Source organism: Pseudomonas sp. DTU_2021_1001937_2_SI_NGA_ILE_001, assembly GCF_032463525.1.
GTDB lineage: Bacteria > Pseudomonadota > Gammaproteobacteria > Pseudomonadales > Pseudomonadaceae > Aquipseudomonas.
In genome coordinates this window covers 1-57,671 of record NZ_CP135972.1, presented here as the reverse complement: position 1 = coordinate 57,671, position 57,671 = coordinate 1, and the positions used below count along the sequence as shown (strand labels likewise).

Sequence of the window (57,671 nt, the reverse complement as noted above, 5' to 3'; positions counted from 1 at the left end):
ATTCGCGTGGACTAGACACTGCGTTGGCGCGACGTTACATCGGTTCCCGGTCCTGACACCGAACCCGTTGGAGCGAGCTTGCTCGCGAAAAGGTCTGGCACGGTGGCGCGGCCCTTCGCGAGCAAGCTCGCTCAACAGTGGGCTGAGCCATCAGGCCGTCATTCCCTCCTCAGGCTCGGCAGCGAGCACCGGCCATTGGTCCAGGGCCTGGTTAAGCGCCAGTTGCGCCTGGGTGATCAGATGCAGGCTGGCCATGGCCAGGTGACGCGGCGGGCCTTGCAGGCCCTCGGCGCTTTCATAGGCCGTGGCGGTGGCGCAGTTGAGCAGCTCGACGGCGTGGGCCACGCGGCATTCGAGCAGGACGAGGGATGATTGAAGGGAAGGTGGGTCGGGGACGATCTTTTTCATGCGGTGACTCCCATTTGATTTCAGGAGCCGTCACCGTTCGCTACCAAACGAAGGGTGGCGGCCATGCGCAAGTTGGTAGACCGGTAAATGGGCAAAACCGGCGCGTCCGAGAACGCCAAGCGCACGGCCGCCATAAAGCTGACCGCAACGGCGCCTCACAGAAGATGGCGCCTTGCGCCCCATTTACCCAGGCCTACCAAACCTGGTCGCTGAATTGGCAGCGACGGCAGGAGGGTAGAAGCCTGAATGCATGGGCACAAGCGGCCGGGATTTTCTCGGAAATGTCCTTCAAGAGAAAGAGAGGCGTCTTGCAATCACGCACCTGCGTTCATTTGATGTAGGCATTCAGGCGCGTCAGGGCATCACTCAGGCTCTCTCCCTTATGCGCCAGGCGGCTGAGTTCATAGTTCGACAGCGCTATACGCTGGGGCGGCTTTTCTGCAGCAGGCTCGGCCTCGGCCGCAGGCAGCCGCTTGTGAGCGATGATGAAATTCAGGTGGGTGATCTTGCGGCAATGGCGCTTGAGTTCGTAGCGCACCCGTAACGGGCTGTGCTCGTTCAGCTGGCTTACGGCGGGTGCGATGACGTAGCGGCGCAGGTCGGCCATCAGGGGGTACTTGTCGTCCAGGCGCAGCCATTTGCGCAGATCGGCCAGGGCGATTTCCCGGCAACCGATGCTGGCGTACTGAACCAGCATCTCGAACAGCCGGATGCCGTAGAGGCTGGTCATCCTGGCCACATCGGACAGGTCATAGCGCGTGAACTGCTCTTTGAGTTCGGTCAGGAACGGCAGCATGTCTTTGTTGAAGCGCAGGCTGATGGCACCTTCACGCTCGTTGTAGACGATGCTCTGCACCCAACTGGCTTCCAGGGTCTTGGCCTTGCGGCCACCGCCATTGGGCTCCAGCTCAATGCTCACACCACGCTGGCGCAGCTTGCGCGACGCCTCGAGCAGTTCCTTGTAGATGGACTTACTGTCAGACCCGGTGGCCTTGACGATGCTGGCGACCGGGATGCTGTACAGCACCTCATCGGTAATCGGCGAACCGCGATCGACCTGGGCGATGCACGCCAGAATGATCCTTTGTTCAGCCACTGACAGCGTGTAGGACGCTTCGATGAGCGCGTTGGATTTATAGATTTTTTCTTGGGCCATGCGGGTAATGTGGAAAGGGCTTCGACGGTTTCCATGGTCACCCTGAATCGCACCACATTACCACCCTGAATCCCTCCATATCTCACCCTGAATCACACCACATTACACCCTGAATCCCTCCACATTTCGAAGCTGGAGGCCGCGTATATCAAGGCCTGTAGCGGTCCTAAAAGCTTTAAAAGATTAAAAAGAGAAAAAGCGCACGGCGCTGGAAACCAGCCCCTCAGGGCAGGCCCCAGGCCTGAGCCGAGAGGCAGCAGCCACCCTGAATCACACCACATGACGAATCGTTTCTTGATGCGACGGTCACCCCAGGGGCTATCTGGCCCGGGTGATTGGGCAGGGCGCAGGATGGATCTGCGCATGACCCTGAATCCTTCCACATTACGTGTAGGAACATTCTCAGCACAGGGTCAGGCGCACTACAGGTCAGTTAAGAGCTCTTCGGCTTCAGCGCCTCATCGGCGGTCTGGATGCTCGCATCGACCCATTTCTTGATTTCCAGCAGGGCCTCGAGGTGTTGCATCGGGTCGCGGCTGTGGGTGAAGAACAGCTGCTTGTAGATGCCGTAGCGCAGCTCGTCGAGTTCGATCTGGTTGAGCAGGAAGTGCTCGTTGGGAATCTCGCTGGGTGGGCTGTGGTGACTTTTGCCGATGAAGGCAATGCCGGGGTAGACGTGCAAGGCGTCGATCTTCCAGTTCGGTACCTGGCGGCGCACCTGTTCGGACAGCAGGTTGTTGATGTTGATGATGTCGATGGTCTGCTTGAGCCAGCGTACCGGCGTGTCGAGGAAGTCGCGGGCCAGGGTCGAGCCGTCGTACACCGGCCAGTAGGCGGTGAAGTAGTCCTCGAGGATGTAGTAGCCGCCGGGGCGCACGTGCTCGATCAGGTTGAACAGGCTGGCCAGCTGGTCGGAACGGCGATGGCTGCCGTCGTCGATGATCACGTCGAAGGGACCGTGCTGGCGGGCGAACTCGCGCAGCGCAGCCGGGTCGCCCTGGTCGATCACGAAGGTCTGCAGGCGTGGCCGGTCCAGGGCCTGCTTGGGGTAGATATCCAGGCCATACAGCTCGGCCTGTTCGAACACCTGGTGCCACATGTTCAACGAGGCGCCGCCGAGTTCGCGGTCTTCGCCGCCGATGCCGATTTCCAGCAGGCGCAGCGGTTGGTGCCACCAGTGCAGCAGGTGTCGCGCATAGTGGACGTGGTAGCCGTGCGGGATGACCTTGTCGCAGCCAAGGCGCTCGCCGGCCTGCTGCAGGGCCTGTTGCAGGGCGTGTTGTTCAGACATCGGCAAACACCTCGCGGATCATGGCACGGTGCGCATCCGTCCAGGTTTCGTCCCAGCTGCGAGGCCAGTTCACCTCGGCGTGGCGCAGGCGCGCTTCGACGTCGGCGGTGCGGCGTGCGCCTTCGACCAGGGCCTGGGTCAGGGCAGGCAGTTCCGGGGGCGCGGGGATGATATTGGCGGAAATGCCGGTGAGGTAGTCGGCCGTCTTGGTCTCGAAGGTGTTGGTGACCACGATGGCGCCCGCTGCGGCGAGGTCGATCGGTATCAGGCTGGGGTGGGGCGAAGACATCAGGGTCAGGCACAGGTCGAAGGTCTTGGTGACGTCCTGATACTCCTGCAGCGACATGCGCGGCAGCTGGCGCACGACGACGCCGGGGCCGAGTTGGACGGTGGTGTTGCCGATGCCCATGCCGTAGAACTCCCAGGTTTCGGCGGCGAAGGCGCCCTGCTTGAAGGCCTCGATCAGCGCCAGGGCGGCCATCTCGAACATGTTGCGGTTGACCGCCGGGCGGCTGTAGAAGACCAGGCGCTTGCCGGACTGAGCCTTGGCCTGGCGAAACTGTTCGGCCGGGTAGATGGATGACGAGCAGGCGTTATTGAAGCTGCTCGCACGCAGCTGCGGGTCGTCGCTGATGATCGCCTGCTGTCTGAGGTAGGCGAGCAGGGCACTGGACGAGGCGAGGGTGTGGTAGCGCAGCGCGTAGGAACGGCGCGCCATGCAATACAGGCTGTTGAACGGGTGGAACGCCGCCTCGAAGTCCTGGATCAGGTACAGGAAGGGCCGCTGACCGGTCAGGCCGGCGATCTTCTCGGCGAAGTAGGCGCTGTACCACACCGTGGCCACGCAGTTGTCATGTGTTGAAACGCGCAGCGGCTGGGTGCGGGCGCCGATGTACTCGATGTCCAGGCGCTCGAACAGCTTCTCCATGGTCGGGAAGCGCGCCAGGGCTTCGCGGAACTGTCGGGCGTCGTAGTTGAAGTTGTCGAACAGCACCAGGCGCACCCGATAGCCCTGTTCGGCGATGAACAGCGCGACATTGAAGACCCCGAAGAAACCGGCGGAAATGGTGCTGATGGTGAACGCCGGCACCAGCACGTTGATGCGCCGCGGCGCTGCGGGGTCGACCTGCACTTCGGGCAGGTTGTAGATACGGTTGACCATCAGGTTGAGCAGGTGCTCGTCGTAGATCTGCGGCCGCTCGATTTCGGCCTTTTCCTGGTCGCGCATCAGGCGCGGCAGCGGAATCACCAGGCTCATGCCTTGTAGCGCGTAGTAGGCCATGCGCGCCCGCGCTGGCAGGCGGGCCGGTGAGGCGGCCTCATGGTGGGTGGCCAGCGCCAGGCGGCAGGCATAAGGGCCAAACACCTCAAAGGCTATAGTTTTTATGATCCTCAGCATGGCTGACTTGATCATCAGGGCCTCCCTGGGATGTGATGTCGACGATGCTGCCGGCCTCCAGACGCAGCGTGGTGGTGCAGAAGCGCTGAATGAGCGAGGGGGAATGCGAGGCCAGCACGACGATCTTGGACTGCTTCATGAGCTGCTCCATGCGTTGCCGGGCCTTGTCCTGGAAGGCCGCGTCGCCCACCCCCAGCACTTCGTCGATCAGCAGGATGTCGGTGGGGTAGAGGGTCGAGACGGCGAACATCAGGCGCAGTTGCATGCCGGACGAATACGAGCGCACCGGCAGGTCCAGGTAACCGCCCAGCCCGGAGAAGTCTTCGATGTCGCTGATGGCGTCTGGCAGCTGCTGGAGCGGGTAGCCATAGAGGCGTGCCAGGCGGCCGATGTTGGCGCGGCCCGACAGTTCATGGTCGATCCCCACGCCCAGCTCCAGCAGGGCGCGGGTACTGCCGTCAATGCGCAGGCTGCCTTGCGTCGGCGTGTGGATACCCGCCAGCAGGCGCAACAGCGTGCTCTTGCCCGAGCCGTTATGACCGACCAGGCCGATACGGTCGCCGTCGCGGATGCTCAGGTTGATGTCCTTGAGCGCCTGCACATAGACCGTGTGCTCATGGTCGCTGGACAGCGCGCCACCGGTGCTCATGCGCACCAGACGCCGGCGCAGCGAGGCACCGGATTCGCTGATCACCGGAAAGGTCAGCGAGACGTTGCGCAACTCGATGCCGGGCATTTCAGAGCCACATCACGATGTGCTGGCGAGAGCGGCTGAACAGCTGCAACGCCAGGGTCCAGCCAACGGCCGCCAGGGCGAGCATCAGCAGGTAATCGTTCAAGGTGAAAGGCAGTTCCAGCAGCGGGTTCTTGACCAGCACGAACAGCCGGGTAAGCGGGTTGTAGTCGAACCAGGCGGCGGCCGCCGCGAGGTCCGAGGACTTGTAGAGGATCGGGGTGAGAAAGAACAGTACGGGCATCAAGGCCTCGATGGAGGGCCCCAGGTCACGGAAGCGTGCGCCCAGGGTGGCGATCAGCAGCGCCAGCCAGCCCAGGTTGAGCACCAGGATCAGCAGCCCAGCCAGGGCCCAGAGCAGGTTGAGCGGCGCCGGAAAGCCGTAGATCAGGAATACCAGGACGATGATCAGCAGGTTGTGGGCGAAGTTGATCAGGTGCCGGGTGACCAGGCGCAGTACGTGCAGCAGCAGCGGCAGAGGGTAGTTGCGGATGATCGCGGCCTGATGGGTGAAGCCGTTGGCCGACTCGGTGAGGATGCCGGCGATCATGTACCAGAGCACCAGCCCGACGGCGAGGCTGGGCATCAGGCTGGCCAGGTCGGTGTGCATCACCAGGCTCCAGACCTGTGCCAGGCCGATGACGCCCAGCGCCGTGCCCAGGGTGATCCACCAAGGACCCAGCGTGCTGCGGATGTACCGCGCGCGGGTGTCGCTGAGCGAGAAATGCAGCCAGATGTCAGGCCTGGCCAGGGACTGGCGCAGGTCGTCGATGCCCGTTTTCATGGTGCAGTATCCGTAAAGAAACCGGAGAAAACGGCGACGACTTCATGAACATGACTGCCGATCAGGACAGGCTAGCCGAAATACCAGGACCTACCGCCGGTATCGATACCGACGGGATGAACGGCAGCACGGGGTGGTGTCAGCGCACCACCGGTTCCAGCCCGCTCTTGCGCAGGGCGGCGGCGGCCTCGCCCGAGGCCAGGTAGTCGAGCAAGGCCTTGGCATCGGCCGGATGAGCGCTGTATGTGGTCACGGCGCCGCAGTACAGGGTCATCTGCTGGACCTGATCGGGGATCAGACCGACGATCTGGATGCCTTCGGCCTGTTTCAGTTCGCTCAATTGCTGGAAGCCCAGTTGCGCTTCGCCCCGCGCCAGTACCGCGCCGACCGGTTCATTGCTGATCATGCGGCTCTTGTCTTGCAGCCGTTCGGTCAGGTGCATCTGGTTGAACAGCACGCGCGATACATACAGGCCGCTGGAGCTGTCCGGGTAGGCGATGGACGAGGCATCGAGCAGGGTCTGGCGGAAGCTTTCCAGGGTACTGATGTCCGGCTTTGGAACGCCCTGAGGAACGGCCATGGCGATGAAGGCCTTGGCCAGCTCGACGCGGCTGTCGGCATCGGCATGCCCTTCCTTGATCAGCCGGTCCAGGCCCTGGCGGGTGAGCAGCACCACGTCGGCCATTTCCTGGCGGGCCAGGCGTTCGGGAATCGCCTGGGGCAAGTTGCCGGTGGAGGGCGCTACCTCGGCCACCAGGCGGACGCCGGTGCGTTTCTCGTAGTCGGCGCTCAGGGCTTGGAAGGCGCCCATGGTGGCGCTGGAAGCCAGTACGGTGAGTTGTACGGGCTTGGTCGTGGCTGCGTGAAGTAAAGACAGTGGCAGGAAGGAAAGAGCGCCACCGAGCAGCCAGGGAAGCAGTTTTTTCATCTGAAAAAGAACCTTGCAACAAAACCTGGCCGGCCATTATGAGCCAAAACGCAAGCCAGGCGCAGCGTGCTGCCTGTTCGGGCGCCGTCCATCGCCTGGCTGAACCCGCGAGCCGATCGGCTGCCAGACTTCCCGTCGTACTGTCCTGTCTCTCAATGTCCGGCAGCCTGCATGGCCTACGATCATCAGAACAAGGACTCGTGCCTGGATCATGGCCGTTTGCATGCAGTTGACCGCCCCGAGCCCGCCGAATGCGCCGTTCGCGACGCGACGATCGCCGTGCGCTGGTCACGCCAGCCCACCGCTTCGGTAGCTATTCTGTTGTGCACCCGCAATGGCCAGGCTCACCTGGTCGAACAGCTGGAATCAATCGCCCGACAACACTGGCCTGCCTGGTTCGTGGCGTTGTCCGATGATGGCTCAACCGATCGTACCCTGGAGATCGCCCGGCATTATCGAGACCTCTGGGGAGGACAGCGGCTCAGCCTCTGGCAAGGGCCGCAGCGCGGCTTTGCGCAGAATTTCCTGTCCTGTGTACGCAACCCCGCGCTGAGCGCCGAATTCTATGCCTGGTGCGATCAGGACGATGTCTGGCATGAAGACAAGCTCACCCAGGCGGTGTGCTGGCTGCAAAGCATCCCGGCTCAACGGCCGGCGCTGTACATGGGGCGGACCCGGCTCATCGACGCGCAAGGCCGGCCGATCGGCCTGTCACCGAGGTTTCGTCGGCGGCCCGGGTTTGCCAACGCGCTGGTGCAGAACATCGGTGGTGGCAACACCATGGTGTTCAACCATGCTGCGCGGTGCCTGCTCAGTGAGTTCGGCACGCAGCTGGAGCGCTCGTCGCTGGAGGTGGTGTCGCATGACTGGTGGGCGTATCTGGTGGTGACCGGTGTCGGCGGCCAGGTCCTCTACGACCCCAGGCCCTATGTGAACTATCGTCAGCACGACGCCAACCTGGTAGGCGCCAACACCGGCTGGAAAGCCCGCTGGCTGCGCTTGCGGCTGCTTCTGCAGGGGCGCCTGCGCGACTGGAACAGCACGCATCTCTGCGCCCTGGAGGCCGTGCAAGGCCATCTGACCGAAGAAAACCGGCAGTTGCTGAGACAGTTTCGGCAATTACGCGGCGCCCCCCTGGGCAGGCGCCTGACGGGGCTTTGGCGCGCCAGGCTCTATCGGCAGACTCTGGTAGGAGGGCTGGGGTTGTGGCTGGCCGCTGTGGTCGGTGTTCTATAGCGATAAAACACAGGTGTAGCTGATGTTGAATTGATATTGCGTACCGCAGCAAAAGATGGACGCCTCAGTAACTAAGACGGCAACGTGTTCAGTGTGAAAGTTGCTGAGGAAAACCGAACCGTTCTGCGCAGTGGGCCCAGGGTAATAAGTCGCAGGGCCGGCAGGCTTCTCTTTCAACCCTGCGGATAGTCGGCATGAGCACAGCGTCTGAAATCGATATTTCAGGCCTGAGGTGTTACGACAGAGTTGTCGATGGTGTCACCTACAGCGTTCCGCGCGGCATTACCCGGGAAACCCGTGGTCGCGTATGGATCGTGCGGGTCTTGAAAAACCGCCAGGTGCAGGTTTCGGCGCGCTTTACCGATCTGCGTTTCGGCGGCACTCGGCGCGCCCTGGAGGCGGCGATCATCCACCTGATCCACAGTGGCCACGCCTGGCGTCGCGAGGATGTTCTGCAATTGAGCGAGCGCGCCGCCGTACATTGGCGCAAGCGCAGTGGTGTGGGCCTGTGTGCGGTGGCCTACGTGACCCGCAGCGGGCCCGGGCGCGGCGAGACGTTCTTTCTCTCGACCTGGCGCCGGGTAGCCAGCGGCCGGGGCCTGGAGAAGCTGCGCGGCAAGCTGGTCGAAGTGCTGGAAGCCGCCTGGCGGATGGATAACCCGCCGGCGCAAGTACCCTATGCGGAACAGAAGCGCATCCGCCAGGAGGTCGACCGGCTGCTCGACAGCGACACCTGGCGACACTTCCTGTGGGCAGGCCAGCGCAAGGTCGACCGGATTGCGGTGGCCGATTACCTGCGTTCGCTGGAGCATTCCGACGAGCGGTAAGTCGCTTTTGTAAGCGGTCCGATACAGGGCGCGGCGCACGGCGTGCCAATGCACAGGGACGGAAATAATTGATCGACGTGAGCGGAAATTATTTCTGTTTCGATACAGTAGTGGCACTTTGTTATTTGCTTACGGCCTTGTTCGTACATGCGCGCTGAGGAACAATAAGTCCGCCTTGAACCTGCCGTGTTAATGGAATGCCTTGATATAAAAGGGAACTAATTCGTGACCGTCTGGTCATTGTTTCATCGCATCAATGATAATTAGCCGGACAGTGGAAAGGTCATGGCTATTTGATATTGGTTTTATTTTTGTTCAATTGATCCATCTGGCAACCGGAGCGCCAGTCGATCATGGCATTGCGAATCGTCCCTGGTACTGGCCAGGCCTTCGCAGGATCTTCCCATGACAGCCGTTGTTTCTCTCCCTCTGGAACCCGAGCAATTCAAGCGCCTGCAGCATCTGGCGCAGATGACCCGTCGTGACCAGGCCTGGCACCTGCGCCAGGCGCTGAACCGCTACCTCGAACAGCAGACCGCGCCCGATCCGGTCGAGGAAGGCCTGGCCGATGTCCGTGCCGGCCGCCTGCTGGACCTCAGCGATATCGAAGCCAAGTGGAGACAGACCCCGACATGTTGAAGCTGACACGCAAGGCCAGTGCGGACCTGGACGATATCTACGAGCACTACAAGGAACGCCTCGGCGCCGAGCAGGCGCAGGCCATCGTGCATGATGTGGTGGCCGAAAGCCGCATCCTCGAGCACAAGCCGGCCGCCGCCAAGCCGTCTGCCGAGTCCTCCGGGATCGGGGAGCTGGCGCTCAAGCGCTGGCCGTTCCTGACCACCTTCCATGTCACCCCCGAGTCGGTGCAGATCCTGCGTTTTCTGCACCGCAGTGGCCAGCCGATCAACCAACCGCTGGAGCAGGAGCCCGAAGCACGGGTGCATTCCGATGTGGATGTATCGGGCCTGCGTTGCTACGACCGGGCGGTTGACGGCCTGATCTACCGCGTACCGCGCGGTATCAGCCGCGACGCACGTGGGGCCGGCTGGTCGGTGCGGGTGGTGCGCGACAAGCAGGTGGTGCTGCAGGCGCGTTTCGCTGACCAGGCCTTCGGCAGCACCCTGGGGGCGCTGGAAGCGGCGATCATCCATCTGACCCACAGCGGCTACGCCTGGCTGGAAGATGACGTGCTGACGCTGGATGAGCGCAGTGCGGTGCACTGGCGCAAGCGCAGCGGTGTGGGCCTGTGCGCAGTGTCCTATGTCGCCTGCGACGGACCCGGGCGTGGCGAAACTTTCTTCGTCTCGACCTGGAAGCGGGTGGAAAGCGGACGTGGCCTGGAAAAATTCCGCGCCAAGTTGGTCGAGACCCTGGCCTGTTCGCATGCCCAGCAGCATGGCCCCGAGAGCGTGACCGACAGCGTGCGCCGACGCCTCGACACCCAGGCCGGCAAGCTGATGGCCAGCGAGCGCTTCCAGGCCTTCCTGCGCGCCGGCAAGCGCAAGGCCGAGCGCATCCTGGTCGATACTTATCTGAACACGGCGATCAAGTAAGCACTGCTGCGCTGCTAAAGCAGGTGGCGGCTTTTGATCTCGGGGAGCGAGCTTGCTCGCGAAGAGGTCAGGAAAACGCCGCCTCTACTGTGAATATGCAGCTTCGCGGCAGAAGTTGAGGCAAACGTGTGCGTATACCGCAAGCTGAAATGCTTCAGCTTGCGGCCGAAGGGCGTCCTGCCCAATAGATCCCTTACACCTTGAAGTGGCTGACCATCGTTTGCAGTTGGCCGCCCAGACGCGCCAGCTCGACGCTGGAGGCCGCAGTCTCTTCACTGGCCGAGGCCGTCTGCTCAGAGATGTCGCGCACGTTGATCACGCTGCGGCTGATTTCTTCGGCCACGGCGCTCTGCTGTTCGGCAGCGGCGGCGATCTGCTGGTTCATCGCCTGGATGCCGGCCACGGTCTCGGTGATGGTGCCCAGCGAGTGACCGGCCTTGCGGCTGAGCTCCACGCTGCTGAGGGTCAGGTCGCGGCTGCCGAGCATGATGGTCGAGACCTGGCGGGTGCCGTTCTGCAGGGCGGCGATCAGGCTTTCGATTTCTTCGGTGGACTGCTGGGTACGTTGGGCCAGGCCACGCACCTCATCGGCCACCACGGCGAAACCGCGCCCGGCTTCGCCGGCCCGTGCCGCCTCGATGGCCGCGTTGAGGGCCAGCAGGTTGGTCTGTTCGGCCACTGCCTTGATCACGTCCATGACCTTGCCGATCTTGTCGCTTTCCTGCTCCAGCTGGTTCATGGCATCGGCGGAGCGCCCCACCTCGGTGGCCAGGCGCTCGATCTGCGCGATCGCTTCACCCACTACCCGGTCGCCGTCGCGAGCTTCACGGTCAGCGGCGGAGGCGGCCTGCGAGGCCTGTTCGGCGTTGCGCGCGACTTCCTGGACGGTGGCCGACATTTCGTGCATGGCGGTGGCCACCTGGTCGGTCTCGGTCTTCTGGTTGTTGACGCCGGCGCTGGTCTGCTCGGTGACGGCCGAGAGCTCTTCGGCGGCGCTGGCGATCTGGGTCACGCCATCGCGAATGCCGGTGATCAGCTCGCGCAGGGTGTTGCCCATGCGCTGGATGCCCTGTTGCAGCACGCCCAGCTCGTCGCGGCGGGTGATGACATCCTGATGGGTCAGGTCGCCCGAGGCGATGCGCTCGACCACCTGCAGGGTCTGCTGGATCGGGCGGTTGATCTGCCGGGTGATGAGCACGGCGGCCAGTACGCCCAACAGCAGGGCAGCCAGGGTGAAGGCAATCTGCAGCTGGCGAGCCTGGGCGCCTTCGGCGTCACGGCGGTCCAGTTGCAGCTGGTAGAGCTGCTCGTTGATCTTGACGATGTCCTGGCCCTGGGTGGTCATTTCCTTGCGTGCCTGCACGACCTGGGCGTTGCCGTTCTTGAAGTCCGTCAGGCCGCTGCGGTAACCGGCCAGGGTGCTGTCCAGCTGCTGCACGCGGTCAACCAGAGAACCCGAGAACACGGCATCCATGCGCGCGAGGGTCTTGCTGGTTTCATCGAGCTGCTTGAAGGATTTCTGCTCGCCATCATCCGTGGGGGCACTGGCATAGCCGCGTACTTCAAAGCGCAGCTTCAGCAGGTCGACACGCATCTGGCTGACCGCCTCGAACTGTTCCATGCGTTCGGGGTTGCCCTTGACCTCGTTCAGGGTCTGTTCGACCAGCTCGGTCGCCTTGCCGCCCTGGGCGGCCATCTTGGTGCGTGCCTCGTTAAGAGCACGATAACCGCCACGCATGTCGTTGAAGGACTTCTGGTAGGCAGCGTTCACGTCGCTCAGCTGTTTGAGCATCCGGACGTTGTCGGGGCTCTTGAAGGTGCCGATCAGCTCATCGAGCTTGCCCTTGAAGCCATCGAAGGACGCCTGCACGGTGTCGGCGACCTTTTCGTCACCGTTGGCGATCATGTATTGCAGACGGGTCACGCGCAGCTTGGTCAACTCCTGACCCAGCGCGGTGATATCGCTCATCCAGTTGCTGCGCTGGATAAGACCGTTGACACCGGTCCAGCCGACCAGAGCCAGAATGGCAGTAAAGACAAGCACCAGCCCGAATCCAAGGGCCAGTTTCATATTGACGCTGATATTGGCAAACCAGCTATTCATTCGACGTTCTCCGGGAAAGTCTGATTTTTAATAGGGGGAATGGCCATTGGGAAGATTATTGTTGTGGACCACGAAAGACATTTATTCAGCACGCTATCGGCCGGAAAACGCAGAGCTGTAAGTACCAGTCGTCGAAAAGTGTAAAAAAGGCGACTTACCGGTCACGACGCTTTCAATCGCTCTAGGACGCGGCTATAAAGGCAGCCGGACCCTCTCAAAAAAAATACACAGCCGGGCCAGCCCATGATGAATACACTGCCAGAAACTGCCGCTGCTTTTATTCGAACGTTCAATGAAAACTTCAGGTGTTTTTCACGTTCTCGAGAATGAAAATCCACTGCATCAGTGTGCTTATTCTTTTCTACCCATGTTTTCGAGTTATGTCCGATGAATCTGAAGTTTCGTCACAAGATCCTGTTGGCCGCTGCCGGCGTGGTGGTATTGGCCTTTGCATTGTTCACCCTCTATAACGACTACCTGCAGCGCACGACGATTCGTCAGAACCTCGAGGCTTCGGTGGGCCAGGCTGGCGAGCTGACCGCCAGCAGCGTGCAGAATTGGCTGGGCGGACGCATTCTGGTGTTGGACAACCTGACCCAGGATGTCGAGCGCCTGGGCATCAAGAACCCCGATCTGGGCGGTATGGTCGGTGCGCCGTCGCTGACCTCCACCTTCCAGTTCACCTATGTGGGTGACAGCGATGGGGTGTTCACCCAGCGTCCTGACGTGGCAATGCCCGCCGGCTACGACCCGCGCAAGCGGCCCTGGTATACCGGGACCGCCGCGGCCGGCAAGACGGTCATCAGCGCGCCTTACCAGGCTTCGGTGGGTGGGCTGGTGGTCACCGTGGCCAGTCCGATCCGCAGCAAGGGCCAGGTCATTGGCGTGGCCGGTGGCGACCTGAGCCTGGACACGCTGGTGAAGATCATCAACTCGGTGGACTTCGGTGGTATTGGCCATGCAGTGCTGGTCAGCGGCGACGGGCAGATGATCGTCAGCCCCGACAAGGACCAGGTGATGAAGAACCTCAAGGATCTCTACCCTGGGCAGAACATCCAGCTCGACAAGCACCTGCGTGAAGTGACGCTCAACGGCCAGGAACGCCTGCTGTCGTTCACGCCGATCCCCGGCCTGCCGGGTGCCGACTGGTACGTCGGTCTGTCCATCGACCGGGACAAGGCCTACGCACCGCTGAGCCAGTTCCGCAACTCGGCGCTGATCGCCATGCTGGTGGCCGTGGCGGTGATCGCCCTGCTGCTGTCGTTGCTGATCCGTGCCCTGATGCGCCCGCTGACCGACATGGGCCGTGCCATGCGGGACATTGCCGAAGGTGAAGGCGATCTGACCCGGCGCCTGAGCATCCAGGGCCGTGACGAATTTGCCGAACTGGGCAGCTCGTTCAACCGCTTCGTCGAGCGCGTGCATGCCTCGATCGCCGAGGTGTCATCGGCGACCCAGCAAGTGCATGATCTGTCGCGGCGTGTGGTGGAGTCGTCGAACTCGTCGATCATCGGTTTCGATGAACAAAGCGCGCGGACCAACAGCGTGGCGGCGGCGATCAACGAGCTGGGTGCCGCCACCCAGGAAATCGCCCGCAACGCCTCCGATGCCTCGAACCAGGCCAGCGAGGCACGGCACGAAGCCGAAGAAGGTCGCCAGGTGGTGGAAAAGACCATCAAGGCCATGAGTGAGCTGTCGCAGAAGATCAGCGGGTCGTGCACGCAGATCGAGAAGCTCAACGCCAGTACCGACAACATCGGCCACATTCTCGACGTGATCAAGGGCATTTCCCAGCAGACCAACTTGCTGGCGCTCAACGCTGCCATCGAGGCAGCACGGGCTGGCGAGGCGGGCCGCGGCTTTGCCGTGGTAGCCGATGAGGTGCGTAACCTGGCGCACCGTACCCAGGAGTCCGCCGACGAGATCCACAAGATGATCGGCGAACTGCAGACCGGTTCGCAGGATGCGGTGCTGAACATGAACGAAAGCCAGGCCTCCAGCCAAGGCAGCGTCGAGGTGGCCAACCAGGCCGGCGGCCGCCTGCACGACGTGACGCGGCGCATCGGCGAAATCGATGCCATGAACCAGTCGGTCGCCGCCGCCACCGAAGAACAGACCGCCGTGGTGGAAACCCTGAACATCGATATCAACCAGATCAACACCCTCAACCAGCAGGGCGTGGCCAACCTCAATGACACGCTGAAGGATTGCGCCGCACTGTCGCAACAGGCCGGCCGCCTGAAGCAACTGGTCGACAGCTTCAAGATCTGAACCGCTGTCTGTCGCTTCTCCCATGCTCGCGAACAGGCCATGCGCCGTTCGCGAGCAAGCTGGCTTCTTCAAGTGGCCACGCTGTGGGTCCAACTGTGGGAACACTTTCGCCTAACTGAAATAAACGTCCGCATTTATTGGCCATAACCGCAAATGTACGCAGAGGGTGCCTCTGCGTACATTGTGCTGTAAAGTTTCACCTTTCCTGCCTTGGCCCCTTGCGAGCCGCAAATGAGCAAGTTGAACCAATCTTTCGTCAAATCGGTGGTTGCACCCGGCCGCTATGCGGACGGCCGGGGCCTGTTCCTGCGTGTGGGAGCCGGCGGTGGCAAGAGCTGGATCCTTCGCTACCAGGTCGACAAGCGCCGGCATGACCTGGGCCTGGGTGCTTACCCGGCGGTGTCGCTGAAGAGCGCGCGCCTGGCCGCTGACACCCTGCGACTCGGGCTGTCCCAGGGCATTGACCCCTTGGCCCAGCGTGAGGCTGAACGTCGCGAGGCCAGGCAGGCCGGGCCGGTGACTTTCCGTGTAGAGGCCGAGCGCTATATCGCCACCCACCGGCCAAGCTGGAAGAACCCGCGGCACGCCCAGCTGTGGTCGCACTCGCTGCGTGACCATGTGTATCCGCTGCTCGGCGATGTACCGGTCGAGGCCGTCGATACCGACCTAGTGCTGCAGGTGCTGGCGCCGATCTGGCGACAGATTCCGGAAACCGCCTTTCGCCTGCGCAACCGCATCGAGCTGGTGCTCGACGCCGCCAAGGCGCGGCAACTGCGCAGTGGAGAGAACCCGGCACGCTGGCGCGGCCATCTGGACAAACTGCTGCCCCGCCAGAACCGCAGCCAGGCCCCCTTTGCCGCCATGCCTGCCGAGCAGCTAGGGGCTTTCGTGCGCCGTCTCGACAGCCTGGACAGCACCGCCGCCCGGGCCTGCGAACTGCTTATCCATACCGCCTGCCGCAGTTCGGAAGTCTGCGAGGCACGCTGGAGCGAATTCGACCTGGCCAGCCGCGTATGGACCCTCGACGCCACGCGGATGAAAGGCGGCAAGGCGCATCGTGTGCCGCTGACCGACGCCGCGCTGCAGGTGCTGGAGCAACAGCGTGGCCAGCATCCTTCCCATGTATTTCCCAATGCCAGGCGCAGCGGCGCGCTACCCGGCAATGCCTTGCGGCGTGTGATGGCCTCACTGCAGGCCAGCGCCTACGTGCCCCATGGTTTTCGCTCGACCTTCCGCACCTGGGCGGCGGAAAGCACCGACTTTCCCAGGGATGTCTGCGAAATGGCCCTGGCCCACAGCCTGGGCGACAAAGTCGAAGCGGCCTACCACCGCGGCGATCTGCTGGAAAAACGCCGGCAGTTGATGCAGGCCTGGAGCACATTCATCGAGGACGGCGCCAGACTGCCATTCAGTCCTGAGGATCTTGCAGATTGAGGTCCAGCTGGTCGTCATCCTGGCTGGGCGCAGCGGCCGGTGTACTGCGGCGTTCCGAATAGGTCGACGCCACCAGGGTGCTGCGCCCTTCGGTGGGTTGGGCCTTGCGCATGCCCACCAGGTCGTCGGGGTTGAGGAACAGGTTCATGCGTGGGATCACTTCGATACGCGGCTTCTTGTCAGGCCGCTCGGCCTGACGCGCATGCCGATCGAAGTCGCGCAGCTCATGTACCTCGATCGGCTCCTGGCCGGCGAGCACGAACAGCGGCAGATTGCTGTGGATCATCGCGTCGTAGCGTGAGCTGGCCGAGAAATACAGCATGGCCCGCGGGTGCGGTGCCACTTTCTTGTACTTGATGAGGGTGGCCTGGTCGGCCAGGTTGACGATACGTCGCAGCTCGGCACCCGCCAGGGTTTCGCCTGGCGCAACATTGTCGCGTTCGGACTGCTGCTCGGCCGTCTTGGTCAGCAGCTCACGCACCTTGCCGACCTCGATGCGCTCACCGCCGGTGGTGTGCCCGGCCCAGGTAAAGACGATCAAGCGTGGCGTGCTGTCGAACACCTGAGTATGGCGGGCCAACTGCTTCATGCTGAATTGATGCCCCAACGCCTGGCGCAGGATCTTCGACCGCGCAGTGGTGGCCAGATTAAGCTCGATGCGGGTCTTCTCGATCATGGCCATCAGCTCGTCCTTGAGTTCGTTGATCTCACGAACCTGGGGCAGCACGCTGTCGCGCAGGGCGAAATAGCCCGGCAAACGCATGACCGTACCGGGGGCCTGACCGGGCAAACGCTCGAAAGCAGCCATGGCCTGACGGGTGGCTTCAATGGCCGCTGCGCCCTCAAGGCGCTCGACATCGATACGGTCGGGGGCTTTCTGTTCGGCCAACAAGGGCAGTCGCCAGACGCTACCGGTGACCACCAGCGACGGCCAGAGACGAGAGAAAGCGCCCAGCTTTTGCTGAAGGCGCTCATGGACATGGACGATCTCATGGATCATGGCGAAGCCTCTTTTTAATACCACCCCTAATATAGCAGATCATTTGAGATCACCTCTTTCCTCCCTTATCCGCTCTACGCATGGAGCGAGCACGCGCACAAGAGGTTAACAGCAGCTTAGTTATAAGCTGTAGGGGTGGTATTAATCCCTGTTTGCTGTGATAGCTATAATGCTAGCTATCACAGCCAGGACTTCTATTCCAAGCCTTGCCGATTCCAGGCTTGGAATAGATGGTCAGGCATTTTAAATCTCGGCCTGATAGCTAGCTATATACATATCTATATAGCTGCAAATACAGAGCCTCAGTCGAGGTTGTAATGCTGCTTCAGCAACTGCTGAACAATGTCCGTCTCGGTGACGCGCTTGCCGGTTTTCGCAGATTCCTGGGCCGCGCCGATCTTCAAGGCGTTGGCAATGTCCCAACGCAGACGAAAGAGTTTCTGCACGGTGGGCTCAGGCTTGAGTGCTTCGACCGGCGCTTCGGCTGCCTTGCTACGGGCGGGTTCGTGGGCAGCCGGTTTGCTCAGTGCCTTGTCTGCCTCTCCCCCTTCGAGGAATTCGTTGGGGTCCTTCTTGAAGCTCTTTATGTCGGGCTTGGATTTGATCACGGCAGCACCTCGGCGAAGAAGGCGTTCATCTCCTGGATGGCCGCATGATCGCGCTTGAGTTCATGCACGATGGCGCCTTCACTGATGCAACGGCGAAAAGCCACACGCTCGCAGATCTTGGTCTTGAACACGCTGAAGGACTGTTCTTCCAGGAAGGTGAGCATTTCGCCGGTGTCCTTGGTACGGGTGTCGACCCGTGACAGCAGCATCTTCACGTCCAGAGCAGGGTTGTAGTCGCGGGCCAGGTCGACGACGGTCAGCAGATCGGTCATGGCGGCAGCATCGAACGAACTGGCACCTACCGGAACGATCACCACTTCAGCCAACAGCAACGCAGAACGCAGGCCGACGGAGTCACGGCCACCGGCATCGACCACCACATGTTCATAGGAGCTGGCCAACTGTCGGCCTTCAGAGTTGATGGCCTTGCCCTGCAGGCACACGGTCGTTGGGCTTGGGCTGTATTCCGGGTTGTCGCGACGCCAGGCAGCCCAGCTGGCAGCGCTGGCCTGGGGGTCACCATCGATCAACAGCGTTTTGCCGCGGGTTGCCAGCATGGTGGCCAGGTGGACTGCTGTCGTGGTCTTACCAACACCGCCTTTGGTGTTGACGCATGCAAAAATGGTCACTGTGCTCTCCTTGTGGAACGCGCCTGCCTTATATATAGGCAGGTCACAGGGATTGGCATTATAGCTATCTATCTATATAGCTAGCTATTTTTCATGGCCATTCGCCGTAGCCCTGTGCCATACTCGGTCAGCAGGCCAAATCAGCATGGCATGTAGGATAAATACCTGGATTTTGTAGTCGATAGCTCTATGGCCGATGCGGATTTGCATAGTTTGCCGTCAGAGAAAGTCCGGGGACTACGTCACCAGCAGATAGCGATGATCGAGCATGCCCTGCCTACACGGCGGCTTTGCCCCTGATGACCTGGTCCGGCAGATCGATTTCCCTGGGCGTTTGCCAGACAAGCGGAAATTTGAATTTGCTTCGCTGGCAAATCGTCCTGTAAGGCCCTGTGATCGATTTTGAGCGCGAAAAAGCATTTCTCCGCGCACCAGCTTGCTTGAGTTGGTTTTTGGAGCTTGTGCGGGCCCTCAGGGCCTCTCACGGGCATTCGCCTTTGCTTTTGCCTTTAGCTTTGCAAAAAACAAAAAAAATGAGCTTCTTGCGCGTACTTACGCGCGGTTTTTAAAAGCGTTTTTTCTTGTTTTTAAAAGCTTGTTTTTAAAGCTTGTTTTTAGCACCTCTGGAGCCCTTGATTTACGTGGCCTGCAGCGGGGTATCGACTACAGATTCCGGCTATACGACTACAAATTTCAGCTATGACGACTACAAATTCCAGCTGTATCGACTACAAATTCCAGCTATGACGACTACAGATTTCAGCTGTTATCCACAGGCGCGACAGGCCTGCTGAACACCCCTTTGCGTGCCCTCCCCACCCCGGTCCCACGACCCCGCTCCATCGACTACAAATTCTGGCTATAGAGCCGCGTTCTATCGATTACAAATTCCGGCTATGGCGCAAAGCCGCATAGCGTAAGGCGTTTAGCCACCCTCATTCTGTCCTACAGGCGCGTCCTACAGCAGGCATACAGACCCGATACGACTACAAATTCCGGCTATGGCCAAGTGCTACTCGCTGCGCCTGAACTCTCCTCCCGCTTTTTCTTTTCCAACGACTACAAATTCTGGCTATGCGCCATTGGTCTATCGACTACAAATTCCGGCTATCCGAGTTATCAGTGCTTACGCGGGGTCGTACAGCTAGGTCGCCTATCGACTACAAATTCTGGCTATTCCTTTGATCGCTATCGACTACAAATTCCGGGTATGTCCCCTACGCGTATCGACTACAAATTTCAGCTATCTGTTTCGGTATGAAGCCATACGAAGCATCTTCTTGCGAAAACGGGGGCGATAATCGTCGTTCAAGCTTGTTACTATCGACTCATTACTGCGTCAGGAATAGTCGATGACCGCCGCCAAAGAACCTTCGTCCCTGCTGATCACCAAGGCCAACGACCTCATCAGCGCCTCCTACCGGCTGAACCTGCAGGAGCAGCGCCTGCTGCTGGCAGCCATCGCCCAGGTCGACCCGCGCAAGCCCATGCCTTCGAAGATCACCGTCACGGCGGCGAGTTTCGCGGAGATTTATGGTGTGCCCATCCGTTTCGCCTACACCAACCTCAAGGAAGCCGCCGACTCCCTCTACGAGCGCGACATCCAGACCTTCGACGGCAAGAACCGCACGCGTATCCGCTGGGTGTACAAGGCGGCCTACGCCGAGGGTGAGGGTCGGGTGACGCTCAACTTCACCGTGGATGTGATCCCCTACCTGTCGATGCTCAACAGCAAGCTCACCTCCTACGACTTGCGCCGGGTGGCCAATCTCAACTCCATGCACAGCTTCCGGCTGTTCGAACTGCTGATGCAGTTCAAGAGCACCGGCGTGCTGGTCATCGAGGTCGAGAAGCTGCGTATCCTGCTGGACCTGGGCGACAGCTACAAACGCTTCAACAACCTGCGGCAGCGGGTCATCACGCCGTCGATCAACGAGATCATGGCCAAGTCGGGCATCTCCATCACCTATGAGACCGTCACCGAAGGCAAGACCGTGAAAAGCCTGATCTTCCGCTTCCACGAGGCGGCGCAGATGCGTCTGTCGCTGGGCGACAGCCTGGAGCCACTGCCCGAGAATCCTTTGGAAATCCTCAAGGACGAGTGATAACAATCTATATAGATAGCTATATAGCTATCTTTTATTCGGTCACCCATAGCCGGAATTTGTAGTCATTAGATTCCGTCGAGCCTGTCCGATAACCAGGCCCGCGCCTTCCAGATGCCTTTCATACCTGCCCATGACCCTGCAGCGGTCTTTCTACCCGTTCGCCTGGAGCCCCTGATTTACGGGGCCTGAGTGGATTCTCCGGGAAAAATTGCCCTATTAGCTTGCTAGCTAGATAGCTATATATTTAGCTAGCTTCTGCGATAGCCGGAATTTGTAGTCGATACAGGGCAGGCCGCGACTCGACATGGCTGGATCCTTCATGAAAACAGGTTCAAGAACAGGCTGGGTAAGCCGATGAAATAGGCGTGTGGACGGGAGTTCGTGCTGTTCATTAGCAACAGGCAGAGTGCTAGCATCGCCGCCGCTTTTCGGCTGCTTTCATTCCCTGGACACAGCGTCACTGTCCTTTACCTCTCGCCACTCTTTCCCTGGATGCCATGCGACTTTTTCTTGATCCCAAGCGAGATATCGATGCAGCCCTGCTGCGCTATCGTCGTCTGTTCGGGGTACTGGCGTTGTTCAGTGGGGTCATCAACCTGCTGATGCTCGTGCCTTCCGTTTATATGATGCAGGTCTTCGATCGGGTCCTGACCAGTCGCAACGAAACCACGCTGCTGATGCTCAGCCTGATCTTGCTGATCTTCTTCGCGCTCAGTTGCGCCCTGGAGTGGGTGCGCGGGCAGGTGATGATCAAGATGAGCGCAGGCCTCGACACCCATCTGGGCGAGCGGGTCTTCAATGCCGCATTCCAGCGCAGCCTCAAGGAACACAGTGCCAACCCTGCCCAGGTCCTGAGCGACCTGAACAGCATCCGCCAGTTCGTCACCGGCCCGGGGCTGGTGGCACTGTTCGATGCGCCCTGGCTGCCGATCTACCTGATCGCCACTTTCCTGTTCCACCCCTGGCTGGGTGTGTTCACCGTGGTCGGTTCGTTGATCCTCGCCGGCCTGGCGATCTGGAACGAGCTGGCCACGCGCAAGAGCATGAGCGAAGCCAACCGCTTGTCGGTGGCTTCGTCCAGTTATGTGAACGGCACCCTGCAGAACGCCGAAGTCATCCAGGCCATGGGCATGCTCAGTCCGCTGCGCAAGCGCTGGTTCAAGGTTCAGCAAGGGGTCATCACCGAGCAGGGCGAGGCCAGCGACCGCAGCTCGCAGATCGCCGCGCTGTCGCGCTTCGTGCGCATGACCTGGCAATCCATGGCCCTGGGCCTGGGCGCCATCCTGGTGATTGAGAACCAGATCTCCGCCGGCGTGATGATCGCCGTGTCCGTGCTGCTGGGCCGCGCCATGGCGCCGGCCGAAGCGCTGATTGGCTCCTGGAAGCAGATGGGCAACGCCCAGAGCAGCTATGAGCGCCTGAACAAACTGCTCAATGAATTTCCGGAAGAACCTGTGCGCATGCCCTTGCCGGCACCCAGCGGCGCCTTGAGCATCGAGCGCCTGGTGGTCACGCCACCGGGCCTGCAGCGTCCGGCCGTCAACGGCGCGACCTTCAAGCTGGAAAAAGGCGAGGTCCTGGCGATCATCGGCCCCAGCGCCTCGGGCAAGTCGTCGCTGATCCGCGCCATGGTCGGCATCTGGCCGGCCGGCCACGGTTCGGTGCGCCTGGACGGCGCTGAAATCGGCCAATGGTCGCGTGAGGCCCTGGGCCCGCACCTGGGCTACCTGCCGCAGGACATCGAACTGTTCGACGGCAGCATCGCGCAGAACATCGCACGCTTCGGCGAAGTGGACTCGGCCAAGGTCATCGAGGCGGCTCAACTGGCCGGCATCCACGAAATGATCCTGCACTTCCCCAAGGGCTACGACACCCTGCTGGGCAGTGGCGGCCTGGGCCTGTCCGGTGGCCAGAAGCAGCGTGTCGGCCTGGCTCGCGCGCTGTATGGCAAGCCGGCGCTGATCGTGCTCGACGAACCCAACTCCAACCTCGACGAAGCCGGCGAAGCCGCGCTGGTGCAAGGCGTACGCAAGCTCAAGGAAGAAGGCAGCACCGTAGTGCTGGTGACCCATCGGCCCAACGTGCTGGGTGTGGTCGACAAGTTGCTGTTCCTCAAGGATGGCGTGCAGCAACTGTTCGGCCCCCGCGACCAGGTCATGAAGACCCTGGTCCCGCCGGCCGCGCAGAAACCGGCCGTCGCGCCTTCCGAAGCCAGCAATCCGAGCGCCTGAGGCCGTCATGCAAGCCACTTCGAACGACCTGTCGACCCCGCTGAGCAGGCCTGAAGCCGAAGCTCGGAAAATGGCCCGTATCGGCATCTGGTGCCTGCTTCTCGGCCTGGGCGGCTTTTTCCTCTGGGCCGGTTTTGCGCCGCTGGACCGTGGCGTGGTGGGCAGCGGCACCGTGGTGGTGGCCGGCGAGCGCAAGACCGTGCAGTCGCGCAGCGGCGGCACCATCGACCGCATCCTGGTGCGCGAGGGCGACCAGGTGCAGCAGGGGCAGGTGCTGGTGCAGCTCAACACCGTGCAGGCCAAGTCGCAGCTGGACGTCGCCATCGGCCAGTGGCTCAGCGCCCGAGCCGTGGAAGAACGGCTGATGGCCGAGCGCCTGGACCAGAAAAGCATCCAGTGGTCGCCGGAACTGCTGGCCCGGGCCGACGACCCGCGGGCCAAGGCCGCCATGGACCTGCAGGGCCAGCTGTTCGTTACCCGCCGCGCCGAGCTGGCCAGCCGCCTGCAGATCAACCAGCACGAGATCGACTCGCTCACCCAGCAACTGGCCGGTTACGAAGAGATCAAGCGCAACCACACCGCCCAGTTGCAGTTCCAGCAGCAGAGCCTCAAGGGCATGCGCGAACTGGCGGCTGAAGGCTACCTGCCGCGCAATCGCCTGTTCGAGGCAGAAAGCACCGCCGCACAATTGAGCGCCCAGTTGGCCTCGACCATCGCCGACATTGGCCGTACCCGCCAGGCCATCAACGAAGGCCGGCTCAAGGCCTTGCAGCAGAGCCAGCAGTTTCGCAGCGAAGCCGAGGCGCAGCTGACCCAGGTCGCTTCGCAGAGTTCGAGCCTGGCCGACCAGATCAAGGGCCTGGAATTCGAGGTCAAGAGCGCTTCGATCCTGGCCCCGGTGTCGGGCCAGGTGATGGGCCTGATGGTGCACACGGTCGGCGGTATCGCCCCGGCGGGCCAGCGCCTGATGGACATCGTGCCGCTGGGCTCCAGTTGGGTGGTCAAGGCGCAGTTCCCGCCGATGATGGCCGACCGGCTCAAGCCCGGGCTGGTGGTCGATTTGCGTTTCGGTTCGCTGCAACGCGTACACACCCCGGTGATCACCGGCAAGGTGGCCACGGTGTCGGCGGACCAGTTGATCGACGAAGCCAACAAGACCCCGTATTTCGCCGTGGAAGTGGCCGTCAGCCCCGAAGAAGTCGAACACCTGCGCGAGTTGGGCCTGGATATCAAGCCGGGCATGCAGGCCGAGGTGCTGGTCAAGACCGGTGAGCGGACCCTGGCCAACTACCTGATGCAACCGATCGCCGAGCGTATGGCCGGTGCCCTGAAGGAGGAATGAGCATGCGCATGGCGGTCATCCTGCTCGGCCTGATCGGCGCCGGCTCCCTGCAGGCGGCAGAGCCGCCGTTGTCGTTGCTGGCGTTCTACGATGCCTCGCGGCTCAACGACGCGGCTTACCAGGTGGCCGGACACGACTACCAGGCTTCGCGCCAGGAAGAAGCCATCGGCCGCAGCGGCCTGCTGCCGCAGGTCGGCATCAACTCGCGCTATGGCCATGGCGGACAGTTCAACAAGCGTTCCACCCCCAACGCCAGTGAAGACCAGTACGCCTCTGACAGCGTTGCCCTGACCGTCAGCCAGCCGCTGTACGACAAGGGCCGCTGGGCCTCCTTCGAACAGGCAAAGGCCCGTGCGCGGCTGGGTGAAGCGCAGTACGAGGGCGCCGGCCAGGGCTTGTTCGACCGCGTGGTGCAGGCCTACTTCGACGTCGCCCAGGTGGAAAACGAACTGCTGCTGACCTCCCAGCAGAAGGCCTCGATCAGCGGCCTGGCCAAGCAGTCGCGGCGCCTGTTCGATGCCGGCGAAGGCACCATCACCGACATGGAAGAAGCCCAGGCTCGCCTGGACACCATCAGCGCCCAGGAAATCGAGCTGCAGGCCCGCCGCCGTGCGGCGCTGCGCAAACTGGCCGGGCGTGCCGGCGTGGAGGTCAGCGACATCCGCCCGATGCAGGAACAGTCGCCCCTCACCGCCTTGCTGGCCCCCGAAGAAGACCTCGACTACTGGATGTTCAAGGCCGACCAGGCCGCCGCGGAACTGGGCGTCAGCCGCGCGACCATCAAGGTGGCCGAAGCCAACCTCAAGCTGCAGAAGTCCGGGCATTACCCCACCGTGGCCCTCAGTGGCCGCGTGGCGCGGGTCGATCAGAGCGACCTCAACGACCTCTCGCAGCGCCAATCGACCTACTACCTGGGCGTGGTGGTCGACATCCCGCTGTACCAGGGCGGTGGCGTCAGCGCCTCCTCGGAAAAGGCCCGCTCGGCCCTGGAAAGCGCACGCTCCAGCTACGACACGCAACTGCAGCAACTGACCGAAGACATCGAGGCCAACTACCTCGGCGTGGTTGCCGGCGGCGAGAAGATCAAGGCCCTGGTCACCTCGGTGCGTTCCAGCCAGGTGGCCCTGCAATCGGCCGAGAAAGGCTACCAGGCCGGCGTGCGCTCCACCGTCGAAATCCTCGACGCCCAGCAGCGCCTGTACTCGGCCAAACGCGACCTGCTCGACACCCGCCTGGCCATGCTGCAGAGCTACGTCAACCTGCACACCCGCACCGGCCAGATGACCCGCGCCAAACTGGAGAAGATCCAGGCGCTGTTCTGATGCAGATAAAAGCTATATAGATATCTAGCTATATAGCTAGATATCTATAGCGATCAGATGGACGCGAGCTTGCTCGCCAAGGGCCGCAACACCGAGCCAGACCTTTTCGCGAACAAGCTCTCTCCAACAATCGGTATTACTGCTGCAGCCACACCGCATCCCATAGCGGGTAATCACCCACACGGTTCACCAGCCCGGCGCGCAGGGGGTTGGTGATGATGTAGCGGGCCAAGTGCTGCAGGTCCTCCTCGCGGCGTATCGCCTTGTCATGGAAACCGTTCTGCCATAACCGGCCTTGCATGGCCCTGGCCTGGTTCACAGTGCGCGCGCTGCGCGACTTCACCCGCTGCACCAGCCGCGCCAGCGGCGCCCTACGCAGTACCAGCAGCCAATGCAGATGATCGGGCATCACCACCCAGGCCAGGCTGTCGGCCAGCCCCAGGCTCTCGGCCTGGCGCAGCTCGGCCACCAGTAAACGTCCCAGTTGCCAGTCACCGAATACCGGCTCACGGCCAGCCAGGATCGTGGTAACCATGTAGGCCTGCCCCTCTGCGGAGAATCGTCCCTTGCGTAATTTATGCGACGCTGCCCTGGCCATCTGTTCTGCTCTGCTTGACCTATGGGCAACGACCTTAACGCCATCCTCGACAGGTGTATCGGCGCCAGTGTTTACCGGGTGTGTGCTGTAGAGGAGCGAATGGCCGCCACATCGAGCCCAGCCTTTTCGCGAGCAAGCTCGCTCCCACAATGAAATGCATTCCAGGTTGAGTGCGTCTGGATGAATGAGCGCCTACTTGATCCGAGAGGGCACCCCACACTGGCCAAGCCTGCATAGAACCGTGGGAGCAAGCTCGCTCCCACAATGAAATGCATTCCAGGTTGAGTGCGCCTGGATGAATGAGCGCCTACTTGACCCGAGAGGGCACCCCACAGTGACCAAGACGTGCATAGCACCGTGGGAGCGAGCTTGCTCGCGATGGGCCTCAACATCGAACCAGCCCTTGTCGCGTTCAAGCTCGCCAACAGTAGCCTCACCCCCCGAACAGGATCGCTATACACCTGTCAGAGCTTTCTGCGTTGTAACAGCCTTGCTCGTTCAAGCTGATTACTTCCACGTCACCGTCCCCACGTGTTCGGTACTCCGCCCACGAGCCGGCCTGGCGCATCGACCACGGCCTTCACCAGCAGGCCTTTTACTTACTATGGATCACCCGACTTCACGCCCGCGCTATTACCCCTATATCGACGGCCTGCGTGCCATCGCCGTGATCGCGGTGATCCTCTACCACCTCAAGGCCAGTTACCTGCCTGGCGGTTTTGCCGGGGTCGATGTGTTCTTTGCCATCTCCGGCTTCGTGGTCGCCAGCTCGATGGCGGGCTTCCAGGGTCGCCACTTCTTCAGCTTCGTCACCACCTTCTATGCCCGGCGCATGAAGCGCATCCTTCCGGCGCTGTTGTGCTGCGTGCTGGCCACCGCGCTGGTGTCGGCGCTGTTCATCCCGGCCTCCTGGCTCAGCGACAGCAATGAAAGAACCGGCCTGTTCGCGCTGTTCGGCCTGAGCAACTTCATCCTGGCCGACACCGGCAACGCCTACTTCTCGCCGAAGACCGACTTCAATCCTTTCACCCACACCTGGTCGTTGGGCGTTGAAGAACAGTTCTACTTCGTCTTCCCGATCCTGTTCTTCCTTTGGGTCGCCTATGCCCGGCTGCGCTGGTTGTCGGCGCTGCTGTTCCTCGCAGGCCTGGGCGCCTCGCTGGTGTGGGCGGCGGCGTTCAGCCAGGGCAGGGAAGCGACGATGTTCTACATGCTGGCCCCGCGCTTCTGGGAACTGGCTGGCGGCGTGCTGTGCTACCAGGCCATGGCCCACACCCAACGCATCGACAGCGCCCGCCCGGCGACGGCGTTGTCCACCGCCGGCGTGCTGCTCGGCCTGTGCCTGATGGGCCTGGCGTTGTGGACCTCGCAACCGGGCCAATTCCCGTTCCCCGGCGCAGTGCCGGCGGTACTGGGCCTGCTCTGCGTGCTGGTGTTCGGCCACGGCCGCCAGGGCGACCCGCTGACCCGCCTGCTCAGCCACCGGCTGCCGGTGGCGATCGGCAAGGTCTCCTACTCGCTGTACCTGTGGCACTGGCCGGTGTTCGTGCTGTTTCGCTGGACCGTCGGCCTGGAATCGCTGGCCACGCAACTGGCCGCGCTGCTGCTGACTGTGGCATTGGCGGTGCTGTCCTACCGGCTGGTCGAAGTGCCGCTGCGCCGTCGCCCCCTGCTGCAGCGCCTGCCCGGCGTGCTGGTGATGGGCCTGGGCCTGCTGGCCCTGGGTGGCGCCTGGACGCTCTACAAGACCACCGTGCGCCTGCAGCCACACCTCACCCTCAACACCGTGTCGCGTCACCCCATGGACTGGTATCCCTACGCCCGAACCCGCAGCGGCGTCGCACCGGGCTGCGTGGCGCAGGTCACTACCGAACAGGTCGCCGGCCAGCCGCGGCTGACCTACACCCGCAGCGGCTGCGACCGCCCGGTGCAATGGCCCTTCACCCTCTATGTGGTAGGCGACTCCCATGCCATGGCCTATACCCCGATGCTCAGCCGGCTGGTGATGGACACCGGTGTGCAGGTGCGCCTGTACAACAACGGCGGCTGCCCGTTCATGAGCTTCATGGCCATTCGGGAAAGCGACGAATGCCGGCGCAACAGCCTGGCCGCGCTCGATGACATCCGTGCCCAGGCCAAGGCTGGCGACGTGCTGTTCATGCCATCGCTGCGCCTGGCGCGCTTCTCCGATCAGTTCGAGCACTTCCCGCGCGGCAAGACGATGGACGAGATGTTCGGCGAGAAAGCCGCAAGCGGTCGCCGCACCCTGGAAGCCGAAGCCCCGCAGTGGCTGCAGCCGCTGGCCGACAAAGGCGTGAAGCTGGTCTTCGAGGCGCCCAAGCCGATCTTCAAGATTCCGCCGTTCCGCTGCGCCAATGGTTTCGACCACAGCAACCCGATCTGCAGCTTCGGTCGTAGCGTGCCGCGTGGACAGATGGAAACCTACCGCCGCCCGGTGACCGACCTTCTTGGACGGCTGGCCAGCCAGATGCCTGCGGTGCGCGTCTGGGACCCGCTGCCCACCCTGTGCCCCGGCCAGAACTGCCAGGTCGAAGACCAGGGCCGGCCGCTGTTCTACGACGCCGACCATGTCAGCGGCTACGGCAACATGCGCCTGGCCCCGGACTTCCAGCGTTTCATCCAGGGCCTGCTGTAAGCGAGCCAAGGCCTGGCCATGAACCTGCAGGCGCGGCTTCAGCGGCGCTCGCGCCGTTTCACTGTTCCAGTGGCTGCCCCACCAGAGTAATGGCCACGCCGGGTGAACCCACCGAGTTGGCGTCGCCGCTCTGCGCATAGGCGCCGAGGGTGTCGGGCTTGGCGGCGGTGTAGTGCGGGTCGCTGGTCGAGGCCTGGTCCCAGACCGCCGAATAACCCGCCTGCGCGGCGCCGAAGGCCACGCCGGCATGGCTGGCGGCCTTGACGCTGCCACTGCTGATCGCCGCGGTCGCAATCACCGTGCCGTCGGCCTCGAAGCTGCTGGTGCCGTAGTTGAAGGCCGTGGCCACGTTGCCGTTCTGGTCGTAGATCACCACCGCATCACCCTTGCCCAGGCCCGGGCCGTCGACGCTGATGACATGGCTGGCGTCGGTCAGCCCCCAGGCATTGAGGAAGGCCGCATAGTCGGCGCTTTTCACCGAGGCGATCACCAGGGTCTTGCCGGCCTCCAGGGTCAGGTTGCCGCCCAGCGAGACCCCCGAGGCGAAGGTCTTGTTGTCCGAGTCGGTGAAGCGCCAGTTCGACAGGTCGATGCTGCTGCTGCCGTAGTTGTACAGCTCGATGAAATCCCCGCCGCTGGCGTTGGAGTTCACTTCGCTGATCAGCAGGTTGTAATGCGGCGTCTCACCGGTCTGGAAGCTGAGGCTCTGCGCGGCGATGGCATTGCCGTAATGGTCGGCCACCGCACCGGCCTGCAGCTCGACGCTGTACTGGGTGCCGGCCAGCAGCTTGGCGGAAGGCAACAACTGAACCTGGTTGTAATCCACCTTCAGGTGGCTGGCATCGAAACTCTGCAGCACCGTGCCGGTGCCATCCTTGAGCACCATGCTGCCGCTGCCCAGCTGCACGCCTTCATCGAAGGTCAGGGTGATGCTGGTGGTGTTCTTCGACACCTCGGTGGCGGCATTGGCCGGGGTGCTGGCCACCAGCTTGGGGGCCGTGGTGTCGGTCACCGGCTGGCCGAGGGTCACCAGGTTGCCCTTGAACTGCTGGTCGGCGGGGGCCAGGTCCTTGGACACCTGGCTTTGCCCTGGCCACAGCGTGTCGCCGTTGTCCTGTAGCAACAGCACCTGGGTGCCTGGCTTGATGCTGGCCGGCGAGGCGATCGACTCGAAGCTGCCGCCGGTGGCCTTGAGCAACGCATCCAGGTCGTTGTTCAGTTGCACCGGTTGGTGCGCGGCGTTGCCGTCCCAGGTGAACAGACGAAAATCGTTGGGCACCAGATCGCTGGCGCTGCCCGAAGGCCCGGCGATGATCAGGTAGCCACTGCCGTCGGCAGCCTTGTCGATGGAGCGGATACCGCGCCCGCCCAGGTTCAGCTCGATGGCGCTGAAGACCGGCGCCACGCTGCTGTCGGCCAGCACCTGGGTGTAATTGTTCACCGCCACGATCAGCGCCTTGTCACGCGCGCCGCTGTCCAACTGCGGGGCGCGAAAGCCCAGCCACAGCGCGCTGTCGTCTGGCGAGGTGGTCAGGCCCTCGATGGAAAAGCCGTTGGTGTTCTCCGGCGCGATACCGGCGCCGGCCGAGGTGGCGAAGCCGTAGTAGCCCGCAGCCTTGCCATCGGCGCCGGCGGCGTCCCAGGCACTCAGTGCAGCGACCAGGCCGGTGTATTTATCGGTGGTGACCGTCAACTGCGGCTGGCCATTCACCGTAGTGATCTTCAGCGCGGTGATCACCTCACGGCCCGGCGCTTCCTGGCCCTTCTTGTTGTTGCTGTGCGAGCCGGTGAGGTACAGGGTGTCGCCGACCAGGGTCATGGCCTCGAAGTCCATCTCGTCGCTCAGCCCCAGGGCCGTGCCGTAGTCGAACTCGCTCAGCGCGGCGCCGCCGGTTTTCTCGTAGACCCGCACCACGTTGGACTCGTCATCGCCGACGATCAGGTAATTGCCCCAGCTCACCACCCCCGAGGCATCGGACGAACCGAAGGCGCTGCCGACCTGGGGCTTGAAGGTGAACTCGGTAGGCTGCGGGGTCACCGGCGTGGTCGGCGTAGACGTGGCCGGATCGCCGTTGCTGATCAGGTTGCCGGCCAGGCTGTTGATCAGCTCGACGCTGCTCTGCGTGCCTTTGGCCTGTAGCGCGCTGCTGAGTTCGGCAGTGCTCGGCGAACGGCCCAGCACGCCCTGGTAAGTCAGCACCACCTGGGCCTTTTCGCTGGTGACGCGCTGGCCTTCTGCCGATGCGGTGAAGGACGCCAGCAGGCTGGCCGGGCTGCTGCCATTGGCGGCCTGTTCGACCCAATAGGCCAGGCCGCCGGCGTCCGGTGCGCGGCCCAGGGTGTTCTGGTACAGCGCGGTAATGAACTGCGTGCTCGACGTACCCGCCACGCTGGCGAACTCGCTGGACTGGGCGAAGGCCTGGGTCACGTCGCTCAACGACAGGCCGCCCTGCATCTGCGCCACCCAGTACTGCAGGCCGCCGGTGTCCGGTGTGCGGCCGAAGGCGGCCTGGTACAGCGCAATGATCGGCTGCACCACGGCCTGCGCTTCGGCCGAGGAGGTGAAGCTGCTGACCACCTCCGCCAGCTGGATCTGCCCGCTCTCGACCTGCGCCTGCCAATAAGCCAGACCACCGGCATCCGGCTCACGGCCCAGGATGTTCTTGTAAAAGGCGGTGATCGACTCGCGGAGGGTGGCCATGAAGGTAAGCACTCGGTATCAGAAGGGATACGCGACCCTACCAACGCAGTTTGACGAAATGGTGACCGAGGCGCTCTGGGCTGTTGGCGCGAGGGCTTTGTAGCCGCGAGCCAGCTCGCTCTAACGGATTGCGGGGGCTTTGTAGGAGCGAGCTTGCTCGCGAAGGGCCTCGACACCGAGCCAGGCCTTTTCGCGAGCCAGCTCGCTCCAACGGATTGCGGTTGTTTTGTAGGAGCGAGCTTGCTCGCGAAGGGCCGCGACACCGAGCCGGACCTTTTCGCGAGCCAGCTCGCTCCAACAGGTTCAGGCCTTCAGGCCTGCCTCGGGCTCGACCGCCAGCACCGGCCATTGGTCCAGGGCCTGGTTGAGGGCCAGTTGCGCCTGGGTAATCAGGTGCAGGCTGGCCATCGCCAGGTGACGCGGCGGGCCTTGCAGGCCTTCGGCGCTTTCATAGGCCGTGGCGGTGGCGCAGTTGAGCAGCTCCACGGCGTGGGCCACGCGGCATTCGAGCAGGACGAGGGAGGATGCGTGGGAAGGTGGATCGGGGACGATCTTTTTCATGACTCTGACTCCTATGTAGGGATGAGAGTCGTCGCCCATTGCTACCAAACGCCGGGCGGCGACCATGCGCAAGTTGGTAGGACCGGTCATAGGCACCCGGCGCGTCCGAAGACGCCCTGCGCACGGCCGCCATAAAAAGCAGGCCGCAAAAAGGCGCCTCGCAAAAGGTGGCGCCGTGCGCTTATGACCTCAGGCCTACCAAACCTGGTCGCTGAATTGGCAGCGACGGCAGGAGGGTAGAAGCCTGAATGCACGGGCACAAGCGGTCGGAATTCTCTCGGAAATGTCCTGCAAGAGAAAGAGAGGCGTCTTGCAATCATGGCCCCATAGGCGCGGATTGCAGGGTTTTTGTGGGAGCGAGCTTGCTCGCGAAAGGCCGCAACACCGCGCCAGACCTTTTCGCGAGCAAGCTCGCTCCCACAACGGCCTTAGAGGAAGTCGCGAATATCGCGTTCCAGCTTGCGGCCGACGAAGATCGACACGCCCAGCAGCGCCAGGGAGAAGGCCACCAGCAGGCCGATGGACAGCAGGTGCGGGGCCTGGCCGCCGATCAGTGCGGCGCGGTAGGCCAGCACCAGGTGGTAGAAGGGGTTCAGCGCCACCAGTTGCTGGATGGTGCCGGGCAGAATGTTCGCCACATACACGATAGGCGTCAGCCAGAACCACAACTGGGTGACCACGCCGACCACCTGGGTGATGTCGCGGATGAACACCGAGAGAATCGCGCAGGTGATGCCCAGGGCATAGGCCAGCAGCTGCTGGCAGAGGAAGATCGGGATCCACCACAGCAGGTGCCAGGAAAAGTCGAAGCCGATGGCGACCAGGAAGACCATGAAGAAGCCGGTGGCGATCAGGTAGTGCACAGTTTCGCTGAGCACCACGAACAGCGGCAGGCTCCACAGCGACAGGCGCACCTTGCCGATCAGGTGGGCCTTTTCATGGAACACGCCGGTAATCCGGGTGAGGGTGGCAGCGAAGCAGTTCCAGGCCAGCAGGCCGCTGACCAGGTACACGCTGTAGCCCCATTTGCCGAGGTCCTGGCCCAGCCCGCCGAGGCGCATGCCCATGATGTTGGAGAACACCAGGGTGAAGATGAGGATGTTGATCAGCGGCAGGATGAAGGTCCAGGCCGCGCCGAGTACCGAGGCCGAGTGGCGGTCGATCAGGTCCTGGCGGGTGAAGTTGAGCAGCAGGTTCCAGTTCATCGAAGGGTCCAAAAACAGCGAGCAGGCAAGCATACGCAGTACAGGGGCATAAAAAAACCCGCCTTTTGAGGGGCGGGTTTTTTGTCAGTCGAAATCAGACGATTTCGACCAGCAGGCATTGTTCAATTAAGCGTGAACAATGTAGCCAGCTTGGTTTTGCAGCTGGGCAGCAGTTACACCGGTCAGGGTGATAATTGCCACGGCGTCTTCAGCACCAGTTTTAACGGTGACTTCACCGGTAGTGGCGTTGGTGTCCAGGTTGGCGCTACCGAACGCTTTGGTTTCGATAACAACCTGTACGTCTGCGCCTTTCTGAACGAAGAAGTACTCCAGCTTGTTGCTGTCGCCAGTGGTCAGAGCGCCGTTGTTGAAGGTGTAGCCTTCACCGAAGTACAGAGCATCACCTTTAGCGAACGAAGCGATGGTCCAGTCGTCAGTAGCTTTAACGCCATCAGCGAAGTGGAACAGATCAGCACCAGCTGCACCAGTAGCGTTGGCAGCGAGGTCTTTCACATAGCTAGGAACGGTGATTGCAGCTTCAGCATCAGTCAGCGCCTTCACGCCGTCAGAGATGGCGGTAGCTTGCTTAACCAGAGCGTCGGCAGCCTGAGCATTTGCCAGAGTGGTGTCAGCGGTAGCTTTGTTGTCGAAAGCGGTCTGGAAAGCAGTACCACCAGTAGCAGCAGCGATGTCGGCTTTAGCGTCGGCTTCGGCTTGAACGGCGGCGTTCTTGGTGTAGTCAGTAGCGGCCAGAGACTTCAGGGTGTTGAAGTCAGTTGCACCGGCGCTGCCCAGGAAGGTGGTGAATGCGTCAGAAACAGCTTTGATCTGAGCAGCAGTTTTGGTGCCGTCGGTCAGAGCAGCATACAGAGAGGCAGCGTCGGTAACGGTGGTACCGCCAGCAGCTGCGTTTGCAGTAGCCAGGGCAGTGCCAGTGTTAGCGGCGGTGAAGTCTGCTTGGACTTTGCCTTCAGCCAGGGTCACTGCGGCAGTGTCTGCGCCTTTCAGGCCAGCGTTGGTTGTGACAGCCTTTTCGTAGGTGTTGACGAGGTCAACGTTACCCAGAGCTGCTTTGGTGAAGGTGTCACGAGCAGTGGCGTAAGCGGTAGCTTGGTTGGTAGCGTTTGCTTGCAGAGTAACAGTGGTCGAGCTGCTGACAGCGGTACGTACCAGACCAGCGTTGGTGATCGCTTGGTCAACGTCGTCGTAAGACTGAGCGGTACCAGCTGGAGGAGTTACCAGCGCATCCAGAGTGGCAGGAGCGGCCAGCTTGTCATTCAGCTCAACAACGGCCTTGTTCAGGTCGTTCAGAGTGGTCACCTGGGCAGCTTTGAAGTCGTCCAGGGATTTCTGAGCCAGAGCTTCTGCTTTCAGAGCGGCAACGCCAGCAGGAACAGCTACGCCTGGCAGGGAACCGTTTTCCAGTTTAGTCAGAGCAGCCGAAACGCTAGCAGGGGTGCCGTTAACACCGGAAAGAACGGCTTTAGCGTCATCCGAAGTGTATGCAGTACCAGCAGCGGAGGTGTAGACCTCAGAAACCAGAACCTTGTTGGTGATGACTTGAGCGTCAGCGGCAGCAGCGCCGTTGATGAAAGCGGTCAGCAGTTGATCAGCGTTAACAGATGCACCGCCGCCAGTGGTCCAGTAAGCCAGACCAGCGTCATCAGGAGCGCGACCGAACAGGTTGTTGTAGATCTTAACAACGGTATCTTGACGGCTCAGGCCAGCGTAAGCGTTGGCATACTCAGGCTGCTCGTTGACGAAGTTGGCACGAACCTGCTCCAGGGTGATGGTAGCTGGAGTGGCGTTCAACTCGCCCAGCCAGTAGTCCAGGCCAGCCTTGTCGGCGGCGCGGCCCAGGTAAGCGACATACAGCTGTTGAACTTGTGCAGAAGTAGTAGCCATTACGTTTTCATCTCCAATATGAGTCGATATCGACACTCAGGCTTCCCTGACTAGGGAAAAGAGCCCGTCGGCCCTTGCCTGTTGCCACGTCCCACAGGGCCGTGGCCCCCGTTATGGGAAGTCGGAAAATTCCGACACCCTCGTAGGTCATTTCTTGAGCTTTTTCTTAAAGCATTCAAGGAAATATCCTACGAGGTGCGCCGATCATACCCGTCAAATTAGCGGCGTAACAATAGCTGGCACCCAACTTTTTGATACTTGTCCATAAGAATTTTTTTCTAGACGCGTAGGAAATTTCTGCTACGCGTTTCGGAAAAAAGTTCAATTATTCGTGTTGCTGCAGCGCAATGAGAATGTTTCGCAAGCGAACTGAAACGCTTGTCCAGCCGTGGTTGCGCAGCCAGTCGCCCTGCAGCGCCTTGGGCCCGGCGGCCAGTTCACGGCGCAAACCCTCGGCCATGGCTTCGCTGCTGGTGCCCGGCAGGAAGGTCACGGCGTCGGCGACGTCTTCGAAAATCCCCAGCGGCGTGCAAAGAACCGGACGACCGGTACTCAATCCCCAGCGCACTGCGGCACTGGACGACTCCTGGGTGTGCTGATACGGGAAGACAATGGCATCAGCCATGCCCAACCACGACAACGACTGCTCGTCGCTGAGGTAATCGGTAATCAGCGTCACCCGGCCTTGCAGGTCCGGCTGCTGAATGCGTGCGCGGCAGGCGTCGGCCAGCTCGGCCGAGGCGGGCACCGGGTACTGGGCGTTAACCAGCAGCAGGTGCAGGTTGCGGTCCTTGGCGGCCAGCAGGGCGAAGGCCTCGATCAGTTCCGGCATGCCCTTGTGCGGCAGCAGGAAGCCATAGCTGGCGATGACGGTCTTGCCGTCCAGGCGTGCGGCCTTTTGCGCGGCGCCGGGGGCCGGTGCCGGGGTGTCGATCACGCCGTGGGGGAACATCAGCAGGTTGTCGGCCAGGCCGAAGTCCTTCAGGCGGTTCAGGTCGCCGACGCTGTGCACCAGCAGGCGCGCGCAGCCTTGCAAGGACTCGCGAATGTGGCTCAGCGACTTGAGGGTGTCGCCGTGGGTTACGTCGGCGGTGGAGTGGAACACCACCAGGGTCTGTATCTGCCGGGCGTGTGCCCAGTCCAGCAGGCTGGCGAAGGCCTTGAGGTTGAAGAACGAGAAGTTGAACTGCAGCAGCAGGGTGTCGACGCCCGAGGCGATGATCGCCTGCTTGAGTTCGTCGAGGCTGTCGCCATCGCCGGCGCGCCAGCAGCGCTGGATATTCGGCGTGTCGCCGGCGGTGAGGGTGGCATCGCTGTTGGCGAACACCGTGCATTCCTGGCCGAAGGCCGGCTCCAGGAGTTTCTGGCTGTAGGTGGCGATGCCGCAGGCGCTGTTCCAGGTGGTGACGCTGCCCAGCTTGGGTTGCTTCTTCAGCAGCGGTTGCTGGCGCGCGGCTTCGAAGGCGTCGAGGCTGGCGCGGGCCACGGCGGCCCAGGTGAAGCGCTGGTTGATCAGCGCTTCGGCGGCAGCGACCTTGGCGGCGCTGAAGGTGGCCAGTTGGCCTTGGGCCCAGGCCTGGTGGAATTCACTCAGCAGGCTGGCCAGGTGCTCGGCGCTGGGTTCGAACCACACCGAGGCGGCGGCCTTGAGGTGGGTGCGTGCGCGTTCGTAGCGGTAGTCGATCAGCCAGGCGGTGTCGGGGGTGCAGAAGTCGCGCTGGCCACCGTTGCCGGTGGTGATCACCGGCAGGTGGTGCAGCATGGCTTCGGCCAGCGGCAGGCCGAAGCCTTCGCCGCGCGATGGCGCAATGAGCACGTCGGCCAGTTCATACAGGGCGCGCATGGCGCCGTCGGGCAGGTCCTGGACGATGAGTTCCACCGCCGGCGCGCTGGCCAGTTTTGCGGCCCATTCGGCCACCTGTTGCTGGATGTCGTGGTGCGGGTTGGCGAAGGTCTTGATGATCAGCACCACCGGCTGTTCGGCGCTGAAGGCCTGGCCGTAGGCCTGCAGCAGCACGTCCACGCCCTTGCGCGGGAAGCACGACGACACGTGCAGCAGCTTGAGGCGTTCGGCAGTGGCCTTGGGCAGTGCCGGCAGGGCGGCGGCATCGACCGGGGCGCGCAGGATGTGGTCGGCGCCCAGGCCCACGGTGGCCAGCGGCGCGGTGACGCCGTTGTCGCGCAGGGTGCGGGTCACCCAGCCGGACATGCTGGTCACCAGGTGGGTCTGGTGGTTGAAGTCGTGGCAGTACTCCTGCGGCAGGCAGGATTCTTCCCAGCCGTAGCACGACATGACGTTGAGGTCGCCGGCCATGTCGGTGACCCGCGGCGGGTACATCAGGCGCAGCACGTTGCGCGCCGGTTGTTCGGCACGGGCATGCAGGCTGGCGCAGTCGGGGTTGTCGAGCAGGAACTGCTGATCCACCGGGATCGGCCCCGGGCCTTCGCTGGCGCGCAGGGCGGTCTGTGCGCCTTGCGCTTGCAGGGCGCGGCCCAGCTCGCGGTTGACCAGGGCCAGGCTGTAGGTGCTGTCGAACGGGCCTTCGATGCGGCAGTCGACGGCGGCCGGGGTGGGCAGGGTAGGGAAGCGGTGTTCCGGCAGGTGAATGTCGAAGCCGGCCATGTAGCTGCGCAGGCGATCGTACAGCGCCTGGTAGCCGAACTCCTGCAGGCGTGCAGCGGCGTGCTGGCGGATGTTGCGGCGCAGCGCCGGGTTTTCCATCAGTTGGGCGATGGTGGCGGCGACCACTTCCGGGGCGTCGCTTTCCAGCAACAGGCCGGCGCTGCCCAGGGTGTGCACCACGTTGCTGTCTGGCGCATCGAAGGCCAGCACCGGCAGGCCGTGGGCCATGGCTTCGATCAGCGGCATGCCGAAGCCTTCGTGGTGGCTGAGCGAGACGAACAGGTCGCTGCGGCTGTACAGGGCTTCGAGGGTCGGGTCGTCGACCTTGCCGGTGAGGGTGACGTAGTCGCCGATGCCCAGTTCGGCGATGCGCTGCTCGATGCGTTCCTTGTAGGCCGGCACGGTGAAGCCGCCGACCAGCAGCAGTTGCAGCGGCACCTGGACGCGGCGCAGCAGCAGGGCGAAGGCTTCGACCAGGCCCAGCTGGTTCTTGTGCGGCATCAGGCGGCCGACGAACAGCAGGGTGAACGGCCGCGGTGTGTCGCAGCGCTCGGCGGCGTGGGGCTGGATGCGCTCCAGGTCGACCAGCAGCGGAATTTCCACGGTGTTGTCCGGGCGGTAGCCGCGCTGCAGCAGTTCCTGCAGGTTCTGCCGCGAGTCGGCGATGCTGCCGGCCAGCCAGTGCCGCCAGGTGTTCACCTGCTCCCAGCCGTGGGCGAGCATCGGCTGGATCGGGTGGTCGCTGGGGAACATGCCGCCGGGGGTGATGTTGTGGAACACCATGAACTTGCGTTCGGGCAGTTCACGCAGCCAGGTCTCCACCGGGTTGCCGATACCGTGGTGCACCAGCAGGGCGTCGGCGCTGCCGGGTACGTAGTCGTCCATGCACAGTACATCGCCGGCCACCTCCGGCTTGGGGTCGATGCAGTAGATCTCGGACTTCACGCCGGCCTGACGCAGCAGCTTGCGGGTCAGCATCATGCCGTTGCTGATGCCATCGCCGCGGCTGACGCTGGTCGCGAATTGGTGGAGGGTGACCTGTGTTTCGTTGTGCATGAACGGACCTGGTGACAATGAAGAGAGAAAAAGAAGATGCGCGTAAACGGGCTATTTTGTAGGACTCGGCCCCGGGGTGAAAGCACTGGATCTGGTCTGGTCCCTGTGGGAACGAGCTTGCTCGCGAAAAAGGCCTGGCTCGGTGGTGCGGCTCTTCGCGAGCAAGCTCGCTCCCACAAACACCTCGCTCCGGCTCGGCACCGGCACCGGTCTGGTCCCTGTGGGAACGAGCTTGCTCGCGAAAAAGGCCTGGTTCGGTGGTGCGGCTCTTCGCGAGCAAGCTCGCTCCCACAAACACCTCGCTCCGGCTCGGCACCGGCACCGGCTCCGGCCTGGTCCCTGTGGGAGTGAGCTTGCTCACGAAAAGGCCTGGCTCGGTGGTGCGGCTCTTCGCGAGCAACCTCGCTCAACAAACACCTCGCTCCGGCTCGGCACCGGCTCCGGTCTGGTCCCTGTGGGAGTGAGCTTGTTCACGAAAAGGTCTGGTTCGGTGTCGCGGCCTTTCGCGAGCAAGCTCGCTCCCACAAACACCTCGCCCCCACGACTCGAACCGCTTTATCCCAGTTCCCACAGGGTTTCGGGAGCGGCTGCTTGCAGGTACAAAAAAGCCGCGTTTTCACGCGGCTTTCATAGCTATCTATATATCTAGCTAGCTAGATATCAGAACGACTTGCCGGTCTTGACCCGCTCCAGGTCGGCCTTGACCATCAGGTCGCACAGCTCTTCCAGGGTGGTTTTCGGTTCCCAGCCCAGCAGCTTTTTAGCGCGCTCTGGGTTGCCGATCAGCAGTTCCACTTCCGCAGGGCGGTAGAACTTCGGGTTGACCTGGATGACGGTCTTGCCGGTCTTGGTGTCGATGCCGTGTTCGTTGTCGGCGCTGCCTTTCCATTCCAGCTGGATGTCGACGGCCTTGAACGCCATGGACACGAAGTCACGCACGGTCTCGGTGCGGTTGGTGGCCAGCACGAAGGTGTCAGGCTGGTCGGCTTGCAGCATGCGCCACATGCCTTCGACGTATTCCTTCGCAAAACCCCAGTCGCGCTTGGCGTCGAGGTTGCCCAGGTCCAGCACGTCCTGCATGCCCAGCGAGATGCGCGCCACGGCGTCGGTGATCTTGCGGGTCACGAACTCTTTGCCGCGCAGCGGCGACTCGTGGTTGAACAGGATGCCGCTGGAGCCAAAGATGTCGTAGGACTCGCGGTAGTTGATGGTCATCCAGTGCGCGTACAGCTTGGCCACGCCGTAGGGGCTGCGCGGGTAGAACGGGGTACTCTCGACCTGTGGAACAGCCTGCACCATGCCGAACATCTCGGAGGTGGAGGCCTGGTAGAAGCGGATCTTCGGGTTGACGATGCGGATCGCTTCGAGCAGGTTCACCGCGCCCAGGCCGGTGATCTCGGCGGTGGTCAGCGGCTGGTCGAAGGACACGCCGACGAAACTCTGTGCGGCCAGGTTGTAGACTTCGCTCGGCTCGGCCTTCTGCATCAGGCGGATGCTGGCCGACAGGTCGGTGAGGTCGTGCTCGACCAGTTCCAGATTCGGGTGGTTCAGCGCGCCGACTTCTTCGAGGCGCCAGAAGTTGACCGAGCTGGTACGGCGGTAGGTGCCGTAGACCTTGTAGCCTTTTTCCAACAGCAATTGGGTGAGGTAGGCACCGTCCTGGCCGGTGATGCCGGTGATGATTGCTGTCTTCTGCGTCTGGGTCATTATTTGGTTTTCCGATCTGGGGCTGGCTCAGTCTTGCTGTTATTGCTCAGCCATACGTTCACGCTTTCTACGCTGTCAGCCGACACCTTGCCGGCCCAGCGATTGAGGATGAACAAATTGGTTATGAAGTCGTACTGCGTTTTGAGCAGGTCACGACGCGCCTTGAACTCGTTCTGGGTTGCAGTCAGCACGTCGACGGCATTGACCACGCCGTACTTGAACGCTTCCTGGGACGCCAGGCTCGACTGCTCCGCAGAAGCGACGGCATTGCGGTTGGCGCGTATTTTTTCGACGCTGGAGTCTGCGGTCAAGTATGCATTGGTGGTTTCCTTGACCACCTGACGCCGGGTGTATTCCAGTTGCTGCTCGGCGGCGACCTGATCCTGGTAAAGCCCACGTACCCGCGCCGAGGTCGAACCACCACTATAGATGGGTACCGACAAGGCGACACCCGCGACATAACTGTCGGTCTTCGGTGCCAGGGCGTTGTTGTAGCCCTCGTTGGTGTTCTGCGCGCTCAGGTTCAGGTTCAGGGTGGGGTAGTGATCGCCCTTGCCGCCGCGTACGCCGGCCTCGGCGGCTTCCACCGCGCTGAGGTTGGACTTGATCGCCGGGTTTTCGTTCTGCGCCAGGCGCACCCAGCTTTCCAGGCTTTCGTCTGACACTTTCAGTTGCACATCGTCACGTACGCGGCTGAGTTTTTCAGTCACAGGGCGGCCGACGATTTCCGACAGCGCCGCGCGGGTCACACGTACCTGGTTGCGCGCATCCACTTCCTGGGCGGCGAGCAGGTCGACGCGGGCCTGCAGTTCCAGCACGTCGGTCTTCTTGGCGTACTGGCGCTCGTAGAGGGCGCTGACCTGGTCGAGGTTCTTCTGCGTGGCGCGGCGCTCGGCCTGGGTCAGTTCCAGCTCGTCGTCGGCGGCCAGGGCAGCGAAGTAGCGCTGCGCCAGGTCGACGGTGGCTTCGGCCTGGGCTTCGTCCGACTCGGACAACGACTGCTTGGCCAGGCTCTTGTAGCGCTGCCAGTTTTCCCAGGCCTTCTTGTTATAGAGGATCTGGCTCAGGCCGATGCTGTAGTTCTCGCTGTTGTAGACCTGGTCGACCTGTTCGTTGACCTGCTTGATGCGGTTGGCCCCGGCATTGGCCGAGATCTGCGGCAACAGGCTGCCGAAGGCTTCGCGTTCATGTTCCTTGCCGGCCTGGGCACGCGCGTAGGCCGAGAGGATGCGCGGGTCTTCCAGGCGCGCTTCCTTATATAAGGACAGCAGGTCGGCGGAGTATTCCTTGGCGCTGACGCCGCTGGCCGGCGCCTTGGGGGTCGAGGGCACGGCGATCTTGGGCTCGGCCGCGTGCACCTGCAGCACCAGCATGCCCGACAATACACAGGGGATCAGGCGCACAATCATTCCTCGATCATCGATTCAGAAATGGCGTTGCGCGCCGGCTGCATCAGGTATTGCAACATGGTGCGCTCGCCGGTGTTGATCAGTACGTCAGCCGGCATACCGGCCACCAGTTTGCGGCCGGCGAGTTTCTGCAGGCCTTCCTCGGTGACCTTGGCGCGCACCAGGTAGTACGGCTGGCCGGTGCGTTCGTTGGTCAGGCGGTCGGCCGACACACGAATGACTTCACCTGGAATCACCGGGGTGGTGGCGCTGTTGAAGGCGGTGAAGCGGATGTCGGCGTGCTTGCCGATGGCCACGCGGTTGATGTCCTGCGGCGACACCTCGGCTTCGACGATCAGCTCGGACACCGATGGCACCACGTCGAGCAGCGGGGTGGCCTGGCGCACCACACCACCGACGGTGTGCACGGTCATGCCGATCACCATGCCGTCATCGGGGGCGCGGATGACGATGCGGCTCAGGCGGTCCTGGATAGCGGCGGTGCGCTCTTGCAGTTCATAGCCCTTGGCCTGGGTCTCGGTCAGTTGCTTGGCAACTTCGGAGTTGAAGTCCTTGTTGACCTGCAGGATCTGCAGTTCGGTTTCGTTGATCTGCAGGCGCGTGCGGGTGATGTTCGAGCGGTGCTCGGCGATCTCCGAACGCAGCGAGTCGAGCTTGCGCTGCTGGTCGAGCAGGCGCTGCTTGTCGACGAAGCCCTTGGACAGCAGTTCGCTCAGTTCGCCGATCTCGCCGCCGTAGGATTTCTCCAGGCTGGTCTTGGTGGCGATCATCGCTTCGGTGCCCTTGATCTGCGCGTTGAGCTGGCCGATGCGTTCCTGCAGCACCGAGACCTGGCCCAGGCGCGCGCCGCGGCGGGTGTTGAACACCTGGGTTTCACTGGCACGGGCCTCGGCGGCACGGGCGCTTTCAGGGTCGAGCATATTGCCGAAATCGACATGGTCCTTGCCATCGCGCTCGGCGATCAGCCGCGCCTCCATGGCCTGGGCGCTGATCAGCTGGTTGCGGGCCACTTCGTATTCGGCGCGCAGCTGGCCGTCGTCGAGGATGATCAGCGGGTCGCCGCGTTTCACCATGTCGCCGTCGCGCACGAGAATCTCTTTGACGATGCCGCCTTCGAGGTGCTGCACGGTCTTGCGGTAGGTCTGCACGGTCACCACGCCGGGGGCGTGTACCGCGCCATCCAGCGGGGCCACGGCGGCCCAGGTGCCGAAAATGCCGAATACCACCAGGAGGATGCCGAAGCCGAGGTTGCGGATCTTGCGGTCCGACGTCGGCAGGTCAGCGAAGTTGTCGGTCTTGCCTGCGAGAATAAGAGTCATCTGTGTCGTCGTCCTGTCAGGCACCGGCCTGTGCGGTGCCTGCGCTGACCTGGGCCTGCTTCTGCGCGGCCAGCTGTTGCTTGTTGAGCTCTTCCATGACCTGGTCACGTGGACCGTACATGGTGATTGCGCCGTTCTGCATGACCAGCAGGCGGTCCAGCTGGGACAGGATGCTGGTGCGGTGGGTGATGACGAAGACGGTCGAGCCGGCCTGCTTGAGGTACTGGATGGCGTGCGCCAGGGCGCGTTCGCCGACCTCGTCGAGGTTGGAGTTCGGTTCGTCGAGCAGGATCACCTTGGGGATGCCGTACAGGGCACGGGCCAGGCCGATGCGCTGGCGCTGGCCACCGGAGAGGTTGACGCCGTCGCTGCCGATCACCGTGTCGTAGCCTTCGGGCAGGAGCAGGATCATTTCATGCACGCCGGCGATCTGCGCGGCCTGCACGACTTTTTCCGGGTCGATGCTGGAGAAGCGTGCGATGTTCTCGCTGATGCTGCCTTCGAACAGCTCGATGTCCTGGGGCAGGTAACCGATGTGCGGGCCGAGCAGCTCTTTGTCCCACTGGTGCAGGTCGGCGCCGTCCAGGCGCACCGAGCCATGCTGCGGCGCCCACACGCCCATCAGGGCACGGGCGAGGGTCGACTTGCCGGAGGCGCTGGGGCCGATGATGCCGACCACGGCACCGGCCGGTACGCCGAAGCCGATGCCCTTGAGAATCGGGGTCTTGGAGCCCGGGGCGCCGATGATCAGGTTCTCGACCTGGATGTTGCCCTTCGGCGCCGGCAGCGGCATGCGCTGCGGTTCGGCGTGCATCTTGTCGAGGATGTCGTTGAGGCGGTTGTACTGGGTACGCGCGCTGATGAAGCCTTTCCAGCTGCCGATGATCAGGTCGATCGGCGCCAGGGCACGGCCCAGCAGTACGGAACCGGCGATCACCAGGCCGGCGTTGATTTCGTGCTGGATCGCCAGGTAGGCACCCAGGCCGAGGATCAGCGACTGCACCCAGGTACGGAAGGTCTTGGACAGGGTGCTGACCACACCGCCCTTGTCGCTGGCGTTGGACTGCAGCAACAGGACCTTGCGCTGACGCTGGCTCCAGCGTGCGATCAGGGTGTCGAGCATGCCCATCGACTCGATCACTTCGGCGTTGCGCAGGTTCTTGGTGGTGTTCAGCGTGGCGGCGATGTTTTCCTTGTTGGCTTCGCCCAGGGCCTTGCCGGTGACCTTCTCGTTGGCATAGGCGAGGATCAGCAGGACGATGGCGCTGGCAATGGCCACCCAGCCGTAGTACGGGTGGAACATGAACATCACGGCGATGTAGATCGGCAGCCAGGGCGCATCGAAAAACGCGAATACGCCGTTGCCGGTGAGGAACTGGCGCAGGCTGGTGAGGTCATTCATGGGCTGGGCCGAGGCATCCATGCCGCCGCTTTCCAGCGCGCGCTTGAAGCTGGCTTTGTAGACGTGGCGGCTGAGCAGCACGTCGAGTTTGGTGCTGACGCGCACCATGATGCGCGAGCGCACCCACTCCAGGGTCCCGGACGTGATCACCAGGATGGACATGATGAGGGTCAGCATCACCAGGGTGGTGACGTTGTTGCTGGTCAGTACTCGACCGTAGACCTGCAGCATGTAGAAGGTTGGAACCAACATCAGGGCGTTGACAAAGAGGCTGAAGACACCAACTGATATGAAAGCGCCTTTACAGGCCTTGAGTGCAGCCTGCAAGCTGTTTTCATGATTTTTCTGCATAACGTCCTGACTGCCTGGGGGGGTGTTGAAAAGCGCAAAAGTGTAACACCCGCCTATCGGTCAACAAATGAAAAAAGCGGCTTTGTAAAGTCTATAAAGGAAATTTCCCACGCAGGAAATTTCCCTGTTTACGGTTGGCTAGTGCCGGATTCAAAGGGTAAAGTTCGGCCTTGCACGGCTTTTCCTACTGCCTGGCAACGCCAGCGTTTCAGACGAACAACACTCCCCGTTCTAGAGCGGTTTCACCGCGTCATCTTGCTTCCAGCAGTAGCAACAGGTACCTCATGCGCGTTCTTCATTTCTTCAAGACCTACTACCCGGACACCACCGGCGGCATCGAGCAGGTGATGTTCCAGCTCAGCCAGGGCTGCCGCTCGCTGGGCGTGGACGGCCAGGTGCTGACCCTGAGCCCGAACCCCGTGCCGGAGCGCATTCAGGTGGCCGACCATGAGGTGGTGCGGGTCAAGGAGAGCTTCAACCTGGCCTCCACGGGGTTTTCCCTGGCGGTGTTCAAGCGCTTCAAGGACATGGCCGCCGAGGCTGACCTGGTGCACTTCCACTTTCCGTGGCCGATGATGGACCTGGTGCACTTCGCCACCCGCCATGGCCGCCCGACGGTGCTCAGTTATCACTCCGACATCATCAAGCAGCGCACCCTGCTGAAGTTCTATGCGCCGCTGATGAACCGCATGCTGGGCAGCATGGACCGCATTCTGGTGGCCTCGCCCAATTACCAGCGCAGCAGCGCAACGCTCAAACCGTTCGCCGACAAGACCGTGGTGGTGCCCTACGGGTTGGACGAGGCGGCCTACCCGCAGGTGTCGACGCAGTGCCAGGCGCGCTGGCAGGCGCAGCTGCCGGAGAAGTTCTTCCTGTTCGTCGGCGTGCTGCGCTACTACAAGGGCCTGCACACGCTGCTCGATGCCCTGGAGGGCGCGGATTACCCGGTGCTGCTATTGGGGGGCGGGCCGCAGGAACAGGAACTCAGGGCCCAGGCCGAGCGCCTGGGGCTGCGCAACCTGCGCTTCCTCGGGCGCCTGGACGACGAAGACAAGGCCTGCCTGCTGCAGCGCTGCCATGCCCTGGTGTTCCCGTCACACCTGCGCTCCGAGGCGTTCGGCATTTCCCTGCTGGAGGCGGCGATGTATGGCAAGCCGATGATCTCTTGCGAGATCGGCACCGGCACCACCTTCGTCAATATCGATGGCGAAACCGGCCTCGCCGTGCCGCCAGAGAACCCACCGGCGCTGCGCGAGGCCATGCGCCGCTTGTGGGACGAGCCAGGCCTGGCCGCGCGTTTCGGCGCCCAGGCCCGGGCACGTTTCGAGAAGGTGTTCACCGCCGAACGCATGTGCGCGGCGACGGTGCAGGTCTACAAGGAACTGCTGGTGCCCGGCGCAGTGCCGGTTCGGGCTGACCTGTAGTGGGGGCGAGCTTGCTCGCGAAAAGCTCTGGTGCGGTGGTGCGGCCCTTCGCGAGCAAGCTCGCTCCAACAAAGTGCGAACGGCTTGAAACCGGCCTCGGCCCTGGCCTCGAACCCGTAGGAGCGAGCTTGCTCGCGAAAAGGTCTGGTGCGGCGTGAAGGCCTTCGCGAGCAAGCTCCAACAAAACCGCCGGGCCTTCATCTATCTAGCTGGCTTTATATATAGCTAGCTATTCATCACTCCGGGAAATGCTCTTTGGCCAGGGCCACGACTTCTTCGTGGGTGATCGGCGCCAGGGCGGCGATGGCCCACAGGTCGTAGGCCGGGTGGGTGCGCTGGATCGGCAGGACCATGTCGAAACCGGCGGCCTGCAGGGTGCCGGTCAATACGCGCTTGGTGAAACCGCAACGGTGCGCCATGTAGAGATTGCCGTTGGCCATGGCCGGGCGATGACCGTAGAGGATGTCGATCGGCGCAATCGGGCCGGCGGGCGAGACATAGGCGGCATCGGTCAGCTTGTCTTCGGCCACCAACGCGCAGACCGATTGCAGGTCGGGGCAGGTGATGACCAGAAAGCCGCCCGGCTTGAGTACACGTTTGAATTCCGCCAATGCCACCGGGACCTCATGCGGGTACAGGTGCTCAATGTTGTGGCTGGAAAACAGCGCATCCACCGAGGCGTCCTTGACCTGGGACATGTCGGTCATGGTCCCCACGATGTCCGGGTTGACGCTCTGGTCGATATCGAAGCGCAGTTCCTGCCACTGCTCGGAAGCAAAGCCTCTGGTCGTGCCGCTCTTGTTCTTAGGACCGCAACCTACATGGAGGAAGGTTTTCACAATCAATTACTCGATCAAGGCCCTTGCCGGCTAAGCAGAGGGTGGGGGACGTGTTCCGCTGGCCAGCGGAGGTTGCAACGCACACTAGGTCAAGAGCCGGGGAGGGTCAAGGCAGCGCCCTGGCGGGCAGGCCGTCCACCTGTGATCCACACCTGACACTGACTGTTCCGACATGACCGGTCATCTGATCGGCGCAGCGAGGGGTAGTGTGTGTCTTTAAATGATGGCAAAAGGTCATCACTTAAGGGTAAAAACTCAAGTGTTGCCCCAAGGAAGTCGGCGGCTGTCGGGATTTTTTAAGGAAATTTTTCCCACGATCTCATGATGTAAAAATTTTTGTCGTTTTTTACAGTTAATTTTTTATAACCAAAACCCTAAAAACGGCAAAGTGCCATCAAAAAACAGTCTTAATGTTTCAAGAAATCCAGTCGCTAACCGAGTCACGCAGGCAATCCCTTGCCTATTCATCTGGCTACGGCGGCAACGCTGACCTTGCGGTACAACTCAAAACAGGACACCCCTATGAGTAGCTTTATTTCTTCGCTGACTACCGCACAAGTTGCTGCCTTGAGCACGACGACCATTGCCGGTCTCGGCACCGAAGACATTGCGGCCTTCAGCACGGTGCAAATTGCCGCGCTGACCACCGCTCAGATTCCCGCTTTCACCAAAGCCAACGTTGCCGCGTTCACCACCGCCCAGCTCCCCGGTTTCACCACCGCCCAGGTGGCCGCACTGACCACTGCCCAGGTACCGAGCCTGACCACCGCGCAAGTCGCCGCATTGAGCACCGCGCAGGTCGCCGCCTTTGAAACGGTCGACTTCGCTGCCCTGCCCGTGGCCAGTGTGGGTGCCCTGACCACCGCACAAGTCGCTGCCCTGACCACCGACCAGGTGGTGGCCCTGACCACCGCCCAGGCCGCGGCCCTCAAGCCGACTCAGGTTGCCGCGCTGACCACCGCTCAGGTCGCTGCCCTGCAGAACGCCGACCTGGCCGCGCTGACCACCGCTGCCGTAGCCAACCTGAGCACCGCGCAAGTCGCGGCCCTGACCACCGCCCAGGTGCCCGGCCTGACTGCCGCCCAAGTGGGGGCGTTGACCACCGCCGAGGTGGCCGCCCTGACCACTGCGCAAGTGGTGGCGCTGACCACCGCCCAGGTCACCTCGCTGAAAACCACTCAGGTCGCGGCGCTGACCACCGCTCAAGTGGCGGCCATGGAGACCGTCGATGTCGCCGCGCTGACCAGCGCCCAGATCGCTGCGCTGACCACTGCTCAGGCCGCCGCGCTGACCACCGCACAAGTCGCGGCACTCAAACCTGCCCAGGTCTCGGCCCTGACCACTGCTGACGTGGCGGCGCTGACCACCGCACAAGTTGTCGCCCTGACCACTGGCCAGGCCGCCGCGCTGACCTCGGCCCAGGTGGCGGCGCTGACCACCGCTCAGGTCGCCGCACTGGAAACCGTTGACTTCGCCGCCCTGACCGCCACCAACGTCGGTGCCCTGACCACGGCCCAGGTCGCTGCACTGACCACTGCACAAGTCGTCGCGTTGACCACCGCTCAAGCGGCGGCGCTGAAACCGACCCAGGTCGCCGCGCTGACCACCGCTCAGGTGGCCGCCCTGCAGAATGCCGACCTGGCCGCGCTGAGCACCGCTGCGGTGGCCGGCATGACCACCGCTCAGGTGGCTGCGCTGACCACCGCCCAGGTGCCAGGTCTGACCGTCGCCCAGGTGGGTGCGCTGACCACCGCTGAAGTGGCCGCGCTGACCACCGCTCAGGTCGTTGCCCTCAGTACCGCCCAGGTGGCTGCGCTGAAAACCACGCAAATTGCTGCCCTGACCACCGCCCAGGTCGCCGCGCTGGAAACCGTCGATGTGGCCGCGCTGACCGCCTCTCAGGTTGCGGCGCTGACCACAGCCCAAGTCGCTGCGCTGACCACTGGCCAGGTGGCTGCGCTGAAGCCTGCTCAGGTCTCGGCCCTGACCACTGCCGAAGTGGCCGCCCTGACCACCGCCCAGGTCGTTGCCCTGGGTACCGCACAAACCGCGGCCCTGACCACCGCGCAAGTCGCGGCGCTGACCACTGCTCAGGTCGCAGCCCTGGAAACCGCTGACCTGGCTGCCCTGCCAGCCGCCAGCGTCGCCGCGCTGACCACCGCGCAAGTGGCGGCCCTGACCACTGGTCAGGTCGTGGCGCTGAGCACTGCCCAAGTGGCTGCACTGAAGCCGACCCAGGTCGCGGCGCTGACCACTGCGCAAGTGGCCGCGCTGGAAACCGTTGACGTCGCTGCGCTGACCACTGCCCAAGTGGCGGGCCTGACCACCGCCCAGGTGGCTGCGCTGACCACTGGCCAGATCGCTGCCCTCAAGGCACCTCAGGTCGCGGCGCTGACCACCGCTGAAGTGGCCGCGCTGACCACTGCGCAAGTGGTTGCCCTGACCACCGCCCAGACTGCCGCACTGACTTCCGCTCAGGTGGCGGCCCTGACCACCGCTCAGGTGGCCGCGCTGGAAACCGTTGATTTCGCTGCCCTGAGCGCAGCTAACGTCGGCGCGCTGACCACCGCGCAGGTCGCTGCCCTGACCACCGACCAGGTGGTGGCGCTGACCACCGCGCAAGCGGCTTCGCTTAAACCGACCCAGGTCGCTGCCTTGACCACCGCCCAGGTGGCAGCCATGCAGACCGCCGACCTGGCCGCCCTGACCACCGCCTCCATCGCCGGCATGACCACTGCCCAGGTCGCGGCGCTGACCACCGGCCAGGTCGCAGGCCTGAGCGTGGCTCAAGTCGGCGCCCTGACCACCGCCGAAGTGGCGGCGCTGACCACCGGCCAGGTTGTCGCGTTGACCACGGCCCAGGTCGCGGCGCTGAAACCGGCCCAGCTCGCAGCCATGAGCACCGCTCAGGTGGCGGCGATTGAGACCGTCGACATCGCGGCGCTGACCACCGCTCAAGTGGCCGGCCTGACCACTGCCCAGGTTGCAGCCCTGACCACTGGCCAGATCGCGGCCCTCAAGGCACCTCAGGTTGCAGCTTTGACCACCGCTGAGGTGGCCGCACTGACCACCGCACAAGTTGTGGCCCTGACTACCGGCCAGGCGGCCGCGCTGACCACCGGCCAGGTCGCTGCCCTGACCACTGCTCAGGTCGCAGCCCTGGAAACCGTTGACCTGGCCGCGCTGCCAGCCGCCAGCGTCGCCGCGCTGACCACCGCACAAGTGGCGGCATTGACCACGGGCCAAGTCGTCGCCCTGACCACCGCGCAAGTGGCCGCGCTGAAACCGACCCAGGTGGCTGCGCTGACCACCGCGCAAGTCGCTGCGCTGGAAACCGTTGACGTTGCTGCGCTGACCACTGCCCAGGTAGCCGGCCTGACCACCGCGCAAGTGGCAGCCCTGACCACCGCTCAGGTGGCCGCGCTGAAACCTGCCCAGGTATCGGCGCTGACTACTGCTGAAGTGGCCGCCCTGACCACCGCGCAGGTTGTCGCGCTGACCACCGGTCAGGCGGCTGCCCTGACCACCGCGCAGGTTGCAGCCCTGACCACCGCGCAGGTCGCTGCCCTGGAAACCGTTGACTTCGCGGCTCTGCCGGTCGCCAGCGTCGGTGCCCTGACCACCGCTCAGGTGGCTGCGCTGACCACCGACCAGGTCGTTGCCCTGACCACCGCTCAGGCTGCCAGCCTGAAGTCGACCCAGGTCGCTGCCCTGACCACCGCGCAAGTGGCGGCCCTGCAGAACGCCGATCTGGGTGCCTTGAGCACCGCTGCCATCGCCGGCCTGACCACTGCGCAGGTGGCTGCGCTGACCACCGCCCAGGTGCCCGGCCTGACCGTTGCCCAGGTCGGTGCCCTGACCACTGCTGAAGTGGCCGCGCTGACCACCGCCCAGGTTGTCGCGCTGACCACTGCCCAGGTGGCTGCACTGAAGCCGACTCAACTCGCGGCCATGACTACCGCTCAGGTGGCGGCGATTGAAACCGTCGACATCGCGGCCCTGACCACCGCTCAGGTGGCTGGCCTGACCACCGCGCAAGTCGCCGCCCTGACCACCGCTCAGGTGGCCGCGCTGAAACCTGCCCAGGTATCGGCGCTGACCACTGCTGAAGTGGCCGCGCTGACCACCGCGCAGGTTGTCGCCCTGACCACCGGCCAGGCAGCCGCGCTGACTACCGCGCAGGTCGCTGCCTTGACCACTGCGCAGGTGGCGGCCCTGGAAACCGTAGACTTCGCGGCCCTGCCGGTCGCCAGCGTCGGTGCCCTGACCACCGCGCAGGTGGCGGCGCTGACCACCGACCAGGTTGTCGCACTGACTACCGCCCAGGCGGCTTCGCTGAAACCGACTCAGGTGGCTGCACTGACCACCGCGCAAGTGGCGGCCCTGCAGAACGCCGACCTCGCCGCACTGACCACCGCCGCCGTGGCCGGCCTGACCACCGCTCAGGTGGCGGCGCTGACCACTGCCCAGGTGCCAGGCCTGACCGCCGCGCAGATCGCGGCCCTGCCGACCGCCGATGTCGCGGCGCTGACCACCGCCCAGGTGGTGGCGCTGAGCACCGCGCAGACCGCCGCGCTGACCACCGCCCAGGTGGCCAACCTGACCACCGCGCAAGTGGCGGCCATGGAAACTGTCGACGTGGCGGCGCTGACCACCGCGCAGATCGTTGCCCTGACCACTGGCCAGTACGCTGCCATGACCACCGGCCAGATTGCGGCCCTCAAGCCAGCGCAGATCAGTGCCATGCAGACTGCCGACGTGGCCGCGCTGACCACGGCTCAGGTCGTGGCTCTGACCACTGCCCAGGCGGCGGCGCTGACCACTGCCCAAGTGGCGGCACTGACCACCGCCCAGGTGGCCGCGCTGGAAACCGTTGACCTGGCCGCTCTGCCCGCTGCCAGCATCGGCGCCCTGACCACCGCCCAGGTGGCGGCCCTGACCACTGGCCAGGTCGTCGGTCTGACCACTGCCCAGGTGGCTGCACTGAAACCGACCCAGCTCGCGGCCATGAGCACCGCTCAGGTGGCGGCCATTGAGACCGTCGACATCGCAGCCCTGACCACCGCCCAAGTGGCTGGCCTGACCACCGCGCAAGTGGCAGCCCTGACCACTGCCCAAGTGGCCGCGCTCAAGCCTGCCCAGGTATCGGCGCTGACCACGGCTGAAGTGGCCGCCCTGACCACCGCCCAGGTTGTCGCGCTGACCACCGGCCAGGCGGCTGCCCTGACCACCGCGCAGGTTGCAGCCCTGACCACCGCGCAGGTCGCTGCCCTGGAAACCGTTGACTTCGCAGCCCTGCCGGTCGCCAGCGTCGGTGCCCTGACCACCGCGCAGGTAGCAGCCCTGACCACCGCTCAGGTGGTGGCGTTGACCACCGCGCAAGCGGCGGCGCTGAAACCGACTCAGGTCGCTGCACTGACCACCGCCCAGGTGGCGGCCCTGCAGAACGCCGACCTGGCTGCGCTGACCACCGCGGCCGTGGCCGGCCTGACCACCGCTCAGGTGGCGGCGCTGACCACTGCCCAGGTGCCAGGCCTGACCGCCGCACAGATCGCGGCCCTGCCGACCGCCGACGTCGCTGCGTTGACCACCGGCCAGGTTGTGGCGCTGACCACCGCGCAAACTGCTGCGCTGACCACCGCCCAGGTGGCCAACCTGACCACCGCGCAAGTGGCGGCCATGGAAACTGTCGACGTGGCGGCGCTGACCACCGCGCAGATTGTTGCCCTGACCACTGGCCAATACGCAGCCATGACCACCGGCCAGATTGCGGCCCTCAAGCCAGCACAGATCAGTGCCATGCAGACCGCCGACGTGGCGGCGCTGACCACGGCTCAAGTGGCTGCGCTGACCACCGCGCAAGCGGCGGCCCTGACTACTGCACAAGTGGCCAACCTGACCACCGCGCAAGTAGCGGCGCTGACCACCGCAGACTTCGCCGCGCTGAACGTAGCCAACGTGGGGGCCCTGACCACCGCGCAGGTCGCTGCCCTGACCACCGACCAGGTCGTCGCCCTGACCACAGCTCAGGCCGCCAGCCTGAAGTCGACCCAGGTCGCTGCCCTGACCACCGCCCAGGTGGCTGCCCTGCAGAACGCTGACCTGGGTGCCTTGAGCACCGCAGCCATCGCGGCGCTGACCACCGCGCAAGTGGCGGCCCTGACCACCGCTCAGGTGCCGGGTCTGACCGTAGCCCAGGTCGGTGCGCTGACCACCGCGGACGTGGCGGCCCTGACCACGGCCCAGGTCGTGGCCCTGACCACCGCACAAGTGGCGGCCCTCAAGCCGGCACAAGTCACCGCCTTGACCACCGCGCAAGTGGCGGCCATGGAAACCGTTGACGTGGCGGCGCTGACCACGGCTCAAGTCGCTGGCCTGACCACCGCGCAAGCCGCGGCGCTGACCACCGCTCAGGTGGCTGCGCTCAAGCCTGCCCAGGTGTCGGCTCTGACCACTGCGGACGTGGCGGCCCTGACCACGGCCCAGGTGGTGGCCCTGACCACCGCTCAGGCAGCGGCGCTGACCACCGCGCAAGTGGCGGCCCTGACCACTGCACAAGTGGCTGCCCTGGAGACCGTCGACTTCGCTGCGCTGACACCGACCCAGGTGGCTGCGATGACTACGGCGCAAGTGGCGGCCCTGACCACTGCCCAGGTGGTGGCGCTGACCACCGCGCAAGCGGCAGCGCTCAAGTCCACCCAGGTCGCCGCGCTGACCACCGCGCAAGTCGCCGCTCTGCAGAACGCCGACCTGGCCGCGCTGAGCACCGCTGCCGTGGCTGGCCTGACCACCGCGCAAGCGGCCGCGCTGACCACCGCTCAGGTGCCCGGCCTGACCGCCGCGCAAATCGCAGCCCTGCCGACGGCCGACGTGGCGGCGCTGACCACCGCACAGATCGTCGCGCTGACCACCGCGCAAACCGCAGCCCTGACCACCGCCCAGGTGGCCAACCTGACTACCGCGCAAGTGGCGGCCATGGAAACTGCCGATGTCGCGGCCCTGACCACCGCTCAGGTCGTCGCGCTGACCACCGCGCAAGTGGCCAACCTGACCACCGCTGAGGTCGCGGCGCTGAAACCGACCCAGATCGCCGCGATGGAAACCGCCGATGTTGCGGCGCTGACCACCGCCCAGGTCGTGGCACTGGGTACTGCCCAGGTCGCAGCCTTGAAGGCGACCCAGGTCGCGGCCATGACCACCGCGCAGATCGCCGCGATGGAAACCGTCGATGTGGCCGCTCTGCCGGTCACCAGCATCGCGGCCCTGACCACGGCCCAGGCAGCCGCCCTGACCACGGCGCAGATCGTCGCTCTGAGCACCGCTCAGGTCGCTGGCCTGACCACCGCCCAGGTTGCCGCGCTGACCACCACTCAGGTGGCGGCGATGGAAACCGCTGATGTCGCGGCGCTGACCACCGCGCAGATCGTGGCTCTCACCACCGCTCAGGCGGCGGCGCTGACCACCGCTCAGATCGTGGCGCTCAAGTCGACCCAGTTCGCGGCCATGCAGACCGCTGACCTGGCCGCCCTGACCACCGCGCAGATCGCAGCGATCGAAACGGCGGACACCGCGGCGCTGACCACCGCCCAGGTGGCGGCCCTGACCACCACGCAGATCCAGGCCCTGACCACCGCGCAGCTGTCGCACCTGAGCATGACCCAGGTGAACGCCTTCACCACTGCGCAGATCCAGGCGATGAGTTCCACCCAGGTCGACGCCATGGCGCTGTCGACCCCGCTGGTCCTGGACCTCAACGGTGACGGCGTGCAGACCACGCACCTGCTCAACGGCACGAAGTTCGACCTCAATGCCGATGGCCATAAGGAAAGCACTGGCTGGACTGCCGGCGGTGACGGCCTGCTGGCCCTGGACCGCAACGGCGACGGTGTGGTGAACGATGGTTCCGAGCTGTTCGGTTCGGCCTTCCGCCTGGCTGACGGTTCGCTGGCCAAGGACGGTTTCGAAGCACTGAAGAGCCTGGACAGCAATCACGACGGCGTGATCAACTCCGGTGACCAGCTGTTCAGCGCCCTGCAGGTGTGGGTCGACAGCAACCACGATGGCATCAGCGATCAAGGCGAGATGCACAGCCTGAAAGACCTGGGCATCACCCAGTTCAACCTGGATGTGGCCAAGACTGTCGAGCTGAACCACGGCAACCTGATCGGTCTGCAGGCCAGCTTCGAGACCAGCGATGGCCATACCCACACCATTGCCGACGTGTGGTTCCACACGCAGGCAGGCGGTGACCAGTCCATCGACCTCACTCAGCTGAACCCTGAAGTGGTCGGCAAGCTGGGCGCCATCGACCTGGCGTCCGACAACGGTGCGGCCTCCACCCTGACCGTGGACGCCAAGGCGGTTGCGGCGCTGGGCCAGGCCGGCCAGGTGGACACCGGCAGCGGTGCCGCCGCACCGGTGCAGATGGTCATCAATGGCGACCAACACGACAGCGTGCACATCCAGGGCGCTGCCGGTGAATGGCAAGCCGCGGGTACCGCCACGGTCGACGGCACCAGCTATAACGTCTTCAACGACGGCAACGTGCAGTTGCTGGTCGCCACCGACGTACACACTTGGATTAACTGATATTCAGTGATACACCTCCAAGTGACTTAAGGACGTTCCCGTTTCAGCGATGAAACGGCAACCGACCCGAATACCGGGCTCGCAAGAGTCCGGTATTTTTTTATGGGTGGAGCCCTGATGCAGATCGAAAATCTTCAAAGCCCGGACCTGGACCTGACGCTGTCCACGGCCCTGCAATTGTCCGAACGGGCGGCGCTGGAACCCATGCAGCTGCTGCAGACCGCCGAGCGCCTCAACGCTGCCCAGCGCTTTGCCGATGTGGCCACGCTGTATCAGCGCTGGCTGGGGCATTGCCAGTCGGCGGTGCACTACATCGTGCAGTTCAACCTGGGGGTCACCCTCACCCAGCTGGGGCAGATCGACGCCGCCGAGCAGGCCTACCGCGCGGCCGTGGCGCAGAATCCCGGCTTCGCCCAGGCCTGGTTCAACCTGGGCACCTTGCAGGAGCGCCAGCAACAGCCGCAGCAGGCGCTCGATACCTGGCAGTCGATCCTCGACAAGGGCCTGATCGACCTGCAGGAAAGCCGTGACCTGTACCTGATGGTGTGCAACAGCCTGGGCCGCCTGCAGGAAGAAACCCGCCAGCTGCAGGCGGCCGAAGCCACGCTGCGCAAGAGCCTGGAGGTCGACCCGGCGCAACCCAAGGTGATCCAGCATTGGGTCCACCTGCGCCAGAAGCAGTGCGTGTGGCCGGTGTACGTGCCGCCGGTGGGTGTGAGCCTGGGCGACCTGCTCAAGGCCTCGTCACCCTTGGCGTTGCTGGCCGGCAGCGACGACCCCGGCCTGCAACTGGCCGCCGCCCTGCACTTCGTCCGCGAGCGGGTCAACGTGCGGGTACCGGCCCTGGCCACCACCTCGGGCTATGGGCATGGCAAGTTGCGCATCGGTTTCCTGTCTTCGGACTTCTGTCTGCATGCGGTGTCGCTGCTGACCGTAGAGCTGTTCGAGTTGATCGATCGCGAGCGCTTCGAGGTGTTCGGCTTCTGCTGGAGCCGCGAGGACGGCTCGGCCCTGCGTGAGCGGGTCAAGGGCGCCATGGACCATTTCGTGCGCATTGCCGACATGGACGACGCCACCGCCGCGCAGTGCATCCGCAACCTGGAAATCGACGTGCTCATCGACCTGCACGGCCTGACCTCCGGCGCGCGGCCGAACATCCTTGCCTGGCGCCCGGCGCCGGTGCAGATGACCTACCTGGGCTTTCCCGGCACCACCGGCCTGCCGTGCATCGACTACGTGATTGCCGACCGCTACCTGATCCCCGACCAGGAGCGCCCCTATTACAGCGAGAAGCCGCTGTACCTGGCGCAGATCTACCAGTGCAGCGACCGCCAGCGCCCCGTGGCGGCCCTGCCGAGCCGCGCCGAGTGCGGCCTGCCGGACGATCGCTTCGTGTTCTGCTCGTTCAACAACAACTACAAGTTCAACGAAGAGGTGTTCGACAGCTGGATGCGCATTCTGCAACGTGTGCCGAACAGCGTGCTGTGGCTGCTGGCCGATAACCAGTGGGCGCAGGCCAACCTGTGTGCTCGGGCCGAGCGGCAGGGCATCGATACGCAGCGGCTGATCTTCGCGCCGCGGGTGGCCCCGGACCAGTACCTGGCACGCTACAGTGCCGCCGACCTGTTCCTCGATGCCTACCCGTTCAATGCCGGCACCACGGCCAACGATGCGTTATGGATGGGCCTGCCGGTGCTGACCCGTTCAGGCCGCACCTTCGCTTCGCGCATGGCCGGGGCGCTGTTGACTGCCCTGGAACTGCCGGAACTGATCACCACCACTCTGGCCGACTACGAAGCACGCGCCGTGCAACTGGCCACCGACGCCCAGCTGCTGCCGGGCCTGCGCCAGCGCCTGGCCGCCAACCGCGCCACCTCGCCACTGTTCGACACCCCGCGCTTCGTGCGCGACTTCGAACAGGCGATCGCCAGTGTGGCGCCGTTGGCTGGCGCCTGATGC

General features: G+C 63.4%; 37 protein-coding genes and 2 pseudogenes (1 of these 39 running past the window's edge). 16 read left to right on the top strand and 23 right to left on the bottom strand.

Annotation, left to right across the window (positions count from 1 at the left end; all coding sequences use genetic code 11):
- Positions 1 to 15: the end of a 3-phosphoshikimate 1-carboxyvinyltransferase gene (gene aroA, locus RRX38_RS24715; RefSeq protein ID WP_315962751.1), read on the top strand. The gene continues 1,248 nt to the left of window position 1, outside the view; 15 of the gene's 1,263 nt are visible here — the last part of the coding sequence; its start codon lies beyond the left edge, outside the window; the stop codon is at positions 13 to 15.
- 135 nt (positions 16 to 150) lie between these two features.
- On the opposite strand, the gene RRX38_RS24710 is transcribed toward aroA, so the two are convergent.
- The 7 genes from RRX38_RS24710 to RRX38_RS24680 form a co-directional block, all read right to left on the bottom strand.
- Positions 151 to 408: a DUF6124 family protein gene (locus RRX38_RS24710; protein ID WP_315962750.1), complete on the bottom strand. Its 258-nt coding sequence runs from the start codon at positions 406 to 408 to the stop codon at positions 151 to 153.
- A 328-nt stretch (positions 409 to 736) separates the two neighbouring features.
- Positions 737 to 1,564, bottom strand: coding sequence for a replication initiation protein (locus RRX38_RS24705; protein ID WP_315962749.1), 828 nt, complete (start codon positions 1,562 to 1,564; stop codon positions 737 to 739).
- 433 nt (positions 1,565 to 1,997) lie between these two features.
- On the bottom strand, positions 1,998 to 2,855 hold the full coding sequence (locus RRX38_RS24700) for a class I SAM-dependent methyltransferase (protein WP_315962748.1): 858 nt from the start codon (positions 2,853 to 2,855) through the stop codon (positions 1,998 to 2,000).
- A complete protein-coding gene (locus tag RRX38_RS24695) occupies positions 2,848 to 4,221 on the bottom strand; it encodes a hypothetical protein (protein ID WP_315962747.1) in 1,374 nt (457 codons plus the stop codon). Before RRX38_RS24695 ends, RRX38_RS24700 begins: the two co-directional genes overlap by 8 nt.
- A 1-nt stretch (position 4,222) precedes the next feature.
- The gene (locus tag RRX38_RS24690; RefSeq protein WP_315962746.1) at positions 4,223 to 4,990 is read right to left on the bottom strand and encodes an ABC transporter ATP-binding protein; all 768 of its coding nucleotides are present in this window, start codon (positions 4,988 to 4,990) and stop codon (positions 4,223 to 4,225) included.
- A 1-nt stretch (position 4,991) separates the two neighbouring features.
- The gene (locus RRX38_RS24685; protein WP_315962745.1) at positions 4,992 to 5,771 is read right to left on the bottom strand and encodes an ABC transporter permease; all 780 of its coding nucleotides are present in this window, start codon (positions 5,769 to 5,771) and stop codon (positions 4,992 to 4,994) included.
- A gap of 139 nt (positions 5,772 to 5,910) precedes the next feature.
- The gene (locus RRX38_RS24680) at positions 5,911 to 6,699 is read right to left on the bottom strand and encodes a substrate-binding domain-containing protein (protein ID WP_315962744.1); all 789 of its coding nucleotides are present in this window, start codon (positions 6,697 to 6,699) and stop codon (positions 5,911 to 5,913) included.
- Positions 6,700 to 6,870: 171 nt separating this feature from the next.
- Between RRX38_RS24680 and RRX38_RS24675 the strand changes: the two genes are divergently transcribed.
- The 4 genes from RRX38_RS24675 (at position 6,871) to RRX38_RS24660 (ending at position 10,318) form a co-directional block, all read left to right on the top strand.
- Positions 6,871 to 7,935, top strand: a complete 1,065-nt coding sequence (locus tag RRX38_RS24675; RefSeq protein WP_315962743.1) for a glycosyltransferase family 2 protein — start codon at positions 6,871 to 6,873, stop codon at positions 7,933 to 7,935.
- 194 nt (positions 7,936 to 8,129) lie between these two features.
- Positions 8,130 to 8,762: a hypothetical protein gene (locus RRX38_RS24670; protein ID WP_315962807.1), complete on the top strand. Its 633-nt coding sequence runs from the start codon at positions 8,130 to 8,132 to the stop codon at positions 8,760 to 8,762.
- 405 nt (positions 8,763 to 9,167) lie between these two features.
- Positions 9,168 to 9,401: a CopG family ribbon-helix-helix protein gene (locus RRX38_RS24665; RefSeq protein WP_104833238.1), complete on the top strand. Its 234-nt coding sequence runs from the start codon at positions 9,168 to 9,170 to the stop codon at positions 9,399 to 9,401.
- The gene (locus RRX38_RS24660) at positions 9,395 to 10,318 is read left to right on the top strand and encodes a type II toxin-antitoxin system RelE/ParE family toxin (protein ID WP_315962806.1); all 924 of its coding nucleotides are present in this window, start codon (positions 9,395 to 9,397) and stop codon (positions 10,316 to 10,318) included. Before RRX38_RS24665 ends, RRX38_RS24660 begins: the two co-directional genes overlap by 7 nt.
- Positions 10,319 to 10,511: 193 nt before the next feature.
- On the opposite strand, the gene RRX38_RS25200 is transcribed toward RRX38_RS24660, so the two are convergent.
- Together RRX38_RS25200 and RRX38_RS25195 are read right to left on the bottom strand one after the other, a co-directional pair.
- Positions 10,512 to 11,375, bottom strand: a complete 864-nt coding sequence (locus RRX38_RS25200; protein WP_410524937.1) for a methyl-accepting chemotaxis protein — start codon at positions 11,373 to 11,375, stop codon at positions 10,512 to 10,514.
- Positions 11,367 to 12,287, bottom strand: a pseudogene (locus RRX38_RS25195) (methyl-accepting chemotaxis protein); the annotation flags it as partial. The pseudogene RRX38_RS25195 and the gene RRX38_RS25200, both read right to left, overlap by 9 nt.
- A gap of 522 nt (positions 12,288 to 12,809) precedes the next feature.
- Here RRX38_RS25195 and RRX38_RS25190 point away from each other — a divergent pair.
- From RRX38_RS25190 to RRX38_RS24645, 3 genes and pseudogenes are all read left to right on the top strand, one after another.
- Positions 12,810 to 13,787 (top strand): annotated as a pseudogene (locus tag RRX38_RS25190) (cache domain-containing protein); the annotation flags it as partial.
- Between the two features lie 54 nt (positions 13,788 to 13,841).
- A complete protein-coding gene (locus RRX38_RS25185) occupies positions 13,842 to 14,693 on the top strand; it encodes a methyl-accepting chemotaxis protein (protein WP_410524936.1) in 852 nt (283 codons plus the stop codon).
- A 231-nt stretch (positions 14,694 to 14,924) separates the two neighbouring features.
- Positions 14,925 to 16,127 carry a tyrosine-type recombinase/integrase gene (locus RRX38_RS24645; protein ID WP_315962803.1) on the top strand — a complete coding sequence of 401 codons (1,203 nt, stop codon included), beginning with the start codon at positions 14,925 to 14,927 and terminating at the stop codon, positions 16,125 to 16,127.
- On the opposite strand, the gene RRX38_RS24640 is transcribed toward RRX38_RS24645, so the two are convergent.
- The 3 genes from RRX38_RS24640 to RRX38_RS24630 all read right to left on the bottom strand — a co-directional run bounded on the left by RRX38_RS24640 (position 16,102) and on the right by RRX38_RS24630 (position 18,364).
- Positions 16,102 to 17,127, bottom strand: a complete 1,026-nt coding sequence (locus tag RRX38_RS24640; protein WP_315962802.1) for a DNA replication terminus site-binding protein — start codon at positions 17,125 to 17,127, stop codon at positions 16,102 to 16,104. The two genes, RRX38_RS24645 and RRX38_RS24640, sit on opposite strands and share 26 nt — an antisense overlap.
- Before the next feature lie 302 nt (positions 17,128 to 17,429).
- Positions 17,430 to 17,735 carry a hypothetical protein gene (locus RRX38_RS24635; protein ID WP_315962801.1) on the bottom strand — a complete coding sequence of 102 codons (306 nt, stop codon included), beginning with the start codon at positions 17,733 to 17,735 and terminating at the stop codon, positions 17,430 to 17,432.
- Positions 17,732 to 18,364: a ParA family protein gene (locus tag RRX38_RS24630; protein WP_315962800.1), complete on the bottom strand. Its 633-nt coding sequence runs from the start codon at positions 18,362 to 18,364 to the stop codon at positions 17,732 to 17,734. The genes RRX38_RS24635 and RRX38_RS24630 overlap by 4 nt, the downstream gene beginning before the upstream one ends.
- Positions 18,365 to 19,716: 1,352 nt before the next feature.
- Here RRX38_RS24630 and RRX38_RS24625 point away from each other — a divergent pair.
- The 4 genes from RRX38_RS24625 (at position 19,717) to RRX38_RS24610 (ending at position 25,367) form a co-directional block, all read left to right on the top strand.
- Positions 19,717 to 20,469 carry a replication initiation protein gene (locus RRX38_RS24625; RefSeq protein WP_315962799.1) on the top strand — a complete coding sequence of 251 codons (753 nt, stop codon included), beginning with the start codon at positions 19,717 to 19,719 and terminating at the stop codon, positions 20,467 to 20,469.
- 500 nt (positions 20,470 to 20,969) lie between these two features.
- The gene (locus tag RRX38_RS24620; protein ID WP_315962798.1) at positions 20,970 to 22,703 is read left to right on the top strand and encodes a type I secretion system permease/ATPase; all 1,734 of its coding nucleotides are present in this window, start codon (positions 20,970 to 20,972) and stop codon (positions 22,701 to 22,703) included.
- Between the two features lie 7 nt (positions 22,704 to 22,710).
- Positions 22,711 to 24,045, top strand: coding sequence for an HlyD family type I secretion periplasmic adaptor subunit (locus tag RRX38_RS24615; RefSeq protein ID WP_315962797.1), 1,335 nt, complete (start codon positions 22,711 to 22,713; stop codon positions 24,043 to 24,045).
- Positions 24,046 to 24,047: 2 nt separating this feature from the next.
- On the top strand, positions 24,048 to 25,367 hold the full coding sequence (locus RRX38_RS24610) for a TolC family outer membrane protein (RefSeq protein ID WP_315962796.1): 1,320 nt from the start codon (positions 24,048 to 24,050) through the stop codon (positions 25,365 to 25,367).
- 136 nt (positions 25,368 to 25,503) lie between these two features.
- Here the strand turns inward: RRX38_RS24610 and RRX38_RS24605 are convergent, their stop codons facing one another.
- Positions 25,504 to 25,965, bottom strand: a complete 462-nt coding sequence (locus RRX38_RS24605; protein WP_315962795.1) for an REP-associated tyrosine transposase — start codon at positions 25,963 to 25,965, stop codon at positions 25,504 to 25,506.
- A 604-nt stretch (positions 25,966 to 26,569) separates the two neighbouring features.
- Between RRX38_RS24605 and RRX38_RS24600 the strand changes: the two genes are divergently transcribed.
- Positions 26,570 to 28,621 carry an acyltransferase family protein gene (locus RRX38_RS24600; RefSeq protein WP_315962794.1) on the top strand — a complete coding sequence of 684 codons (2,052 nt, stop codon included), beginning with the start codon at positions 26,570 to 26,572 and terminating at the stop codon, positions 28,619 to 28,621.
- Between the two features lie 58 nt (positions 28,622 to 28,679).
- Here RRX38_RS24600 and RRX38_RS24595 read toward each other — a convergent pair whose 3' ends face one another.
- From RRX38_RS24595 to RRX38_RS24555, 9 genes are all read right to left on the bottom strand, one after another.
- Positions 28,680 to 31,322, bottom strand: coding sequence for a DUF3616 domain-containing protein (locus tag RRX38_RS24595; protein ID WP_315962793.1), 2,643 nt, complete (start codon positions 31,320 to 31,322; stop codon positions 28,680 to 28,682).
- A gap of 303 nt (positions 31,323 to 31,625) precedes the next feature.
- A complete protein-coding gene (locus RRX38_RS24590) occupies positions 31,626 to 31,883 on the bottom strand; it encodes a DUF6124 family protein (RefSeq protein ID WP_315962792.1) in 258 nt (85 codons plus the stop codon).
- 428 nt (positions 31,884 to 32,311) lie between these two features.
- Positions 32,312 to 33,088, bottom strand: a complete 777-nt coding sequence (locus tag RRX38_RS24585; protein WP_200929571.1) for an ABC transporter permease — start codon at positions 33,086 to 33,088, stop codon at positions 32,312 to 32,314.
- A gap of 126 nt (positions 33,089 to 33,214) precedes the next feature.
- Positions 33,215 to 34,993 carry a DUF4214 domain-containing protein gene (locus RRX38_RS24580; RefSeq protein ID WP_315962791.1) on the bottom strand — a complete coding sequence of 593 codons (1,779 nt, stop codon included), beginning with the start codon at positions 34,991 to 34,993 and terminating at the stop codon, positions 33,215 to 33,217.
- 325 nt (positions 34,994 to 35,318) lie between these two features.
- On the bottom strand, positions 35,319 to 38,672 hold the full coding sequence (locus tag RRX38_RS24575; protein WP_315962790.1) for a glycosyltransferase: 3,354 nt from the start codon (positions 38,670 to 38,672) through the stop codon (positions 35,319 to 35,321).
- Between the two features lie 660 nt (positions 38,673 to 39,332).
- Positions 39,333 to 40,379, bottom strand: coding sequence for a GDP-mannose 4,6-dehydratase (gene gmd, locus RRX38_RS24570; protein ID WP_315962789.1), 1,047 nt, complete (start codon positions 40,377 to 40,379; stop codon positions 39,333 to 39,335).
- Positions 40,379 to 41,788 carry a TolC family outer membrane protein gene (locus tag RRX38_RS24565; protein ID WP_315962788.1) on the bottom strand — a complete coding sequence of 470 codons (1,410 nt, stop codon included), beginning with the start codon at positions 41,786 to 41,788 and terminating at the stop codon, positions 40,379 to 40,381. Before RRX38_RS24565 ends, gmd begins: the two co-directional genes overlap by 1 nt.
- Positions 41,785 to 43,107 carry an HlyD family type I secretion periplasmic adaptor subunit gene (locus RRX38_RS24560; protein WP_192576886.1) on the bottom strand — a complete coding sequence of 441 codons (1,323 nt, stop codon included), beginning with the start codon at positions 43,105 to 43,107 and terminating at the stop codon, positions 41,785 to 41,787. The genes RRX38_RS24565 and RRX38_RS24560 overlap by 4 nt, the downstream gene beginning before the upstream one ends.
- A gap of 16 nt (positions 43,108 to 43,123) precedes the next feature.
- Positions 43,124 to 44,860: a type I secretion system permease/ATPase gene (locus RRX38_RS24555; protein WP_315962787.1), complete on the bottom strand. Its 1,737-nt coding sequence runs from the start codon at positions 44,858 to 44,860 to the stop codon at positions 43,124 to 43,126.
- A gap of 284 nt (positions 44,861 to 45,144) precedes the next feature.
- Here RRX38_RS24555 and RRX38_RS24550 point away from each other — a divergent pair, with 284 nt between their 5' ends.
- On the top strand, positions 45,145 to 46,284 hold the full coding sequence (locus RRX38_RS24550; RefSeq protein WP_315962786.1) for a glycosyltransferase family 4 protein: 1,140 nt from the start codon (positions 45,145 to 45,147) through the stop codon (positions 46,282 to 46,284).
- A gap of 236 nt (positions 46,285 to 46,520) precedes the next feature.
- Here the strand turns inward: RRX38_RS24550 and RRX38_RS24545 are convergent, their stop codons facing one another.
- Positions 46,521 to 47,123, bottom strand: a complete 603-nt coding sequence (locus tag RRX38_RS24545) for a class I SAM-dependent methyltransferase (protein WP_315962785.1) — start codon at positions 47,121 to 47,123, stop codon at positions 46,521 to 46,523.
- 522 nt (positions 47,124 to 47,645) lie between these two features.
- Between RRX38_RS24545 and RRX38_RS24540 the strand changes: the two genes are divergently transcribed.
- Together RRX38_RS24540 and RRX38_RS24535 are read left to right on the top strand one after the other, a co-directional pair.
- Complete coding sequence (locus RRX38_RS24540) at positions 47,646 to 55,712, top strand: hypothetical protein (RefSeq protein ID WP_315962784.1); 8,067 nt, start codon at positions 47,646 to 47,648, stop codon at positions 55,710 to 55,712.
- A gap of 117 nt (positions 55,713 to 55,829) precedes the next feature.
- The gene (locus RRX38_RS24535; RefSeq protein WP_315962783.1) at positions 55,830 to 57,668 is read left to right on the top strand and encodes a tetratricopeptide repeat protein; all 1,839 of its coding nucleotides are present in this window, start codon (positions 55,830 to 55,832) and stop codon (positions 57,666 to 57,668) included.
- The last annotated feature ends 3 nt before the right edge of the window (positions 57,669 to 57,671 follow it).

Excerpts from the sequence above, each read along its gene's own strand:
- RRX38_RS24710 (WP_315962750.1), bottom strand. The coding sequence starts at position 408 with ATGAAAAAGATCGTCCCCGACCCACCTTCCCTTCAATCATCCCTCGTC.
- RRX38_RS24705 (WP_315962749.1), bottom strand. The coding sequence starts at position 1,564 with ATGGCCCAAGAAAAAATCTATAAATCCAACGCGCTCATCGAAGCGTCC.
- RRX38_RS24700 (WP_315962748.1), bottom strand. The coding sequence starts at position 2,855 with ATGTCTGAACAACACGCCCTGCAACAGGCCCTGCAGCAGGCCGGCGAG.
- RRX38_RS24690 (WP_315962746.1), bottom strand. The coding sequence starts at position 4,990 with ATGCCCGGCATCGAGTTGCGCAACGTCTCGCTGACCTTTCCGGTGATC.
- RRX38_RS24685 (WP_315962745.1), bottom strand. The coding sequence starts at position 5,771 with ATGAAAACGGGCATCGACGACCTGCGCCAGTCCCTGGCCAGGCCTGAC.
- RRX38_RS24680 (WP_315962744.1), bottom strand. The coding sequence starts at position 6,699 with ATGAAAAAACTGCTTCCCTGGCTGCTCGGTGGCGCTCTTTCCTTCCTG.
- RRX38_RS24675 (WP_315962743.1), top strand. The coding sequence starts at position 6,871 with ATGGCCTACGATCATCAGAACAAGGACTCGTGCCTGGATCATGGCCGT.
- RRX38_RS24670 (WP_315962807.1), top strand. The coding sequence starts at position 8,130 with ATGAGCACAGCGTCTGAAATCGATATTTCAGGCCTGAGGTGTTACGAC.
- RRX38_RS24665 (WP_104833238.1), top strand. The coding sequence starts at position 9,168 with ATGACAGCCGTTGTTTCTCTCCCTCTGGAACCCGAGCAATTCAAGCGC.
- RRX38_RS24660 (WP_315962806.1), top strand. The coding sequence starts at position 9,395 with ATGTTGAAGCTGACACGCAAGGCCAGTGCGGACCTGGACGATATCTAC.
- RRX38_RS25200 (WP_410524937.1), bottom strand. The coding sequence starts at position 11,375 with ATGGGCAACACCCTGCGCGAGCTGATCACCGGCATTCGCGATGGCGTG.
- RRX38_RS24645 (WP_315962803.1), top strand. The coding sequence starts at position 14,925 with ATGAGCAAGTTGAACCAATCTTTCGTCAAATCGGTGGTTGCACCCGGC.
- RRX38_RS24640 (WP_315962802.1), bottom strand. The coding sequence starts at position 17,127 with ATGATCCATGAGATCGTCCATGTCCATGAGCGCCTTCAGCAAAAGCTG.
- RRX38_RS24625 (WP_315962799.1), top strand. The coding sequence starts at position 19,717 with ATGACCGCCGCCAAAGAACCTTCGTCCCTGCTGATCACCAAGGCCAAC.
- RRX38_RS24620 (WP_315962798.1), top strand. The coding sequence starts at position 20,970 with ATGCGACTTTTTCTTGATCCCAAGCGAGATATCGATGCAGCCCTGCTG.
- RRX38_RS24615 (WP_315962797.1), top strand. The coding sequence starts at position 22,711 with ATGCAAGCCACTTCGAACGACCTGTCGACCCCGCTGAGCAGGCCTGAA.
- RRX38_RS24610 (WP_315962796.1), top strand. The coding sequence starts at position 24,048 with ATGCGCATGGCGGTCATCCTGCTCGGCCTGATCGGCGCCGGCTCCCTG.
- RRX38_RS24605 (WP_315962795.1), bottom strand. The coding sequence starts at position 25,965 with ATGGCCAGGGCAGCGTCGCATAAATTACGCAAGGGACGATTCTCCGCA.
- RRX38_RS24600 (WP_315962794.1), top strand. The coding sequence starts at position 26,570 with ATGGATCACCCGACTTCACGCCCGCGCTATTACCCCTATATCGACGGC.
- RRX38_RS24595 (WP_315962793.1), bottom strand. The coding sequence starts at position 31,322 with ATGGCCACCCTCCGCGAGTCGATCACCGCCTTTTACAAGAACATCCTG.
- RRX38_RS24590 (WP_315962792.1), bottom strand. The coding sequence starts at position 31,883 with ATGAAAAAGATCGTCCCCGATCCACCTTCCCACGCATCCTCCCTCGTC.
- RRX38_RS24585 (WP_200929571.1), bottom strand. The coding sequence starts at position 33,088 with ATGAACTGGAACCTGCTGCTCAACTTCACCCGCCAGGACCTGATCGAC.
- RRX38_RS24580 (WP_315962791.1), bottom strand. The coding sequence starts at position 34,993 with ATGGCTACTACTTCTGCACAAGTTCAACAGCTGTATGTCGCTTACCTG.
- RRX38_RS24575 (WP_315962790.1), bottom strand. The coding sequence starts at position 38,672 with ATGCACAACGAAACACAGGTCACCCTCCACCAATTCGCGACCAGCGTC.
- gmd (WP_315962789.1), bottom strand. The coding sequence starts at position 40,379 with ATGACCCAGACGCAGAAGACAGCAATCATCACCGGCATCACCGGCCAG.
- RRX38_RS24565 (WP_315962788.1), bottom strand. The coding sequence starts at position 41,788 with ATGATTGTGCGCCTGATCCCCTGTGTATTGTCGGGCATGCTGGTGCTG.
- RRX38_RS24560 (WP_192576886.1), bottom strand. The coding sequence starts at position 43,107 with ATGACTCTTATTCTCGCAGGCAAGACCGACAACTTCGCTGACCTGCCG.
- RRX38_RS24555 (WP_315962787.1), bottom strand. The coding sequence starts at position 44,860 with ATGCAGAAAAATCATGAAAACAGCTTGCAGGCTGCACTCAAGGCCTGT.
- RRX38_RS24550 (WP_315962786.1), top strand. The coding sequence starts at position 45,145 with ATGCGCGTTCTTCATTTCTTCAAGACCTACTACCCGGACACCACCGGC.
- RRX38_RS24540 (WP_315962784.1), top strand. The coding sequence starts at position 47,646 with ATGAGTAGCTTTATTTCTTCGCTGACTACCGCACAAGTTGCTGCCTTG.
- RRX38_RS24535 (WP_315962783.1), top strand. The coding sequence starts at position 55,830 with ATGCAGATCGAAAATCTTCAAAGCCCGGACCTGGACCTGACGCTGTCC.